The organism is Larkinella sp. VNQ87 (assembly GCF_049445795.1).
Classification (GTDB): domain Bacteria; phylum Bacteroidota; class Bacteroidia; order Cytophagales; family Spirosomataceae; genus Larkinella.
The window spans coordinates 173,014-230,684 of sequence record NZ_JBMSDT010000012.1 but is presented as its reverse complement, the minus strand read 5'-3'; the positions used below and the strand labels follow the sequence as shown (position 1 = coordinate 230,684).

Below are 57,671 nucleotides of genomic sequence, written 5' to 3'. Positions count from 1 at the left end.
CGAATCGGCTTTCAGGACACCGTTCGTGTAGCGAAACCGGATCGGATCGACGGTGACGTAAATCCAGTTGTCGAGGTTCCAGTCCAGGCCGCTGCGCTGGTGTTCGAGGTTGCCGGGCGCTTTTTTGCCCAACACAAACACCGGTTTTTTCTCGTCGGCCACGCCGTCGCCGTTGGTGTCCTTGTAACTAAAAATGTCGTAGGTATCGGTTTCGTTGACGAGCAGTTCGTGGCCGACGCACAGCAACATCCGGGGCAGCAGCAGTTTGTCGATAAACACCGTGCTTTTGTCCATCTTGCCGTCGCCGTTGGTGTCTTCCAGCAGTTTGACCCGGCTGATGGGTGCGTGTTCGTTGGTGGCGTCCACGTCCTGCATGTAGGTGTCCATTTCGGCGACGTACATGCGGGCGTTGCCGTCCCAGGCGATGGCGACCGGTTCGTGAATCATCGGTTCGCTGGCGACCAGTTCGAGGTGGTAGCCTTTCGGTAGGCGAAACGATTTCAGACTTTGTTCGGGCGTCAGGTGGGCCGGCGACGGATTTTCCGTGAACGCGGGAACGGCGGTTTCGTTCGAACTGCGGGGAATGCTCTCCGTGCTGGCGGTTTGCGAGGTGGACGTTTGGCGGGAAACCTGGCAGGTCACCACCAGCGCGGACGCGGCCAGCATACTGGCAATCCAGATTCGGTTTTTCATGGGTTCAGGAATGACAATTTTACCCGTAAATTACAGTGTAAACGTGTACGTTTTCCCTTTCTGCGTCGGGAAATCATACACCATCGTTTCTTTCAAGCTCAATGGTTGGACGGTTGCCTGAGCCGAAATGAGCGGTTTGGCGGTTTCTTCCGGCTGGTAGAATGGATTCGGGTTTTGGCCCTGCGCCGGTTTTGTTGCCAACCCATTCGCTTTCAGGGCGTTTGGAACCCGAATCCGGCAGTTGCCGCCGAGGTTCGATTTGACGACCAACTTCGCGACTTGGCCGTTTTTCCACTCCATCGACACCAGTTCAAAACCGCCCCGCGCCCGCAACCCGCTGATGCTGCCCGACTGCCAGACGTCCGGCAGGGCCGGTAACAAATGAATGGCGTCGTCGTAGCTTTGCATCAACATTTCGGCAATCCCGGCGGTGCAGCCAAAATTGCCGTCGATCTGGAACGGCGGGTGGGCGTCGAACAGGTTTTTGTAGGTGCCGCCCCCGCCTTTTTTGCCCGGGGCATCGACGGGTGACAGCTGGTCGGTGATGAGTTTATACGCCCGGTTTCCGTCGAGCAGCCGCGCCCACCAGTTGACTTTCCAGCCCATCGACCAGCCCGTTGACACGTCGCCCCGGTGTTCGAGCGAGGTGCGGGCCGCGCTGAAGAGTTCGGGCGTGCGGTAGGCCGACAGTTGCCCCGACGGGTACAAACCGTAGAGGTGTGAAATGTGCCGGTGTTTGTCGTTCGGGTTGTCGAGGTCTTCGAGCCACTCCTGCAACTGGCCGAATTGCCCGACCTGCATGGGTGCCAGCCGGGCGCGTTTTTCTTTCAGAATTTTGACGAAGTCCGCGTCAGTATTCAACGCTTCGGCGGCTCGCAGGGCGCTCGTCAGAATGTCGAAAACGATCTGGTTGTCCATCGTATGGCCCGCGCCAATCGTCGTGTTCGGACGGCTGGTCGGGGCATTTTCGGGCGACATGCTGGGACTGACGACCAGCCAGTGGTGCGTCGGTTCTTCGATCAGGTAATCGACGAAAAACCGGGCCGCGCCCTTAATGGCCGGATACACGGTTTTCAGGTAGGTTTTATCACCGGAATACCGGTATTTTTCCCAGGCGTGCTGGCTCAGCCACGCGCCCCCCATCGGCCAGAGGGCGTAAAAAATCGGATCGACGGGGCCGGTGATGCGCCACAAATCCGTGTTGTGGTGGGCCAGCCAGCCGCCCGCGCCGTACATGACTTTTGCGGTTTCCTGGCCGGTTTGCGAGAGGTCTTTCACCATCTGAACCAGTGGCTCGTGCATCTCGGTCAGGTTGGTGACTTCGGCGGGCCAGTAGTTCATTTCGGTGTTGATGTTGATCGTGTATTTGCTGTCCCAGGGCGGGCTCATTTGCTGGTTCCAGAGTCCCTGGAGCGTCGCGGGCTGGTTCGGATAACCGGTTCCTTTCGGTTGCGAGCAGGAAATCAGCAGGTACCGTCCGAACTGAAAATACAGCGAAACCAGTTGCGGATCGTTGCCCGACGCAAACTGCCGGACGCGCTCGTCGGTGGGGAGTTTGGCTGCTTCCGTTATGCCCAAATCCAGTTTGACGCGCTTGAAATACGTTTGGTAATTGGCGGTGTGGGCCGCCAGAACGGTTTTGAACGGTTTTCCGGCGGCTTTGTTCAGGTACTCATCGGCGCGGGCCTGCGGGTTGGCCGTCAGCGTTTGGTAATCGACAAAGTTGGTGCCGATGGACACGTACAAGGTGGCGGCATTGGCCCCGGTCAGCACCATAGACGTATCGGTTTTACTCAATTGGCCACCTTCGGGCAAAATTCGGACGTGGGCGTTGAACCGCACCTGCCCTTTGACGCCTTCGTGGTCGCTGGTAAGGCCGGTCAGCACTAGTTTATTTGTGCCTTCGGTTTTGCGTTCCGACTTCTGCGGACTGGTCAGGAAGGCCGTGAAGGTTAGTTTGCCGGGTTGGCTGGCCGTCAGCCGGACGGCAATGACCTGATCGGGCACCGAAGCGATGACCTGCCGGGTGTACTTGACGCCATCGACGGTGTAGGAGGTCGTCGTGACGGCTTTTTCCAGGTCCAGTTCGCGGTAATACTCCGTGAAGGTTTCGTGGCCGGGGAACGCCAGGTTCAGGTTGCCGACGGGCTGGAACATCATGCCCTGCGCTTTCTTCGATTCGACTTTCTGGGCGGCCAGCTTCTGTGCTTCGGCGTGTTTGCCCTCAAAAATCAGTTGGCGGATCGTCGGCAGAGCCGCCAGCGCGTCGGGATTGTCGTTGCGGTTTGGGCCGCCCGACCAGACCGAGGCTTCGTTCAGTTTGATGATTTCCTGCTCGGGGTTGCCGTAAACCATGCCGCCCAGTCGGCCGTTGCCGACCGGCAGCGCATTGGTCCAGGTTTTGCCAGCGGGCTGGTTGTACCAGAGTTTCAGCGGAGCCGCCGACTGGGCCAAACCGGTTAAGGAAATAGTGACTAGGAATAGACAGGTAAAGACGGTTTTCATAGTAATCAGTTCATCCAGCCTAAATTACCGCGAATCATTGGATGAAGGCAAACAAAATAAGGGTTTAGGAATACGCTCTGGCTTAACCCGATTCGACTCGGATTAAACGTGATACGAAGAAAACCGGTCGCGCTTAAAAAAATCTTAATAAATGCTTAATGGACGCCGAATTTCGCTTTAATGAAGAAATTAATCCCAACCCAGGGTTTTAACCGTGGGACATGGAGAATCGATAATTTCCATGAACCGTTTTAACAGTTTCGCCAGGATTTAAACCGTTTTAACGGTTTTGGAAAATGACCGATCCTGATTTAACCCCCGGTTTAAACCGGGGGCTATTTGAACGTCTTCCATCCAATTTGTAAAAACCGTCAGCGAACCGTGGCTTTGACGACCGGGCTGTAGTTATACTTGGCGACGGCAGTCGTCCGGACACCAACCCGGAAATAGTATTCGCCTTTCGGCAAATGGGTATCGGACCATTTGAACGTGAACGTGCGGGGAACGCCGACGAGGCTGGCGTCGGTGGTGCTGCCGGGAATGTCCTGCCGCCAGAGGTTGATGAAATACCCCGAGGTGTTCGAACTGACGCTTTCGTTCACAATCTCATAATCGTTGACCATGAAAATGATCTGCGAAATCTTGGTCGTCGTGTTGGCGGCTGGTTTCGTGATCGTGTACGTAAACGTGCTGTCGGTCACATTGGCGGCAATCCGGTAGAACGGCGTGACTTTGAAGTTCAGCTCCGTCCGGTCACCGGCGTTCAGCTGAATCGTGGCCGAGTCGGCGGGTTGGTACAGAAACGCCCCGTCGCGCGGGAAGGCTTTATACGTTCCGGCAAAAAACTGGGTCGCTGAGAACTCGCCGTTGGCCTTGATCTCGATGTCCGTCGTGCCGGGATTTGGGTATTTGACCTTGTCCCACTGAATAAACCGGACGGTTCCGCCACCGGGCTGCCGGAGTTGCAGCGGCTGGTTGTTTTCGGCATCGGTGAGCTTGCCGTAGACGCCCGAATCCGGGGCCACAAAGTTGTCCCAGTTCTTGCAGCCACTGAAAACCGTACCGAGCAGAATGGGAAGGAGAAATGCTACTTTGATTGATTTCATGAGTTGTTGCTGTTAATAACCGGGGTTGCCACTGCCTAATAAAGAGCCCGCTTTGCTGCGTTCCGAACCGGGAATCTGGAAGTAATAATCGCGTTCCTGGTAGGTTTTTCCGCCCCCGTTGGGCGTCCGTTCGAAGACGTAATCTTTGGCGTCGACATCGTAATAAATGTACAAACCGCTCGGAATCCAGCCGCTGAACTCGGTCGTCAGGGTGCGCCAGCGACGCAGATCCCAGAACGTGCGGTTTTCAAAAGCCAGCTCGACAGTCCGTTCCCGGCGGATTTTGTCGCGGTCGATGGTCGTGTGTTTGGCAACGCCCGCCCGGGTGCGGAGCTGGTTGATGGCATCCAGGGCTTCGCTGGCTGGTTTGCCCAATTCAAAGGAGGCTTCGGCGTAATTCAGCAGGACTTCGCCCAGCCGCATGTCGAGCCAGTCGGTTTCCGAAGTCCAGTCCACGCAAAGGTTGGCGGGGCGGAGGGGATCGAGCCACTTTTTCAGCCAGAACGTCACGGCTCCGTTGTTGGAGTTGCCCGTGGCCCGCACCGAATTGGCCGTCGGGTTGGCGACAATCTGCTTTTTGTCGATGTCGAAATACTGGTTGAGCGCCGTGCCGTTGTATTTTACACCGTTGGCAATGACGCCCCGCTGGCCGGTAATCTCGACGCCTTTGAACGAACTGCCGGTGGAAATAACGGAGCCGAAAAACCGGGGATCTTTGTTTTTGAAGACATCCTGCGGGTTTTTGTAGTGGACATACGCGCCGGGGGTACCGATGTTCAGCGTGCCGGGCGTGCCGTCCACGTAGTCAAACCGCTCGACCATCTCCAGGCTCGGCGTCAGGCGGTTGGCGTAGCCGATGGGTGAGCGAATGGCTTCCGGCAGGGCCATCAAATCCTGCGAGTGCGTCCGGCGGGTCGATTCGTAATCCCAGCCTTTGCAGAAAATCGCTTCGGGATTGCCCTGCAATTCGTAAAACAGCAACTGAAAGTTCTGGGCCTTGTCGGTTGGGTACTTGTTGAACAGACTGTATTTGCCGTCGGCGATGATGGTTTTGGACGCATCGTAAGCCGCCTGTAGGTACGCATTGGCCTTCGACGCATCAATCCCGACCAAACCGTCGAGCTGCACGGTTCCGAATTTGGCGATGGAACCCGCGTGGAGCATCGTCCGGGAGAGGAGCGCCAGGGCGACGTATTTGTTGGCACGTCCGTAAACGCTGGTCGCGGGCAGGTTGGCGGCCGCAAAATCCAGATCCGATTTGACCAGATCCCAGACTTCGGCTTCCTTGCTGCGCGGCAGGTTCAGGGCCTGGGTGTTGCTGCCGTCCACGGTTTGCGGTTCCAGCAGAATCGGCACCCCGCCCCAGTATTTGACCAGCTCCTGGTAGTAGTACGCCCGCACAAACCGGGCTTCGGCCACGTAGGCTTTCTTGGTAGCCTCTGCAATGTTCACCGTCGCGATTTCCTTGATGAACGTGTTGACGTTGCGGATGGCGCGGTAAAGTTTGCCCCAGTTTTCGTCGTTGTTCTGCGCGTTGGTCGAGCTGGTGGCTTCCCAGGTCCAGTTGGCGGTGTAGCCATCGCCGTTGCCCGGAAACTCTCCAAACCGGCCGTTGCAGTAGCTGAAATCTTCGACGGGCAGGTCTTTGTAGAGCGTCGCGAAATAGGCTTCCACGGCTTCCGGGCTGCTGTACACCTGCTCGGCGGTCAGCAAATCCACCGGTTTTTTGTCCAGCAGGCTGTCGCTGCAAGCGGACAAAACGGCCAGCGCCAAAAGAGAAATATAGGTTTTAAATCGATTCATTGTCAATGCGTTAAAAAGAAAGTTGGAGGCCCAGGTTCACGTTCATGGTCAGCGGGTAGTTGTAGCTGTACAAGCGGTCGTCGGTGTATTCGGGATCGACAAAATCCAGCCCTTTCGACCAGGTGTAGAGGTTGTAGCCGTTGGCGAACACCCGCAAACCGCTGACTTTCGCCTTGCTCAGCAGCGTTTTGGGCAGGCTGTACCCGATCTCCAGGCTTTTCACCCGCAGGTAGGTGGCGTCGAACCGCCAGAATTCGTTGCTTTTGTAATTCTGCCGCTGACCAGTGGAGGGGTATTTGCCCGGAATCCACTCGCTGGCGGCATCCACCACGTCGGTGCGGTGCCAGCGGTCGTTGAACGCGCTGATCGGGTTGGCGGTCGCAAAGTAGAACGGCCGGGAAAGCTGATCCTGGTAGGCCACCTGGTACATCGTTGCGCCCTGAAACAATACCGACACGTCGAAACCCTTCCACGAAAGCGAAACATTCGTCCCGAAATAAATGGCCGGTTTACTCTGCCCGCGTCCGATGACGGTTTCGTCGAGGTTGTTGATGAGGCCGTCGCCGTTCAGGTCCACGTAGCGGATGTCGCCGGGCAGGATGGTCCGGTTGCCGGCGCCGTCCATGATCGGCCAGCTCCGGATTTCTTCCAGGCTGGTGAATTGTCCGTCGGTTTTGTAGCCCCAGACGATGTCGTTGAACCGACCGGCGTTGCGGTTCCGCCAGAAATCATAATCGCTGTTGGCGGGCGTTTCTTCGCGGTAGCGGTATTGCGTCCGGGCGTAACTGAGGTTCGAGGAAATCGAATAGTTGATGCCCCGGAACTTGTGGCGGTGGCCCAGCACGATTTCAAAGCCCTGCGTCCGGTCCTGGTTCAGGTTTACCTGCGGCAGGTTCACGCCGTAGGTTGCCGGAATGGTCGAAATCCGGTCGCCGAGCAAACCGTCGCGGTCCCGGCGGAACACGTCGGCTTCGAACGAGAGCAAACCGTTCCATAACGTGCCTTCCAGGCCGAAGTCGGTGGTGGTGGAGGTGTACCAGGTGATGTCCGGGTTGGCCGAATTTTTGAAACCGAGTCCGCCGACGAAGGTGGTGCCGAACTGGTAGCCGCTGCTCGGGTAGGTGTAGCCGGTCAGGAACTGGAACGACGCACCGGAAATCCCGTCGTCGCCCAGTATCCCGTAGGAACCGCGTAATTTCAGGTTCGAAACGAAGGGCAGGTTATCCCGCACGAAGGCTTCTTCCGACAGCCGCCAACCCGCCGACACGTACGGGAAAAAACCCCAGCGGCTGTTTTTCGGGAAACTCGACGAACCGTCGTAACGGAAACCGCCTTCGATCAGGTACTTGCCGTTGTAGTCGTAATTGACCCGGCCCACGTAGCTCATGTTGGCGCTCGAACTGTAACCGGAGCCAATGGCGTCGGTTTTGCGGTTTCCGGCCACGAGCTGATCCACGGCGTCGATGATAAACTGCGTGTTGGCGTTGTTGCTCGTGTTTTCGCGGTCGATTTGCTCGTACAGCAACAGCGCCCCGACGTTGTGTTTGCCGAACGCATTCTGGTAGTTGAGCGACAACTGGATGTCATTCCGCTTGCCCTGCCCGAAGGCTTCCGTCAGCCGCGATGGCGCGAGGTGCGCGTAGGCTTTCTGGTAGTACGTCTGGGTGGCCGCGTCGAACAGGTACTCGTACTGGTTGTACTTTTTGGTGAACTGCTTCCGGAAATTGTAGTTGTTGTCATAGGCGTATTGGGCCTTGGCACTCAGGCCTTTGACGAACGGCACCTGGTAGGTCAACTGAAACGTGGAGGTTAGGAATTTTTCGTTGTTGCGGTTATAGCCGCTGTAGGCTTCCGAAAAGTCGGCAATCGGGTGGCTCAGGGCGCTCAACGGCTGGCGCAGAAACGCCGGATCGTTGTTGGAATAGAGCGGTTCGGTCGGGTCCCACTGCCAAGTGTTTTTCAGCAGTGCCCAGATGGCCTGACTGGGTTCCCGGCTGATCGAGTTAATCAGGGCGATGTTGGCACCCATCGTCAATCCTTTGGTCAATTCGGCATCGACGTTCAGCCGAAGGTTGTACTTTTTCCCGATCATGATGTTCGAGTTGAACAACCCCTCTTCCCCGAAAAAACCGGCGGAGGCAAAATACCGCAGTTTTTCGGTCCCGCCGTTGATGGTCAGGTTGTGCTGCTGCTGGGGTGCCCGGTCGCGCATGACGGCTTTCAGAAAGTCGGTGCTCGGCGCTTTTCCGCTCTGAAAATCGGCCAGTTGCTGCGCGGAGTATTTCGGTGGCGTAAACTCCAGCCGGTTGCTGATGTTGTTGTTGACGTGCTGTTCGTTGAACAGGGTGGCATACTGGTAGGCGTTCGACAGTTCCGGGTATTTGGTGATGATCTGCTGCCCGAAGTGCGCCGTGTAGTTGACCTGCACCTTGCCCTGCGTTCCTTTTTTGGTCGTAACCAGCACCACACCATTGGCGGCTTTGACCCCGTAGATGGCCGCCGTCGCGTCTTTCAGAATTGAGACGCTTTCGATCTCGTTCGGGTCCAGGCGGTCGAAACCGGCTTTGTCGCGCTGCACGCCGTCCACGATGATCAGCGGCCCGCCGGACTGGTTGCCGTTGATGTCGTTCGGGTCGGTATAACTGAACCCGCGAATGTCGATCTGCGAATCGTATTTACCGGGCTGGCTCGATAGCTGCACGACCCGGACGCCCGGCGCGCGGCCGGTCAGCGTGTTGGTCACGTCGTTGTTCGAGTTGATGACGATGTCCTTGCTGGCAACGGTGGCGATGGCCCCCGTGACGTTCACTTTCTTCTGGGTTCCGTAGCCGACGACCACGATCTCGCTCAGGGCCTTGGCGTCTTCGGCGAGCGTGATGTCCATCGTGCTCCGGTTGCCGACCACCAGTTCTTGGGAAACGTAGCCGACGAAGGAAAAAACCAGCGTGGCCTGTCCGTCGGGTACATTCAACGAATACGCGCCTTTTTCGTTGGTGGTTGTACCCCGGGTTGACCCTTTCAGAACGACGCTCACGCCCGGTAAGGAGGCTCCTTTTTCGTCGGAAACTTTGCCCGTAACCGTACGCTCCTGAACAACTCGGCTGGTCGTTGCCGCCTGCGAACGGGCGGTGAGTGCGGTATTCAGGTGGGTTTGGCGCGCCAGTACTTCCTGGGCACACACAGGCGGTGAAGCGGCTACTCCGGTCAGCACGCACACCCAGACAAGTGGCCTGACGAAAAACCGCCGTGTTGGTAAGGTAGAGATAAATTTTTGCATAAACCCTGATTTTATTGGATTAAATAGGGTAGCGAAGTACGGCGGCAGGGCTTAAAAAAATCTTAATAAATGCTTAATAAGGCGGGTTGTTGTCTATATTTTGTTAATTTTATTATCGATTTTTTCTAATTTAATCAGGTGTCTTCAGCATGGAAGAAAAGAACGATGGGTTTGATCGGTGGGGAAACCTGGTTAACTTCGAAGCAGGGAAAGACACAGGTCGCTCTCCAGAGTTAGCAATGCAATGAAAGCCAATGCTCAGATAACCCAATCGGATTGGCCCGTTCACCAGAACGGGGTGGGCTTGACGGTTTTGGTTCTCAAAAAATCTATGTATCGTCGAATCGTACGAATCAGTTTTTATTTCGCAGCGCTGCTGTTAACCCCGGTTATTCTGAGGGCGCAGTCGTACGGCTTACGCTTTGTGGGCCACGAAGAAATTCAGGATGCCCGCACTTCCCTGGATCTGACTCCGGAAAAACCGCTGTGTCTCGACGGCGTGGTTGACCTGTCGTTCGACATGGCGCTGGTGCCGAGTTATAAGACATACTTCGGCTATGTGTTCCGAATCATTCAGGACGAAAAACACAACCTCGATCTGCTTTACGATCAGAAAGCCCTGTGTTTCAAGATGATCATTGGAGAGCGGTTTTCGTCCTCCGTTATCCGGCTCGATACCGCGCACCTGTTCAATCAGTGGAATCATTTCAACATCCGGTTTGACCGACAGCAGAATACCTTGCAGGTTCATGTTAATAATGAGTTGATTATCAACGATAAAACACCTTTTACGGTGACGGGTTGTTTTAAGATTTTCTTCGGCGGGAATGAATTCCGGGAGTTCAGATCGAAGGATTTACCGCCGATGAAGGTGAAGGATATTCTCATTACCGAAGATGGCGAGCCGAGTTACCGCTGGCCTTTGCAGGAGATGAGCGGCAGCACGACCCGCGATGAGATCGGCGGGCGGGTGGCGACCATCAAAAACGCCGTCTGGATTCGGTCGTTGCACAACGAGTGGCGCGTGGCTGGGCAGCGGGTGTTGAACGGGATTGCCAACGTCGCGTTCGATCCGTTGTCCGAAACCGTTTACCTCGTTGCCGCCGACCAACTCTACAGTTACTCGGTCCGGAATCAGACCGGGAAGGTGCTGCCACAAAAAAATCCGCCACCGGGCTTTTTTCGGGGCAGTCAGGCAGTTTTCAATCCATTGACCCGCAAGCTTTACAATGTCTACGTGGATCAGAAAGCCGTATCGGTTTACGATCCGGTCGCCGGAGGTTGGTCGGCCGACGCCATTACGCCCAATCCGATCACAATCACCGAGTACTGGCACGCCAACAAATTCATCGCCCGCTTCGACACGGCTTTGTACGTTTTGGGCGGTTATGGTCAGTTGAAGTATAAAAACAGCATTGAACGGTATCATTTTGGCACCCGCCAATGGGAAACCGTTCCGACATCCGGTGACGTATATACACCGCGTTACTTGGCGGCTCTGGGTACGACGGCCCAGGCAGACACCGCTTACCTGATTGGCGGTTACGGCAGCCTGACCGGCGAGCAGATTCTGAATCCCAAGAGTTCCTACGATTTTTTGCAGTACATCGTCTCCGAAAACCGGTTCCGGAAGCTTTACGAACTGGAAATTCCGAAAACCGATTTTGCGTTTGCTAACTCCCTGGTGATCGACCCACAGTCAAACCGGTTTTACGGGCTGATTTTTCCGAATCAGCAGTTCAAATCGAATCTGCAACTGATTCGGGGCTCGTTGTCGGAGCCATCGTACGAAGCTGTCGGGAATGCGATTCCGTACCCGTTCCATGACGTGCATTCGTTTGCGGATTTGTTTTTTTGCCCCGTCAGTCGGAAGCTACTGGCCGTGACGCTGTATTGGAACGAAAATGCCGGGAAGACGGACGTTAAACTCTACACAATTTCGTTTCCGCCGAATGCGCTCGAGGGGCCGCGGGCTTCCGAAAAACCGTTGGTTCAGACCTACAGTTTTTGGTTGCTGGGGCTGGGCGGTTTGATCATTGGCGCGTTGCTGCTGGTTTATTTCCGCCGTCGGCCCGGCGTCGGAGCGCTCGAAATACCGCTTGCCCCCCGTCCGTTCGAAGAGCAGTCGGTACGGGTGGACGAAGCGCTTCCGGGCGGGTTATCGCTGGAACCCGCTGAAATTCAGTCCGTAATGGCAGGCCCGGCAACCGCATCAACGGTGAACGCCCGCATTTTTTTCTTTGGTAATTTCCAGGTTGTGGATCGGGTCGGCACCGACGTAACGAAGTCGTTCACGCCCTTGCTCAAAGAGCTTTTTCTGTTGCTGGCCCTGAACAGCATCGGCAAACAGCGGGGGGTGCCGTCCGAAAAGCTCAATGAGTTACTCTGGCCCGATAAGTCGGGTCGGGACGCCGGCAACAACCGGTCCGTCAACATGACCAAGTTGCGCAATCTGCTGGAAAAAGTGGGCGGTTGTTCGCTTTCGAAAGAATCCGGTTACTGGAAAGTTGAGTTTGATTTCAGCCAGATTTACGTCGATTACGAGCGGTACGTCGCCATCATCAACACCAAAAAGGCATTGACGAAACAGACTATTATCGAACTGGGCGAAATCACTCAACGCGGCCCTTTTCTGCTGAATACGGAGTATTACTGGCTGGATGATTTTAAGTCGGATATTTCCAACCGGATTATCAATACCTTTCTTCAATACGCTGACAATCCGGATCTTCACGAAGATCCGGAGCTTCTGATTCAGATTACGAATTTTATCTTTTATTACGATCCGGTGAACGAAGACGCGATTGTTTTGAAGTGCAAGACGCTGGCCCTGATGGGAAAACACACGCTGGCGAAAAATGCCTTCGAGAAATTCGCCCGTGACTACAAAGCGCTGTACGGCGAAGCCTACGAGCAACCGTTCTCTACGATCATTAACTAAGTTCGCCGGAATGCGATTTGCCAGATTAGGACCTGACGTGCTGTATTTAGCCACGCAGCGTAATCTTGGCCCGGTGGCAAACCCCGCCGATGGGCGGGTTGAATTTGGATACACTCACTTCGACGGTTTCGACCTGCGGATACCGTTTCCGGATTTCTTCGATGATGTTGTGGGCGATGTGTTCGAGTAGCCGGGCGGGGCGCTGCATGGCTTCATGTGTGATTGTATATAACTCTCCGTAATTGACCGTAGTGCTCAGCCGATCAAGCCGGGCAGGTTCAGAGAGGTCGGCGGTCACGGTGATATCGACTGAGTATTTATTGCCGATTTTTTGTTCCTCGTCGTAGAAGCCGTGGTAGGCGAAGAATTCGAGCCCTTCAAGCGAAATGGTTCCCATAGGTGCGAATCGGCGGTTCGTAGCCGCCTTTTCAACCGGTTAATTGTTCGCCCAAAAGTAGAACAAAAAAGCGGACTCGCGGTCCGCTTCGGGTTAAATCTGATCGAAGAATGATCCGGCTTCTTTTTTCTTTTCTTCGGGCTGGGGTTCTTCATGAACCGCCTGCGGATCGGTTACTTCTTCTTCGGGTTCCGTCACGGGAAAACCGGCTTCGGCGGCTTCCGCGCCCTGGGCAACCACCGGGTCTTCTGCGACCACTCGGGCGGAAACCGGTTCTGGTTCCGACTCTTCGGCCCGTCGCAACGCGTCATCGGTCGTATCGACGCCCCGGTCTTCAGCACTCACCATGGTCAGATCGGTCTCGGCCAGATTTTCGGTGGGTTCAGCCTCCGAAGTAGCCGGTTCGGGTTCGGTATGCTGGGCGGTCACTTCGTCGATCTTGGCCTGGAGCGATTGCTGGTTGAATTTTTTCTCAAACCGGTCGACGCTGTCGATGGCGTTGTTGGCCAGCGTCCGGATTTGTTTAATGAGCCCTTCCTTGTATTTCTCCATCGCCTTGAAGTCGTGTTCCATCGCCTTCAGGTCGTTGAGAATATTTTCTTTGATATAACGGGCCTGGTTTTCAGCGTCCTGCACCATCAGGGTGGAGCGTTTGCGGGCGTCGGCCAGAATTTCGTCGGCTTTCTGTTTCGATTCGCTGAGGTATTTTTCGGCAGCTTTATTGGCTTGTTCGGTAATCTGGCTGCTGGTGTCGTCGGCGGTTTTTAACGTTTTGAACAACGTCATTTCAATATCCTTGAACTTGTTGAGCTCTTTCTCGGCCAGTTCGAGTTGCATCTTCAACATCTTGCTCTCGCTCGTAACGCGTTCCCATTCCTGTGAGAGCGATGCCAGGAAAGCATCCACTTCGTCGGGGCGGTAACCGCCGAATCCTTTCTTTTCAAATGTATGTTGCCGTATCTCGATGGGCGTGATTTTCATAACTGGAAAGGGTTACATGGTGTCAAAGGGGCACTTGCCTGCTAAATGTAAAGTTATCCGACCGAAAATATCAATTTTTTGGGCTGAAATTTGTGAAATATCCAAAAAGTAGGCAAATCATTTAGCTAGCGGGTAATCTGCCAAACGGAAATCAACCGGTCGTCGCTGGCCGAAACCAGTTGCTGCTGGTACGAACTCCAGAGCAATTTATTGACTGAGGTGCCGTGCCCGGCGTGTCGGGCACGGTCGATTACCTTCAGCAGTTTGAAAGTGTCGGCATCCCAGACTTTCACGGATTTGTCCAGACTACACGTAGCAAATAACGCGCCATCGGGGCTAAAGCAAATGTGATTGACGGCGAACAGATGCGCGGCAATGTCGTTTTGCGGTGTGTAATCACCGGCCACATTCCAGACTTTCAGGTGCGCATCCCGACCCGCCGAAAGCAAAAATCGGCCGTCGGGCGAGTATTGTACGATGAAGACCGAGTTGTTATGCGCGGGAATCGTTCGTTTCAGCACCAGCGTATCGGCGTCGAAAATTCGGATGCCGTGGTCGCTGTAGCCCACGGCTACTTCCCGGCTGGCCGGGTTGAAGGCAATGCTGCGGGCGCTTTTGTCGGACACTTTCAGGTGTTTCCGAACCGCAAATTCCTGGACATCCATCACCGCCAGCACCCCGTCGGAAAGGGCGATCCAGGCGGAGGTTTCGACGAATTTGATGTCAAAGATAGCCGCCGACGTGATCTGGGCCGATCGGATTTCCTGTTTCTGTACCGGGTCAATGACGTGAATGCCGTCGTAATTCTGCCCCACCCACAACTGCTGCCGCTCGCGGTCGAACGCCAAGGCATACACGGAAGCTGGAATGCGGGCCAGCAGCGTTCCCAGGTCGGGTTTATCCAATTGCCAGCGCACCACCAGCCCGTCGGCCCCGGCCGAAAAAAACTCCGTCGGCGTTGCTCCGGTTTCCAGCGTATACACACAGTCGCGGTGACCGGCAAAGGTGTCAATTTTTTGGACTTGCATGAGCAAAAATTAGAGACAAAAAATAACGAATATTGAATAACGAATAGCGAATTTTGAAATTGCCGTCCCTTTCGTTATTCAATATTCATTATTCGTTATTAATGGCAGTATGCCTGCCGCTATTTTATAATTTCGCACCAAATTAACCAGAAATTCGGGATATGTCCGTGTATCAAACCCACCGGCTCGGGGCCGACTGTACGGCGGTTTTGTGGAAAATCGAGGAAAGTGAAGACGATCTGCGCGCCCGGCTGACGCTCACGATGCCGGAGCAACTGGAGTTGCTGGAGATTACGCACCCGGCTCAGCGGGTCGAGTGGCTGGCGTGCCGGGCGGCTATTCAGGCACTGGTACAACCCTACTGGCCTTATGCGGGCCTATACAAGGATGAATACGGAAAACCGCACCTAATCGGGCTGGATGCGCAGGTGTCGATTTCCCACACGGCGGGCTGGGCCGCTGCCGTGCTCCACCATTCCAAAGCCGTCGGGATTGATATTGAACCCTTTCGGGACCAGTTCGTGCGGGTGGTGCCGCGCGTGTTATCCGAAGACGAAACCCGCCATGCGGCCGGGGATTTGCGCCGGTTGGCCGTATACTGGTGTGCCAAAGAAGCTTTGTACAAACTGTACGGCAAACGCCAACTCACCTTCCGCGAACACCTGCACATCGAACCGTTTGCCGATGGCGCGGGGCTGCTGACCGGCCACGTTCGCTTGCCGGACGATGTGCGGGAGCTGACCATTCACTATTTCGAAACCGGCCCGGGCCTGCTGGCCATTGCGTTCTAACGTACCCGCGGACTTTAGTCCGTGTAAGATAGTATCACCTTAAGTTGGTACAAACTAATAGATAACAGAAGCTCACACGGGCTAAAGCCCGTGGGTACGTCACTTGTTGGTGTAATCCGACAGGGGCGGGGTGGCGTCTTCGTCGTAAACCGCATTGAGCAATTGCTCGACTTCCTTCATGCGGCCGGTATCGCCGATTTTTTCAAACGCCAGCATCAGGTTCCGCAGCACGCGCCGGATGATGTCCACATTCGTACACGGCTGGTAATACGTATCAGCCGGTTTCAGGTTCAACTGGCCGATGTAATGATCGATGTCTGATTTGGAAAAAACCAGCCCCCGGTTGAAGACGTTAATGTAAAACTGCGTGTGATCTTTCTTATACGTCAGCACGAACAGACTGGGCAGATTCACACCGTAAACCGGCAAATCGAGTTGCTGGGCAATCATCATGTAAATGACGCACAGCGAAATCGGATTGCCGCGCCGACTTTCCAGCACGACGTTGATCATCGAGTTGGAGGGCGAATGGAAATGCTTGGTGTTGGCGGCAAACTTTAACTTGTTGAAAAACACACTGTTGAGGGTCTTGATCTGGTCGATCGGATGCATGTCGGTTTTGCCTTCCAGCCACACATCCAGGTACAGCTGCTTGATTTCCTGACGAAGTTTGTCGAGCGACAAATCGGGATATTGATACGTAGCAATGATCCACAGTCCTTCCAGCAGGTCCAAACCGCCGGTTTCCTTCCAGATCCGGATCCGGTCAAGCACCGACTGATATTGCAGATCGTGAATCAATTCCTCAATCTTCTTCTGATGAATCGGATTAAAACTATCTTCCCATTCGCTCTCCAGATACGGAATCAACTGGCCGCCCAATTCGCGGATTTTCTGCTCGACATGCTCGGTAATTTCCTGATCATCGTCATCGAGCAAAGATATAAGTGCTTTAATTTCGTTATCGTTGATCATGCCACTTCTGTGGGTTATGGCCCGGCGCTTCGGTTGTTCTGGTAAAGGTGCCGGATACGGTTGCGACGGCCTGACCCGAAGATAAAAACTTATTTTTAGAAACCTACTGAATTTTATACTTTTGTCCGTTAGGCAGAAGACGGGCACCGCCAAATTGGTAACACGATTTTGTTAAAAATGATTTTTTGAATTCAAACGGAATAAAATATCAAATTAACAGACACATCGGCAGGTTTTTTGCTCGCTTCAATGGAATCTCAACGTTTGTAAAAATCTCTTATCATACAACCTTTCATGAAAATTTTAGTCACTGGCGGAGCCGGGTTCATTGGTTCGCATACAGTCATTGAATTACTGGGTGCTGGATATGAGCCTGTTATCCTTGATAACTTTTCTAATTCGAACCGCTCGGTGCTGGCTGGCCTGCGGCAGATCCTAGGCCACGACGTTCCTTTCTACGAAGCCGACTGCAATGACCCCGAAGCGCTGAATGCCATCTTTGAAAAAGAGAATTTTGGGGGAGCGATTCATTTTGCGGCTCACAAAGCCGTCGGCGAGTCGGTGGCCAAGCCGCTGATGTACTACCGCAACAACCTCGATTCGACGCTGTTGTTGCTGGAAACGATGCAGCAGCACGGCGTTCCGAACCTGGTATTCTCGTCGTCCTGCACGGTGTATGGCCAGCCCGAACACTTGCCCGTCACGGAGGATACGCCCCGGCTACCAGCGCAGTCGCCCTACGGAAACACGAAAGCCATCTGCGAAGACATCATTCGGGATGCGGTGTATGCCAAAGCACCGATCAAATCCATTGCCTTGCGGTATTTCAATCCCATCGGCGCGCACCCATCGGGGCTGATCGGCGAACTGCCGCTGGGCGTACCGGGCAATCTGGTTCCGTTTATTACGCAGACGGCGGCCGGGCTTCGCGAAAAGCTGACCGTCTTTGGCAATGATTACAACACGCCCGACGGGACGTGCGTGCGTGATTTCATTCATGTCGTCGATCTGGCAAAGGCACACGTTCAGGCCCTGCGGCTGCTCGATTCACGTGAGGAAACCAGCTATTACGATATCTTCAATGTCGGAACCGGCCACGGCAACACGGTGCTGGAGGTAATCAAGACTTTTGAAGAAGTAAATCAACTGAAACTGAACTATTCGATTGGGCCGCGTCGGCCAGGCGATGTGGAAAAAATCTACGCGCAGGTCGATAAAGTTAATAACGTCATGGGCTGGCGGGCCGAAAAAACGCTGGCCGAAAGCCTCCAGGATGCCTGGCGCTGGGAGCAAAATTTACAAAAGCAGAAAACTTCCGTTTCGGAATAAGGAGTATGTCGAAGAAAATTCTGATTACCGGCGGAGCCGGATTCATTGGTTCACACGTGGTTCGGTTGTTTGTCACCAAGTATCCCGACTATCAGATCGTCAACCTCGATAAGCTGACCTACGCCGGAAATCTGGCCAATCTGACCGATATCGAAGACGCGCCCAACTACTCCTTTGTCAAAGGCGATATTACCGACGCCCCGTTTCTGGATCAACTCTTTCAGGAACAGGCCTTCGATGGCGTCATTCACCTGGCGGCCGAGTCGCACGTCGACCGCTCGATTACCGATCCGATGGCTTTTGTGCTGACCAACGTCGTCGGCACCGTCAACCTGCTCAATGCGGCCAAAAACAGTTGGAAAGCCGACTTTACCGGCAAGCGGTTTTACCATGTCTCGACTGACGAAGTCTACGGTTCGCTGCACAACCCGGAGGATTTCTTCGTAGAAACGACTCCCTACGATCCGCAGTCGCCCTACTCGGCTTCCAAAGCTGCTTCCGACCACTTCGTGCGGGCTTACGGCAACACCTACAAGCTGCCGATCGTCCTGTCGAACTGCTCGAACAACTACGGCCCCAACCATTTTCCCGAGAAGCTGATTCCGTTGATGATTCACAACATCCAGACCAACAAGCCGCTGCCGGTATATGGCAAAGGCGAAAACGTGCGTGACTGGCTGTATGTGATCGACCACGCCCGGGCCATCGATACGATCTTCCACGATGGCCGAAATGGCGAGACGTATAACATCGGCGGTTTCAATGAGTGGAAAAACATCGACCTGGTGCATTTGCTGTGCAACATCATGGATCGCAAACTCGGTCGCCCGGAAGGCACCTCGGCCCAGTTGATCACCTACGTCACCGACCGGGCGGGCCACGACCTGCGCTACGCCATCGACGCCCGCAAGCTGATGAACGAGCTGGGCTGGCAACCGTCGCTGCAATTTGCCGAAGGCCTGGAAAAAACCGTCGACTGGTTTTTGGCCAACCAGGAGTGGCTCGACAACGTGACCTCCGGCGCTTACCAAAGTTATTACGATTCGATGTACGAAAATCGATGACAATTGTGAATGAGTGAATGAGCGATTGAGTGAATAGCTTCGCACGAAGCAGAAAATTGCGAAGCTATTCACTCAATCACTCATTCGCTCACTCACTCATTGAACACTATGAAAGGTATCATTCTGGCCGGTGGGTCCGGCACTCGTCTGCATCCGTTGACGCTGGCCGTCAGCAAGCAACTCATGCCGGTTTACGACAAGCCGATGATTTATTACCCACTGTCGATTCTGATGCTGGCCGGAATCCGCGAGATTCTGATTATTTCGACGCCCCACGATCTGCCTAACTTTAAAAAGCTGCTGGGGGACGGTTCACAGGTCGGCTGTACGTTCGCGTATGCCGAGCAGCCGCTGCCGAACGGACTCGCACAGGCCTTTGTGATCGGCGAAGAGTTTATCGGCACCGACAAAGTGGCCTTGATTCTGGGCGACAACATCTTCTACGGTTCGGGCCTGTCGCGGCTGCTGCAAGCCAACAACGACCCCGACGGGGGCGTGGTGTTTGCCTACAAGGTGAACGACCCGGAGCGGTATGGCGTCGTGGAGTTCGATGGCGATAAAAACGCCTTGTCGATTGAAGAAAAACCGGCCCAGCCGAAGTCGAACTACGCGGTGCCGGGTTTGTATTTCTATGACAATGAGGTGGTTCAGATTGCCAAAGACTTGCAGCCGAGCCCGAGGGGTGAATACGAAATCACGGACGTGAACAAAGTCTATCTGGAGCGGGGGAAGCTGAAAGTGGGGATCCTGGACCGGGGCACGGCCTGGCTGGACACGGGGACGTTTGCGTCGCTGATGCAGGCGGGTCAGTTTGTGCAGGTGATCGAGGAGCGTCAGGGCATGAAAATTGGGTCGATTGAAGAAGTGGCGTACCGGATGGGCTATATCGATGCCGATCAGCTCAAGGCCATCGCCCAGCCGCTGGTGAAAAGCGGCTATGGACAGTATTTGTTGAATTTGTTGAAATAATCGACGCCTTTCACCTCCAACCCCCTGAAGGCCGGGCGGCCGGTGCCGGGCTTATGCATCCGGATTTGAGAGCCTCCTTCAGGGGGTTGGGGGTGGGGGTAGAAAAAAAAGCCCGGACAACGTCCTGGCCTTTTCCAAACCTAACCTATGAGATGAGAAAATCGGCTCATCCTCAGGGTGAGGACTCGCCAACTCTCTGCAAATGTGCAGGGAAGATACTAAGAAAAATAGAGAAGAAATCCCTCATTTGTAAAAAAAACGTGTAAAAGGGGTAAATACGGACTTTTCCGTATTCGACTGCGTAGTTTTACTTGATTTAGTTTATTAATTCTTTGAATGTCAATATGTTAGTTCAATTGCTATAAAGCTCTTTCCTTGTTATTTCTTCTCCTCCTGTCTATTTTGGAAGAACGAAACGTAAACGCTCTTCCAAAAAATCATGACAGACGATTCAAAAGAACCCTACCGGGGCGATGTGGGCGACTTCATCCGGAACCGGGATGCTGAAATGCTGACCCGGCGTTTCCGCCAAAGCCGGGAGAAACAGGGCCTAAAGAAAGACACCTTCACCCGCGCCGAATTCTTTGGCATCAACCGCATCAACGAGCTGCTCGGTTTCGACGATTGCGTCGGCATCCGGATTTATTATGGTCTGGGAAGCAACAAAGACGAAAGCGGGGAACTGCAGCCCAAACTGGTCCTGGCCGCTGTCAACTCCAAAGGCAAAGACATCTTCCTCGGCAGTTTGACGCGTGATGCTGAAGCCGGAAAAGAAGCAACCAGTGATGATCCGACCGGTTTAAAAGACATGCCCGCCGGACGGGATGCGCTGGCGAATGGAATGCCATGTCCGCAATCATGCTAATCATGATACTTTAAAAATGAAATGTTAGAAAGACTCCTAGAATTATATAGGCAACATCCACTAGAATTTATTCATGATGCAGCCACATTAGTACCAATCATTCTAGGATTATTCTATTCTGTATCCAATAAGAAAGATTTAAGGTTCTTGTTAATATTTTATATATTATTATTCATCAGGAACCTTATTTCTAATTTTTACGCAATCAGAAAGATTAATAATTTGTACTTATATAATCTATTTGGATTTGTAGAAGTCTTATTAATCGGACTAATATACTATCACAGTGTTGACAATAGGAAATTTAAATTCCTAATCCTTATCACTAGTAGTATAATTTTTATTTTTAATTTATTTTTTTGGGATGATAGAGAATTCTCGCCAGGTATACTTACAGTAACGAGGATTTACGACCTTTTCTTAGTTTTTGTATATTTTATTCATTTACTAGCTGAAATGAGAGTAAAAAATATTCTCCTACATCCTCTGTTCTGGATTAGTAGTGGAATAATTATTCAGTCTACAGGAACTATATTTATTTTTTTATTCTCAAAAATAGTATTGTCGACCAGAACGTCTCCTGATATTTATTTTCCTTATTGGAACTTCATTTTGGTTATGTACATAGTTTTTTGTATTTTCTCTTCTATAGGTCTTTGGGTTAGCAAATATGACAAAGATAACTACGTTTAATTTCGTTTCAATCGGCTTATTGGCATGAATACGGTTTTGTAACCGGTCACAGAGTCACCAAAACCCCAAGCTGCATCAGGTGGTCCCAAATCGTTTGAATGTCTGTTACCCAAATGTTTACTTGCTGACGAGGAGGCTTAGTGATTTCGATCAATTTTCATTAACCCTGCAATTTGCATGAAACTTGTGCAAATTGCAGGGTTAATTTGACAGTTACCAGTTAACGACCGTTAGTCACTCTTTTTTCCGTTTACTCAAAGCTCATTGCTTTCCCGGACAAGGTTGTGCAACTTTGGGGAACAACAAACCTCTTTTTGACCATGAGTAGAATTACCAGTGGCGCCGGGCGCTTCATTTCCGAAGAAGAAGCCAACGAATTCAAAGGCGCTTACCAGAAACGGAAGAAGGAACAGCAGATTCCGGATGAAGATACGGTTCGGTCCGAGTTTTTTGGCAGCGATAATTTGCAGCAAATACTTAATGAGCCGGGTTGCATCGGTATCCGGGTGTACCACGCCAAACGGCGCGAAACCATCAACGGGCGCGAGCATCTGGTGCCGCGCGTAGTACTGGTCGGCATCGATAAAACCGGAAAGGAAATTCTGCAACTGACCGTTCCGACCGAAGCCGGGATGAAAGATATGCCTGGCGGAAAAGAAGGACAGCTAGCCGATGGGCCGATCTGTCCGCCGGAGTGTAACACAGGAGGGTAAGGGGAGAAGGGAAATTTTATGCTTGATCATCCGTACATCACGTTAATTCTGAAGTACCCGGATTCATTCTTGCCAGAACTGTTCCTGATCCTGGCGATCGGGGCAGGTCTGGTCAATTATTCTTTTCTGGATAAGCCCAGCCGCTGGTTGTTCCGGATGCTGGTCTTATCGTTGATCATTAGCCTCATTCAACTGCACGATGCGGCCTATCGGCAGAACAATACGTATTTACATAATCTGAATTCGCTGGTCGAAATGTGCTGTTTCGCCACCGCGTACCGCATCGAATTGAAATCCCGAAAAAATCAGGGGCTTATTCTGGCGGGGCTGATCATGTATGTGCTGGTTTTCCTGTATGACTTCAGTTGGACCCAGCTAGCGGGCGTGACCCTGGGTGTGCAGCGGCTGATCATGATCTTTTACGCGCTGATCTATTTTCACCACATTCTGTCACGGATGCAGGTGCAAAACCTGCTGATTCATTCGATGTTCTGGGTAAGCGCCGGCGCCATTGTCCACGCAGCCGGAACGTTGTTTGTCTTTCTATTTGTGAAAGTAACCCTGGGTGATCTAAGTTCGAACGGCAGTTATGCTTTGTACATCACCATTGTCCGTACATTCTCGGCCTTTTTTTACATCATTTTGCTGGTGAGCTTTTGGCTCCGTCGGCGGGAGGTTAAGTTGACGAACCAGTTGACCGTTTAATACAAGGTTCTTGCGGATGTGGCAGCAGAGTTTTATATTTCGACCCATTGATTGATTAAATCCCCCGTGTATGGGAACGTACTTCGCTGCTGACTCGCTGTGAACGAGGACATGAAATTATACATTGCCGTAGGAACGGCCGTTTTGCTAGTGATGGCGATTTTCATTATCGTCTTTGTCGCCTATTACCAGCAAAAACAAATTCGTCAACAACTTATTCTGAAAGAGTGGCAGGAAAAATACCGGAAAGGACTGCTGGCTGCAACCCTCCAGGCGCAGGAACACGAACGTCGGCGCATTGCGCAGGACCTGCACGATGAAATTGGTACCATGCTTTCCGTTACGAAATTGAGTTTGAACCAGTTGAGCCGGTCGGTCGAAAACCACGATCCGAATTCGCCGGTGCTGGTACAGAAAACCCGCTCGCTGCTCGACGAAACCATCGCCAACGTCCGGCGCATCAGTCGCGATCTGGTGCCGACGACGCTCGAACGCTTTGGGCTGGTGTCGGCCCTGGAAGAACTGGCCGAAAAAGCCAGCAATGGCGAGGTCCACGTTGAGTTGTCCTGTTCCGACAAACTGCCGACCTTGCTGCCGCAACTGGACCTGACGCTTTTTCGGATTGCGCAGGAACTGATTAATAACGCCATCAAGCACGCCAACGCCCAAAACATTATCATCGACCTGCACTGCCAGTCCAACGGTATTTTGCTATCGGTGATCGACGACGGCCAGGGCTTCGACCTGGACGAAGTGATGAAAGACCGCAAACGCGGCCTGGGACTGCGGAATATCGAAAGCCGCCTGAACGTGATCGACGGCCATGTAACGTTCGATGTGGAAGAAGGGCGCGGTTCGCGCATTCACATTCAGGTGCGAAACCTGAAACCGGAAGTAGAGGTCGAAGTGGAACACGCGTAGAAACCAGCTAACCCAAACCATGAAAAAGATCAAGATTGCATTAGCCGACGATCATAATCTGTTCCGCAAAGGCATGGCGTCGGTGTTGAGCCAGGTGCCGGATTTTGAACTGGTGCTGGAAGCCAGCAACGGCCAGGAACTGATCGACAAGCTGACCCGTCGGTTGCCGGATGTGGTCTTGCTGGACCTGGAAATGCCCGTCATGGACGGGATTGCGACCACGGAATATATCCGTGAAAACCATCCCGATGTGAAGATCATCATGCTGACGATGCACGACGAAGACCGCTTTGTATTGCACCTGCTCGAAAAAGGCGTCAGCGGGTATGTGCTGAAGGATGCCGACCTGGATGAGGTCGAAAAGGCCGTCCACCGGGTTATGGACGACGGCGTATACCTGAACGATTTTGTGTCGAAAGTTATGCACCGGAAGATGGTGAACAAAACCACCGTCATTAAACCGACAGCGACCGCTACCTTATATAATAGTAAAGTGCTGCTGTCGGAGCGCGAAAAAGAAGTGCTCAAACTAATCTGTGAAGGCTTATCGACGGCCGAGATCAGTGAGAAGATTTTCCTTAGCCCCCGCACTGTTGAAGGGCACCGGCTACGGATTCTGGAAAAAACCGGGACGAAAAATACCGCTGGCATGGTCGCCTATGCTTTCAAGAATAATTTAGTATAAAGCAATAGAGGGCGAAAGAGGGCGAACCGAAGAGAGGAGGAAGGAAGCAGAGGATTCAACAGGCGCTGGCACAGCTCCTTTCGTCCTCTGCTTCCTTCCTCCTCTCTTCTTTTTTTCAACTAATTCCGGATCACCTTTGTTACCAAAAATAAAACCCGGTCGAATCCTAAAGAATTGAATAAATAGAAGATAAACTTTCTATTACATCCTTTAACTTTGCCCCTCGAACATGGGTGATCCCGAATTATGGACAGATTTTCGTATATAGCTAACTCTGAAGCCGCTTACATCGACGACTTATACCGGGCCTACAAGCAGGACCCCGGCTCGGTGGATGGAAGTTGGCAGAAATTTTTTGAAGGTTTTGAGTTCTCCCAATCGTACGGCGAAAATGGGAACGGTGCCAACGGCCACACCACCGAGACGACGACTACAAAGCCCGTTATTGATACCAAACACGCTGAAAAAGAAGTTTCCGTTGCCAGTTTGATTAAAGCATACCGGTCACGGGGGCATTTGCTGGCCAAAACTAACCCCATCCGCAGCCGGAAAGACCGGAACCCACGCATAGGTTTGGAAGACTACGCCCTGTCGGAAGCCGATCTTGACACGATTTTTGAAGCGGGAACCCTGCTCGGAATCGGGCCGAGTTCGCTCCGTAAAATCATGGAGTCGCTGGAGAAAATCTACGCTGGCACCATCGGTTTCGAGTACATGTACATCCGCGAAATCGACGTTAAAAACTGGTTGCGGAACAAAATTGAAAAAGAAGCACTTGAATTCAATCCATCGCTGGACGAGAAAAAGCGGATTCTGGAGAAGCTGAACGAGGCTACGGTTTTTGAAAACTTTCTGCATACCAAATACTTAGGCCAGAAACGGTTTTCGCTCGAAGGGGGAGAAACCACCATTCCGGCGCTGGATGCCATCATCAATCGCGCGGGCGAACTGGGTGTTGAAGAGGTAATGATCGGGATGGCCCACCGGGGCCGTCTGAACGTGCTGGTGAACATCCTGGGCAAGTCGTACGAAGACGTGTTCAGCGGGTTTGAAGGCAATGTGCCCGACCAGGTGTTTGGCGACGGTGATGTGAAATACCACCTGGGGTATTCCAGCCTCATCGAAACCTCATCGGGCAAACAAGTCAGCCTGAAACTGGCCCCGAACCCCTCGCACCTGGAAGCCGTCAACCCGATCATCGAAGGGTTTGTTCGGGCGCAGGCCGATGAAGAATACGCCGGGAATTTCGACAAAATTCTGCCCATTCTGATCCACGGCGATGCCGCCGTAGCCGGACAGGGCATTGTGTACGAAGTGACCCAGATGGCGAAGCTGGAGGGCTATCAGACCGGTGGAACGCTGCACTTCGTGATCAACAACCAGGTCGGTTTTACCACGGATTTTGAAGATGCCCGTTCGTCAATTTATTGCTCGGATATTGCCAAGATCATCGATGCACCGGTTTTCCACGTCAACGGTGACGATCCGGAAGCCGTCATTTTTTGCGCCAAACTGGCGGTCGAATTCCGGGAGAAATTCAACCGGGATGTATTCATTGACATGGTTTGCTACCGCCGGTACGGCCACAACGAATCGGACGAACCGAAGTTCACCCAGCCAACGCTGTACAACGTCATCGAGAAACACGCCAACCCGCGCGAGATCTACAACAAAAAGCTGATTGAGCGGGGCGAGGTGGATGCCGAACTGGCTTCCAAAATGGACACGGCGTTCAAGAAGGAGTTGCAGGACCGGCTGGATATGGTGAAACAGAAAGCCGAGATTCCGTACAAACCGCTACGGCTCGACCGCGAGTGGGCGGAGTTGCGGGTGAGCAAACCGGAAGACTTCGAGCAGTCGCCCGAAACCGGCGTGCCGCTGGAAACACTCGAAAAAGTCGGCCAGGCGCTGGTTACGATTCCGAACGGCTTCAAGCCGCTGAAGCAGATCGACAAGCTGCTGAAAGACCGGCGGCAGATGATATTTGAAACCAAACAGGTCAACTGGGGCACGGCCGAACTGCTGGCCTACGGGTCGATTCTGTCGGAAAATAAAGTGGTTCGCCTGAGTGGTCAGGACGTTCAAAGGGGCACGTTCTCGCACCGGCACGCGGTTTTGCACGACTCTGAAACCAACGAAGCCTACAACTCGCTGGATTACATCGAGGGCAACCAGCAGAAAATGCAGATTTATAACTCACTGCTGTCGGAATACGGTGTATTGGGTTTTGAGTTTGGCTACTCGATGGCGGCCCCTCACGCGCTGGTCATCTGGGAAGCCCAGTTCGGTGACTTTTCGAATGGGGCACAGGTGATCATCGACCAGTTTGTCTCGTCCTGCGAATCGAAGTGGGGCCTGATGAACGGGTTGGTGATGCTGCTTCCACACGGCTACGAAGGCCAGGGCCCCGAACACTCCAACGCCCGGCCGGAACGCTACCTGCAACTGTCGGCCGAATACAACATGGTGGTGGCCAACGTAACGACCCCGGCCAACTTCTTCCACCTGCTGCGTCGGCAGTTGGCCTGGCCGTTCCGCAAACCGCTGATCGTAATGTCGCCCAAATCGTTGTTACGCCATCCGCAAGTAGTTTCTCCGCTGGAAGACCTTACCAAAGGAACGTTCAAAGAAGTACTGCCCGATCCGTACGCCATAGGCAAGAAAGTGAAACGGATTTTGCTGTGTACGGGTAAAATTTATTACGAACTGCTCGAAAAACAGCAGGCCGATAAACGTGAAGATGTGGCCATCATTCGGCTGGAGCAATTGCATCCGTTCCCGCAAAAACAACTTGATGCGATTCTGGCCCACTACAGCAAGAACGTTGAAACGGTGTGGGTGCAGGAAGAACCGTCGAACATGGGTGCGTGGACGTACCTGCTGCGCTCCGGACTGGATCTGAAACTGCAGGGTGTAACCCGGAAAAACAGTGCGTCGCCCGCAACCGGTTATTCCAAAGTACATAGTCAGGAACAGGCCGACATCATCCGTCGGGCTTTTGAATAAGGCTTACCAGTTACCACTTACCAGGAACGACCGGTAACTGACCACTGAAAACGAAGAGAAAATGGCAATAGAAATGAAAGTTCCCCCGGTTGGGGAGTCGATTACGGAGGTAACCGTTGGCGCGTGGCACAAGAAAGAGGGTGATTCGGTCAAGCGGGACGAAGTGTTGTGTGAGCTGGAGTCGGACAAAGCCTCGTTCGAGTTTCCGGCCGAAGCCGACGGCGTTCTGCACATCATGGCTCAGGAAGGCGATGTGTTGCCGATTGGAGCGGTTTTGTGTACCATCGAACCCGCCGGTGCCTCCAACGGCGCGGCTCCTGCCCCTCAGGCTGCTCCGGCCGAAGCTCCCAAACCGGCCGAACAACCGGCGGCTCCGCAACCAGAACCGGCCAAATCCGAACCGCAACCGGCTCCTGCCCCGGCGGCAGCTTCGGAATCAAAAGTGGTAGAAATGAAAGTACCCCCGGTGGGCGAATCCATTACCGAAGTAACGATTGCCTCCTGGAATAAAAAAGACGGCGACCGCGTGGAACTCGACGAAGTTTTGTGCGAACTCGAATCCGATAAAGCCACCTTCGAATTACCTTCTGAAGCGGCCGGAACCCTCCGGATTGTGGCCGAAGCCGGAGCAACCCTGGCAATCGGTGCGGTGATCTGCCGGATTGAAGTCGGCGCCGGAGCGGCTCAACCCGCCGAGCAACCAGCGGCTCCGGTTGCGAAGCCTGCTGCCCAACCCGCAGCGGCTCAACCCGCCGAGCAAGGCTATGCGGCCAATCATCCGTCGCCGGTGGCGGCCAAGATCCTGGCTGAAAAAGGCATCGATCCGAAAGAAGTGAACGGCACCGGCATTGGTGGCCGCATTACGAAAGAGGATGCGGTGAAAGCCGAAAAACCGGCAGCGGCTCCCCAGCCTGCTCCGGCCCCGAAACCGGCTCCTGCCCCGGCTGCTCCCGCTCCCGCATCGTCGGGCAGTGGCAACCGGGTTCAACGGCGCGAACGGATGACCTCTTTGCGGAAAACCATCGCCCGGCGGCTGGTGGCCGTGAAAAACGAAACCGCCATGCTGACGACCTTCAACGAGGTCGATATGAAGCCGATCATGGACCTGCGGGCGAAATACAAAGACAAGTTCAAGGAGAAACATGCCGTGGGCCTGGGCTTCATGTCGTTCTTCGCAAAGGCGGTTTGCATTGCCCTCCAGGACTTCCCGAACGTGAATGCGTCGATTGACGGCGATTCAATTGTCTATAACGATTTCTGCGATATTTCCATCGCCGTTTCGACGGAGCGTGGCCTGGTTGTACCCGTTGTTCGCAATGCCGAGAGCATGGACTTTGCCGGGATCGAAAAAGAAATCATTCGCCTGGCTGGTCTGGCCCGCGACAACAAACTGACCATCGAGCAGATGTCGGGCGGAACGTTCACGATCACCAACGGCGGGGTGTTTGGTTCGATGCTGTCGACGCCGATCATCAACGCACCCCAGTCGGCCATTCTCGGGATGCACAACATCGTGGAGCGGCCGGTAGTGATCAACGGCGAGATCGTCATTCGCCCGATCATGTACGTAGCGCTTTCGTACGACCACCGCATCATCGACGGCAAGGATTCGGTCAGCTTCCTTGTTCGGGTGAAGCAGTTGCTGGAAGATCCGGCGCGGATTTTACTGGGCGTTTAATATTCGCTTCATTGTGCTATTGTTAATCAAGGAGACGTGTCTAACGGCGCGTCTCCCTATTTTATAAAGGGAAACCAACGCCGTGATAAAACAAGTATCCATCCAAAATTTCAAATCGATTCTTGATTTATCGTTTCCGACGAAGCGGGTTAATGTGTTTATTGGCGAACCAAATTCGGGAAAATCGAATTTGTTGGAAGCGTTGAGTTTGTTCGGAATTGCAGAACATTTGGATTTGCCATCGTACATCCGCTTTGAAAATATACAGAATATCTTTTTTGATAATGATACTTATAAATCGATCAAGGTGCAGGCTGATAGTGATTCTGTAGAGTTCTCTATTCAAAATAAAGACGGCAAGGTTAAGCTGAAAAATAGCCAAGAATCTTTTGATTTTTTTATCAATATTGAAAAAGGTAAGTTTCAATGGAATACTACATACGGTGTGGACTTTGACTTAAGAGGGAGGTTTGATAAATATAAGCCCTATAATTTTTCTCCTTATTCTTTCGGTGAAAACAACAGCGATGGGTGGTCTTCACTTTCTCCTCCTGATGGGAAAAATCTATTTGAAGTGGTACAAACCAACAAAGCTCTTCGGGAAATAATTGCTGGTATTTTCTTAGAAAAAGGTTATAAATTAAACCTGAATGCTTCCCGCCGGGAAATCAATTTCGTTAAAGAGCAAGATAGCGTTTTATATACGTATCCGTATCAGTTACTATCAGATACGCTACAACGGGCTATTTTCTATACAGCGGTTCTGGAAAGTAATCGAGATTCTGTGATTTTGCTTGAAGAACCGGAAGCCAAGATGTTTCCTTTTTACACCAAGTATTTAGCCGAGAAGATCGCTCTAGATGAGTATTCGAACCAATTTTTTATTGCTACTCATAACCCCTACTTGCGGGCATCTATACTTGAAAAAACACCCATTGATGAGCTATCGATTAATGTAGTTTTTATGAAAGATTATAAAACTTATGTTTATCAACTACCAGAAAACCGCTTTTCTGAATTGTTTGATTATGGATCTGATGTGTTTTATAATTTGGAAAGATTATTGCCCGAATGAGACAAATTTTCCTGGAATGTAAGCCCGATGAAGCATTAGTCCGGCGTTTAGGCTTTCCACGCAGACTCGTAAAGCATCATAATGACAAGGGCAAAGTTTGCAATGTGTTAACGAAAACTGAGGCAACAATCGGTATGGTTGATGAAGATCCTAATACAACTCAACCCCGGTATCTAACCACACTAACCCGGTTGAATGAAGAATCATTATATAACTTGGCGGTGTACGTTGACGAGCAATCGAAAAACAAAGTTATTGTTGTCTGTCCCCGATTGGAAGAATGGATTCTCGGTATTACTAGCCAACACGCAGTTAAAATCAGCCAATTCGGATTGCCGGATAAGGCAAATAAGTTACACGACATTATAACAACCCGTCTTCAAAAATTTGAAGACTTAATTGATTATTTGGTGGATATAAAGTCTCCAGCTATCCTACATTTACAACGCTTACTCAATAGCTAACTCGAATAACTATGCAATACGACGTTATCGTCATCGGCTCCGGGCCGGGTGGCTACGTAGCCGCGATTCGCTGCGCTCAACTGGGCATGAAAACGGCCATCGTGGAAAAATACAAAACATTGGGCGGTACCTGCCTCAATGTCGGCTGTATTCCGTCGAAAGCCCTGCTCGATTCTTCGGAACATTTCTACAACGCGGCCCATACCTTCGCCGAACACGGCATCAAACTGGCTGATCTGCAGGTCGATCTGCCGCAGATGATCAAACGCAAGGAAGGCGTTGTGGAAGCCAATGTGACCGGTATTTCGTTCCTGATGAAGAAAAACAAAATCACGGTTCATCAGGGCTTTGGTTCGTTCGTTGATGCCAATACGCTGAAAGTCAAAAAGGACGACGGCAGCGAAGAACAGCTTACGACGAAGAACTTCATCATTGCCACGGGCTCAAAACCGTCCTCGTTCCCGTCGATGCCGATCGACAAAAAACGCATCATCACCTCCACTGAAGCGCTGACCTTGCAGGAAGTACCGAAACACCTGATCGTGATCGGGGCCGGGGTTATTGGTGCAGAACTGGGTTCTGTTTACGCCCGCATCGGTTCGAAAGTCTCGTTCGTGGAATTTGCGGATTCGATGATTCCGACGATGGACAAGACGATGGGCAAGGAACTGCAAAAAGCCATTAAAAAGCTGGGGGCCGATTTCTATTTCAGCCACAAGGTAACCAGCGTCGAAAATACCGGCGAAGGCGTGGTCGTGAAAGCCGATACGCCCAAAGGTGACCAAATTGCACTTGAAGGAGACTACTGCCTGGTGTCGGTCGGTCGGCGGCCGTACACCGATGGCCTGAACCTGGAAGCGGCCGGCTTGGCGACCGATAACCGGGGGCGCATTGAGGTGAACAACCACCTGCAAACGAAGGTGCCGAACATCTACGCCATCGGCGACGTCATTCGCGGGGCGATGCTGGCCCACAAAGCCGAAGAGGAAGGCGTATTCGTGGCCGAAACGCTGGCCGGACAAAAACCGCACATTAATTACCGGCTGATTCCGGGGGTGGTCTACACCTGGCCGGAAGTGGCGAGTGTGGGCTTCACAGAAGAAGAACTGAAGCAGGATGGAAAAGCATACAAAGTCGGGTCGTTTCCGTACAAGGCGCTGGGCCGCGCCCGGGCGTCGATGGACGTGGACGGTTTGGTAAAAGTGCTGGCCGATAAGCAAACCGACGAGATTCTGGGCATGCATATCATCGGTGCTCGGGCGGCTGATATGATCGCCGAGTGCGTGGTCGCGATGGAGTACCGGGCCTCCGCCGAGGACATCGCCCGGATTTCGCACGCTCACCCGACCTACACGGAAGCCATCAAAGAAGCCTGTCTGGCCGCGACCGAAAACCGGGCGATTCATATGTAACCGTACCCACGTATACCCACGGACTTTAGTCCGTGTGAGTCTATTTCATCCAGTAGTTGATACCAACTCAAAGGTTATCATAGCTCACACGGACTAAAGTCCGTGGGTATGTAACAATTTCATCCGATGAAAAAACTGCTACTTCTCTTTTGCCTTCTATCTCCGGTCGCCCGGGCGCAATCGAGCGCCGACTCGGTGACTATTCGCAAAATCTACAACGAAATTCTGAGCAACAGCCCGTCGTATGAATGGCTGCGGTATTTGACCCAACAGATCGGTCCCCGATTGAGTGGATCGGAAGGCGCGCAGAAAGCCGTCGACTGGACGAAGCAATTGATGGAAAAACAAGGCTTCGACCGGGTGTTTTTGCAGGAAGTGATGGTACCACACTGGGTTCGCGGGGCGAAGGAAATGGCGTATATTCAGAACGGAAAGCAAAAGACGACAGTACCGATTGCGGCTTTGGGCGGTTCCGTCGCCACACCGTCTAAAGGCATCGAAGCGCAGGTTGTTGAAGTCAAAAACTTCCAGGAATTGCGGGAGTTGGGTGCGGAAAAAGTAAAGGGTAAGATTGTTTTCTTTAACCGCCCGATGGACCCCACCAAACTGAACACGTTTGAAGCCTACGCCGGAGCGGTTGACCAGCGGGGCAACGGAGCCTCGGAAGCCAGCCGACTCGGGGCGGTAGGTGCTATCATCCGCTCCATGACGACGGCGATGGACGATAATCCGCACACCGGCAGCATGCGTTACGCGACCGGCGTGCCGCTGATTCCGGCTGCGGCCATCAGCACCAACGGCGCCGAACGGCTTAGCAAAGCGCTGAAAGAAAACCCGAATCTGACCTTTTACTTCAAACAAAGCTGCGAAAGCCTGCCGGATGCCAAATCCTACAACGTTGTCGGCGAAATCAAAGGATCGGAAAAACCGGATGAGATCATCGTGGTCGGCGGCCACCTCGATTCCTGGGATTTGGGACAGGGTGCCCACGACGACGGTGCGGGCTGCGTTCAGTCCATTGAAGTGCTGCGCGCGCTGAAAGCCCTGGGCATCAAGCCGAAACGGACAATTCGGGCGGTGATGTTCATGAACGAGGAAAACGGACTGCGGGGCGGAGTCGGCTATGCGGATTACGCCAAAAAAAACAACGAAAAACATATCGCGGCCGTCGAGTCGGACAACGGCGGTTTTACACCACGCGGTTTTGGCATCGTTGGCACAGCGGAACAACGGGCGAAGGCGATGGCCTGGAAACCATTACTGGCACCGTACGGCCTGCACGAGATCGGGGCTGGTTCGGGTGGGGCGGATATTGGGCCGCTGGCACAGCTCGGTACGGTGTTGTTTGGTTTTAAACCCGACTCACAGCGGTATTTCGATTTCCACCACACGGGTATCGACCGGTTCGAGGGCGTCAACAAGCGCGAACTCGAACTCGGAGCCGCGTCGATGGCGGCTTTGGTCTATTTGCTGGATCGCTATGGACTTTAAGGCTAGGTGGTTACACAGGGTTTATCAGAGGAAATCAGAGTTGATTAGGGTTTTCTCTGATACCCTCCGATCCTCTGATAAACCCTGTGTAATAATCAACCTCCCTTCAACTTCTCATTATTCAGATGCCGCGTCGCATCCCGGACGTTTTTTTTCTCCAGGTTTTTCTGAAAAGCCGCCGTCAGATCCACACCGGTTTGGTTGGCGAGGCAGAGCAGGACCCACAGCACATCGGCCATTTCGTCGCCCAAATCCTTGTTTTTATCCGACTCTTTCTCCGATTGTTCGCCGTAGCGCCGGGCGATGATCCGGGCTACTTCGCCGACCTCCTCGGTCAGCATCGCCATATTCGTCAGTTCATTGAAATACCGGACGCCGACGGTTTTGATCCAGGCATCGACGGTATCCTGCGCTTCGCGTAGTGTCATTATTCTCCAAAGTTAAGCCTGCAAAGCTATTGTTTTCGTGAATAACGCGTTATACCGGGAACTGCCAACGCAAATTATTCCGTAAATAATACCAATATTTAAGGGAATCAGGTAAGTTTGTCAGGTTGAGCCCTTTACTGTTGAACGACCGTATTGCGTATGAACGCCCGACCCGACTCCACCAACGACCTGGCCTACTGGAAGGCTTTCCGCGAGGGAAGTGAATCGGCGTTTGCGGCTTTATATTCAGCACATTACCGGCACCTAATGAACTACGGGCGACGGTTTGGCGCGGATGCAGCCACTGCCGAGGATGCCATTCACGATGTATTTGTTGACCTCTGGAATTACCGCCGGACGTTGACTCAACCCCAATCCGTACAGTCTTACCTGCTGAAAACCTTTCGGAACCGCCTGATCAGCCAGCTTACGGAGCGGCAGCGTCGGTTTGCTCACGTCGAGGTGGAAGAGCAGTTTGGCCTGTTGCCGACCGAACCGTCGGCCGAGGACCGGCTGGTGGAAGACAACATAAGTTGGGAACAACAGCAACAGATGCAGGGAGCACTGAAAACCCTGTCGCCCCGTCAGCAGGAAATCCTGTACCTCCGCTATTTTACCGATCTGGACTACGACGAAATCTGCGCCGTCATGGGCATCACCTACAACACCGCCCGAACCCAACTTTATCAGGCTCTGACCGCCCTCCGAAAACGACTCGAAACCAACTGGCCGGTGTTGCTGTGGTTTTTCGGCCTGACAAAAGACCTTTGAGTCGGCAGATCGAAATTTTTTGCAAATTTTTCCTGCTGGCATACTACAAAACGCCCGGTTTCCACTCTTACCGTTGATTGACTTCCCAACACGGCATGAAACCGCTGGACTATTACGCTACACTCGACGCCCTTGAACTCGCCCGCGACCCGGATTTCCGGGCCTGGGTCACGCAGCCCACTCCCGAACAAGATCGGTTTTGGGAATCGATGAAAACGCTTTTTCCCCGGCAACAACCCACCCTTGAGCAGGCTCGCTGGCTGGTGTTAGGGCTGGAAGCCACCTGGCAGGAAATTCCCGAACCAGCCGTTACGGCCTCGTTCCAACGGCTTCGGCAGAAGCAACAGGTTCGGCAACCGGCCCCCCGACGCACGGTTTTTCCGCCGGTTTTTTACCGGTATGCCGCAGCGGTGGCCGCCGTACTGCTGGCTGGTTTGGGATGGTGGTATTCGACCCACACAGAAACGCCCATCGAATACCGGACGGCTTACGGACAGATTCAGACCATCACGCTGCCTGATGGAACCGTCGTGACCCTGAACGCCAACTCATTACTAACGATGGCGGCCGACTGGCAAACCGAAAACCAGCGCGAAGTGCGGCTGACAGGGGAGGCTTTTTTTGATGTCAACAAAAAACCGCTTGGTCGGCGCATGCCGTTTGTTGTGCATACCGGAGCGGCCGATGTGGTGGTATTGGGCACGCGCTTTAACGTGAACACCCGTCGGGCACGCATGCAGGTGGTCTTGCAGGAGGGAAAGGTAAAGATCGATTTGCCAAAACAGCCCGATTTGCTGATGCAGCCGGGTGATCTGGTGGAAACGACGAATGGCCAACCCATCGTTCGCCGGACACGGGTGAATGCCGACCGGTACGTGGCCTGGCGTGAAAACCTGCTGGTGTTTGATGATGAATCGGTTAGTGAAATTGTACAGCGGTTAAAGGACCAGTACGATTTGACCGTTCGGGTGTCCGATTCAAAACTGCTGACCGAGCGCATCTCCCTGTCGGCACCGGCCGACAACCCGGATTTACTGTTGCGTCTGCTGGCCGAAACTTTCCACTTACAAATCCACAAACAGAAAAATCAGATTGTTTTATCCCGTTAAACCCATGAATAAATCCCTACCATTCGTTATCCATCTGGCCATGTTGGGCGCGTGGTGCCTGACCACCACGGCCCAGGCCCAAATGATGGCGTCGTCGGCGATTCGCCACCCGCATCAACCTGTACATGCCTTATTTCGGCCGCTCCAGAGTGCAAATCCGACCGTTCGTTCGCTTAGTGCTGTTTTGCAGGACCTCGAACGGAAATACAACATCCGGTTTACGTTTCAGCGGAAAACCCTGCGCGACAAAACCGTAACGTTGCCGCTGCCGGAACTCGCTGATCGGGAAGCGGTTCTGAACGCCGTCCTGAAACCAAATAACCTGACGTTCCGAAAAGTGGATGAGCAGTATTACGTGATTGTTGAAGCCGACAACGGAACAAGCCAGCTTCAGCACAGCCTGTCACCCCTGCAGGAAAGCCCGTCGTTACAAACCCGGTCGGTGACGTTGTCCGACGATCGCATGAACCTGGCCCTTCCGGCGGCTTTGGTCATGCGACACACGGCGGAAATGACCGTTCAGGAACGCCGGGTGTCGGGACGGGTGACGGCCGAAGAAAACGCCGATGGTCTGCCGGGGGTGAGTGTGGCCCTGAAAGGAACCACGCGCGGGACGACCACCGATCCTTCAGGTAATTACAGCCTGACGATTCCAAACGAAGGCGGGACGCTTGTATTTAGTTTTATCGGCTACCTGTCGCAGGAAGTGCCGGTGGGGAGCCAGTCGACGGTGAATGTGAGCCTGAAACAGTCCGACCAGACGCTGAGCGAAGTGGTGGTGGTTGGGTACGGAACGCAGCAAAAACGCGACGTGACCGGTTCCATCGCGTCCATCAGCACCAAAACCATTAAAGATCAGCCGGTTCCAAACATTGTAGAGGGCCTGACCGGACGACTGCCGGGCGTACTGATTCAACAAAATACCGGTGCGCCGGGCAATAGTCCCTCCATCAAAATCCGGGGGCTAGGGTCGATCAGCGCCGGAAACGGACCGCTGGTCGTGATCGACGGACAGCCGTTGAGCTCGGGTGAGCTAGCCAACGGAGGAGGGCTTAACCTGTTGAACCCAAACGATATTGATAAAATTGACATTCTGAAAGATGCCTCGGCGACGGCTATTTACGGATCGCGGGGGGCCAACGGGGTTGTGGTGGTGACGACGAAGCGCGGGAAGTCGGGCCAGTCGCGGCTAAACTTCGATTACTACACCGGCATTCAGCAGATTACCAAGAAAATGGACATGCTGAATGCGCAGCAGTTTGCTGAATTTTCGAAAGAGGCCTTCAACAATGCCTATCTCGAACGGGTCACCGGAGCCAGAATCGACGATCCCAACAGCGTTCGTCCGGCCGGACAACGCTACCGGTATCCGCGCGGGGAGATTGCAGGTGTCAACTTCGACAATCCGGGCAGCTTGCCGAACTACGATTATCAGGACATGATTTTTCAGAATGCGCCGATTAGCAGCTACCAGCTAAGCGCGTCGGGGGGAAGCGAGAAAATGCAGTACATGGTTTCGGGAAATTACCTGAAGCAGGATGGCGTAGTCAAACGCTCGGGCATCGACCGGTACACGGTGCGGACGAATATCGACGCCCAATTGACGCCCTACCTGAAAATGGGGGTGAGCCTAAGCCCTTCTTTTACGGTGGAAGACCGGGTGAACACCGACGGGCACTGGGCCAGCAACGGGGTCATCAATGCGGCCTTGAGCCTGCCGCCGTTTATTCCGATTTACCAACCCAATTCAACGGTTTACAACTCGCAAGCCTATTACGCAGCTCCGTACGACTGGCCCGGTATTACCAATCCGGTAGCCAATATTTACGAAATTGATAATCAGGTTCGGACCACCCGATTGCTGGGCAATGCCTACGCCGAAGTGAAGCTGCCTTTTGGGATTCTGTACCGGGGAACGATCGGGGCCGACATCCGGCAGTCACGGCAGAATTACTACCAGACATCGGCCCTGCCGCTGAACCAGTTGTTGCCACCGACGGCCAACTCGGCGTATGCCGAAAACGCCCAGGAACTGAACTGGGTCACGAACCACACGCTGAATTACCTGAAAGAAATCGGGAGTACGCACCGCATCGAGGTATTGCTGGGTCTGGAAAGCCAGAAAAATGATTTTGAACGGACCCGCATTGATGCCAACAACTTCCCGAACGACCTGGTCCGGACGGTCAATGCCGGAACCATCATCGGAACGAACTCAGCACGGAACCTGCGCGACCAGTGGTCGCTGGCGTCGTACTTTGGCCGGGTTGCTTATTCGTTCAAAGATCGTTACCTGTTCAATGCGTCGATTCGGCGGGATGGCTCGTCGCGGTTTGGGGCCAACAATCGCTGGGGCACGTTCCCGTCGGCATCGGTCGGCTGGCGGGTATCGGAAGAGTCGTTCCTGAAAAGCAACCGAATCATTTCGGAACTGAAATTGAAAGCGAGCTACGGACTTTCCGGAAACAACGCTTTTACCAGTAATTACCCGGCTATCGGTTTGCTGGGGCCGGACAACTACGTGCTGGGGAATGCGTTGGCGAACGGGCTGGCCGTCAACACCATTGGGAACGAAAACCTGACTTGGGAGAAAAGCCGCCAGACTGACATTGGTCTGGAGCTGGGTGTGCTGAGTAACCGCATTTTCCTGACCGCGGATTACTACAGCCGGATCACGACCGATCTGTTGCTGGCCGTGCAGGTGCCCACACTGACCGGTTTTTCGTCGGCCGTCCGCAACATCGGGAAAGTGGAAAACAAAGGGCTGGAACTGGCGCTGAACACCCGCAACCTGACGGGCGAATTTAGCTGGAGTACGGACCTGAACTTCTCGTTCAACCGCAACAAAGTGCTGGCGCTCGGACCTACCGGCGACCCCATCCGCAGCGGAACGGGCGTCGGGGAGACAAACATTACGATGATTGGGCAGCCGTTGGGCAGTTTCTACGGGTACAACCAACTTGGTGTTTTCCGGAATCAGGCTGAACTCGACGCCTACCCGCACTTTGCCGATTCGCGCCCGGGTGACGTAAAGTATGAAGACGTGAACAAAGACGGAAAAGTGGACGCTAACGACCGGACGTTGATTGGCAACAACCAGCCCGATTTTATCTACGGAGTCACCAATACGTTCACGTTCAAAGGGTTTGATCTGGGTATTGTCATCCAGGGTGTTCAAGGCGCTACGATTCTGAACCTGTCGCGCCGGTTTTACGAAAACCTCGAAGGAAACGCCAACGCACTGACGACGGTGCTGGATCGCTGGCGGTCGCCGGACCAGCCGGGCGATGGGGTAACACCCCGGGCCAACACCCGGACCACCGGCAACAACAATGCGGTTTCATCGCGCTGGGTCGAAAATGCCAGCTATTTCCGGATTCGGAACATTACGCTGGGCTACAACCTGCCGAAAACCCTGATCCAACGTGCTAAACTCCAAAATGTGCGGTTGTATGGCGGGGTACAAAATGCCCTGACGGTTTCGAAGTACCTCGGCTATAATCCGGAGGTGAGCGGCTACGAGGGCCCGCTGACGGGTGGAGTCGATTACGGCAGCTACCCGCTGGCCCGCACCTACACGATCGGTATCAACATTGGCCTTTAAATCTGAACTATCATGAAACGAAACTATTGGTTGGTTGCGCTTTTAAGTCTCGCACTGACGAGTTGCAAGGAGGATTTTCTGGCGCTTTCGCCCATTTCACAGGCCAGCACGGCCACCTTTTACAACACGAGTTCGGATCTGCTGAACGCCCTGAACGGCGCATACGGCGCGTTGCAATCCAACGGGCAGTACGGACAGTATTATGTGGTCTCGGAAATCCCCTCCGACGACACCCGCCCGGTTTTGTCGGGTTCGGTCACGGACCAGGATGAATTTGACAAGTTTTACCTGCGGACGACCAATCCGTTCCTGGCTGCCCGCTGGAGCGATGGCTACCGGGGTATTTACCGCTGCAACGCCATCATCGACCGGAGCGCGGGCGTGACGATGGACGAAACGCTGAAAAACCGGATCGTCGGCGAAGCCAAGTTCCTGCGGGCGCTGATGTATTTCAACCTCGTCCGGGTGTTTGGCGACGTGCCGCTGGTCGTGAAGGAAATCACCGATCCACAGGAAGGGTATAACTACGGCCGATCGCCGGTTGCTGATGTTTACGCGCAGATTATTAAGGATTTGACGGAAGCGGAAGGCGTTCTGGATGTGAGCTACACCGGTGCGAACGTGGGCCGGGCCACGCGCGGAGCGGCTAAATCATTGTTGGGTAAGGTTTATCTGACGCAGAAAAGATACGCGGACGCGGCCAACAAACTGAAGGAAGTGATCGATGCCGGAACGTATGACTTGCTGCCCACGTACGCTGCGGTTTTTCAGGCGTCGAACAAGAACCACAAGGAGTCGATTTTTGATGTGCAGTATAAAAAAGGCAGCATCGGCGAGGGCAGTAATTTTGCCAACCAGTATGCACCCGAAAATTCAGGAAACGCGGTTATTCAGTTTGGAGGAGCCGGAAATAACCAGCCAACACCGGACTTGATTGCGGCTTACGAGCCCGGTGATTTGCGGAAAGATGTCTCCCTGGCGACGAGTTATACCAATGCGAGTGGCGTTCGGGTGGATTACAATTTTGTCCGGAAATACCGCGACGCGCCCGTGATCAACAACGATTCGGAAGACAACTGGCCGGTGCTGCGCTACGCCGATGTGTTGCTGATGTACGCCGAAGCCCTGAACGAAACCGGCAAAACCGCCGATGCGCTGCCGTTCCTGAACCGCATCCGCCAGCGGGCCGGACTTGCCGCCAAAACCGCTACGGAGGTGGGGACACAGGCCGCCATGCGGACGGCGCTGGAGCAGGAACGACGCGTCGAACTGGCGTTTGAGGGTCACCGCTGGTTTGATCTGGTCCGGACGGGCCGGGCGCTGGACGTGCTGAGAGCCAAAGCCACTGCCATTGGCATTAAAACCAACCTGACCGACAACAACCTGGTTTTCGCCATTCCGCAAAGCCAGATCGACATCAATTCGTCCAAGATCAAGCAGAATCCGGGGTATTAAAAGAATGATAAATGCAAAATGATGAATGTAAAAGTATCGGAGTGACTTGCACTTTTACATTCATCATTTTGCATTTATCATTCCTCTTGTCTCTCGCTGGTCGCTTCCTTTGGCTAACTCAGTAGATTCTTGATCATCAGCGTCTTTGTCGTTCGTATACAACGGTAAAGACGCTTTTTTATGAATCGTCGCTATTTCCTGAAAACGACCACCCTGGCTGGACTAGGCGGTTTTATTGTTCGGATGGCCAACGGAAAACCGCTGGAAGTACCGGTCCGGGCCTTAACCCGCGGGCCGGGCTTTCATTGGTTTGGCTACTACGACAAACTGCAATTCGATCCGACGAATCGGTATGTGCTCGGGATGCAGGTCGGTTTTGAAGGGCGCTCCCCCACGGCCGACGATGTGATCAAAATCGGCCTGATCGATTTGCGGAAAGGTGACTCCTGGACGGAGTTGGGCGAAAGCCGGGCCTGGGGCTGGCAGCAGGGCTGCATGTTGCAGTGGGTACCCGGATCGGTTTCGGAAGTAATCTGGAACGACCGCGTGGGCGATCAGTACGTGAGCCACATCGTGGATGTGTTCACCCGGAAGAAACGGACACTGCCGAAAGCAGTTTACGCGTTGAGCCCCGATGGCCGTTGGGCCATCGGAACCGAGTTTAGCCGGATTCAGGATTTACGGCCGGGTTACGGCTACGCGGGTGTCCGCGATCCGTTTTATGATGAAAAAGCTCCGAAGGACATTGGCTTGTATCGTCTGGATCTGAAAACCGGCGAAACGAAACTGCTGTTTTCGCTGGCCGAAGCGGCAGCCATTCCGCACAAAGGCAGTACGGTTGAAGACAACTTTCACTGGTTCAATCACTTGCTGGTCAATACCGATGGGTCGCGCCTGACGTTTTTGCACCGCTGGCGGGCTAAACGCGAAGACCGCCAGGTGATGGCCCGGACCAATTTCGTTACCCGGATGTTTACGATGAACCCCGATGGCACCGACCGGTTTATCATTGATCCCTCCGGTTTTACGTCCCATTTTGTCTGGCGCGATCCGGCCACCATCTGCGCATACACCAAACCGGACGGCCAGCCGCAGGCGTTTTATTTGCTTGAAGATAAAACCGGTAAGATCGAGCTAATCAAAACCGATAAAATGCCGGTGAATGGTCACCAGACGTATGTGCCACAACGGAATAACGAGTGGTTGCTGAACGATAATTACGCCCGGAACGGAAGTTCGAACGCCAAAGACCGGAATCAGACCCCCTACCTATATCACCTGCCGACCGACCGACGGATCGACCTTGGCCACTTTCCAGCGGGTGAAAGCTACGTGGGTGAGTGGCGTTGCGACCTCCACCCGCGAACCAGCAACGACGGTAACTGGGTCTGCATCGATTCGACCCACGGCGGCAACGGGCGGCAGTTGTATCTGCTGGATTTGCGGGGAAGTATGAGTTAAGAATTAAGAGTTGGCTGACGCGTTCAATTCGATTGAAGCAGAGCCAGCTCTTAACTCTTAATTCTTCACTCTTCAAACGCCAGCTCCCGCAGCATCGCCATCGTCACGTAGCGGAGGACACTCTGGTGGGTGCTGGCTAGTAAAACCGGTGGGGCGACTCCAGCTTCGTAGGCTTCCCGCCAGCGCAGCACATGCAGACACCAGCGGTCGCCGGGTTTGAGGCCAGGAAAGCGCAGCTCCGGGCGGGGCGTCATCAGATCGTTGCCCCGGTTGCGGGAAAACTCCAGAAATTGCCGGGTGACGATGGCGCACACGAGGTGCTGGCCCTGGTTCTCGTCGTCGGTGCGACAAAAACCGTCGCGGAAAAAGCCCGTCAGCGGGTTCATACAACAACATTCGAGGGGGTTGCCGTAAACGTTAATTGCATTCATACAAGGATACTGGATAATCCAGCACCCAAATTAGCGGATAACGGCTTTGATCACAACGGGTTGGTGATCCGACGGATACCGTTGGTCTTTCGCGTCGGTCAAAACCCCGTATTTCAGCACGTCGATGCCCTTTTTAACGAAAATGTAGTCGATCCGGTTTTTCATCGGCGCGTCGTGCTTGAAACTGTTGAAGGTGCCGACCGGACCGTAGGGCGGCTGGGCCGTAACCTTGTACGAATCGTTGAGGAGCGTTTCCAGCGTTTTCACCTGCTCGGTTTCCGGCGTCGAGTTGAGGTCGCCAACCAAAATTACCGGCGCATCTTTGGCAATTTCCTGGATTTTCTGCACCATCAGTTTGCCCGACTGCCGACGCGCTTCGACGCCCTGGTGGTCGAAGTGAACGCTGAAAAAGTAAAACTCTTTTTTCGTCGTCAAATCCCGAAACTGCGCCCAGGAGCAGATGCGGTTGCAGCAGGTGGCGTCCCAGCCTTTGCCGGGTTTGTCGGGCGTTTCGCTCAGCCAGAAGTCGCCGGATTTCAGCACTTTAAAGCGGTCTTTCTTGTAGAAAATAGCCGAGTGTTCGCCCGCCTGTTTGCCATCGTCGCGACCGGCCCCGAGGAAGGCAAATTCGTTCAGTTCGGCGATGCCTTCGAGTTGGTCGCGCAGTCCTTCCTGCGTTCCGAACAGGTCAAATTCATGGTAGCGGATGAGGGCCTTGACGTCTTCCTTGCGGTTCGGCCAGGCGTTGATGCCGTCGTTTTTGGTGTTATACCGAATATTGTAGGTGGCAACGACTAGCGGGGTGTTCTTCTGGGAAAAAGCGTCGTGGGTAATCAAAAAGGTCGTCAGCAGAAATAGAAAGGTTAGTCTCATTGTGGATTTTTGGGTTTAAATGGGGATTATTACACAGGGTTAATCGGAGAACATCAGAGGTAACCAGAGAAATCCCTGATAACCTCTGATGCTCTCCGATTAACCCTGTGTAACAACAAAAACGTTACCACCCCGGATTCTGGCCTAACTCCGGATTTTGCAGCCGGTCGTTTTCGGGGATCGGGTAAAGGTAATACTTATCGTTCCATTTTCGCGGAATATTGCTCAGCCAGGTCAGTTCGCCGGAGGTATCGTTCGCCAGCCGCTGCGGGTTTGCAACGCCGTTGACGGTTTCGGCCACGTTGATGTATGTAACGCCTGCCAGTTGCGTCGCTGGTCGGACTTTGTAGAACAGCACGTCGTTCTTTCCGTCTTCGTTCAAATCCAGCGGTTTGTCGAGGGCCGGAACGTAAAAGCCGGTCCAGATCTGCTCCATCAATTCTCCGCGTTTCCAGCGAATCAGGTCCGGAAACCGGAAGCCTTCCAGGGCCAGCTCAATGCCGCGTTCGCGCCGAATTTCAAGCAGCGAAGGGTTCGAAATACCGGGGAAGTAGTTGGCTTGCAGGTACGGATCGACCACGGTCGGCTTGGCCGTCAGCCCGCCCGTAATCCCGGCCCGCTTCCGCAGAGCCCCCACGGTTTTAGCCCAGTCGTCGTCGGTCAGCGTACCGAGTTCGGCTTTGGCTTCCGCGTAGTTCAACAGGATTTCGGCGTAGCGCATGATCGAAATCGAGTTGTCGTTGCGCGTCCCTCCGTCGTAATACGTATCGTCGAGCGACCACTTGATCGGCATGTAGCCCGTGTAGGTGTACGAAAAAACCGGGGGCGCCGGTTCGACCGCTCCGCCGTTGATGCGGGTGTAACCCGGCGTCCGGATGGTCTGCGAAAGCCGCCGGTCACGTCCTTTCACCTCTTCCGTAAACGTCAGCGTTTTGTACCCCGGTTTGCCCGTAAACGGCGTTCCGTCGAGGTTCAGGTAGGTGTTCACAAACGTGCGGGTCAGGCTCACGCGCGCGCCGTAGGTGGCGCTGGTCCACCACCAGTTGGCGTCGTTGAAGATGCTCAGCGCCGGGTCAGCCACAGCCGATAGCATGATTTCGTTCGTCACCGGTGTTTTGTTGGTGAACAATTGGCGGTACGACCGGTCGGTGCCACCCGCTTCATTCAGCGAAAAACCGCCTTCCTTCATCACCGCTTCGGCCGCTGTGGCGGCTTCGGTCAGCCAGGTTCCGGCCGTGCTTTCGAGTTTGTACGAGGTCTGGTATTTCCGGAACGTGCCTTCAAACAAACACACCCGCGACTTGAAACCGTTGGCGACGGCTTTGGTGATCAGCGTTCGGGAATTGTCGGAGGTCGTCCGGATGTTTTGCACGGCGTAGTTGAGGTCGGCCAGCACGGAGTCCATCACCATCACGCGTGAATCGCGGCCTTTGTACAAATCCTGATCCTCCACGCCCATCGCTTTGTTGATCCAGGGCACATCGCCAAACCGCTTCACTTTGTCGAAATAAAACCAGGCGCGGAAAAACCGGGCGACGCCCAGGTAATGACGCCGAACCTCCGCCGGAACCGCCGGGTTGGTGTTGTTTTCGATGAAATAATTGATGTTCCGCAAGGCTGTCCAGCTCCAGCCCGAGCTTTGGCGCGGCCCGTAAGCACCTTCCCGAATGAAGTCCGGCACCTGCGTCCGTGCGGCAAAATCGGCCATCTCGTCGCTGCGAATAATGTCGTTGCCGGTTGGTAGGTTGTCGTAAAACGAGTTGGCGTAGAGTTCCAGGCCTTTTTCGCTGCTGAAAACCGCATCTTTGGTCGCCGTCGATTCGGGCACCTGTTCCAGTTCGCTGCAACCGGCAAAAAGCAGTCCGGCCAGCAAAAGTCCGATATGTTGTAATTTCATGGTGTTGTTCTTTAAAACACCCCCAACCCCCTGAAGGGGGCTTAAAGATCCGGATTTGAGAGCCCCCTTCAGGGGGTTGGGGGTGTTTTGGTGAATTTTTAAAAAGTAACGGACAAGCCCATCGTGAAACTCTTCAGAATCGGGTAGTTGTGGCCGTTTCCGCTGGTACCGCTGGTCAGGACGCGGTCGGATTCCGTGGCGTTCTCCACGTCGATGTCTTTCGTCAGTTTGTAGAGCGAAGCCCAGGTCAGGATGTTTTCGGCCGATACGAACACCCGCGCGCTGCTCATGCCCGCTTTGCTGATCAGCAGTTTCGGCAGATTGTAACCCAACTGAATGTTTTTTAGCCGGAGATACGCCAGGCTTTGCAGGTATTTCGTCTGAGCCTGCGTCAGCTCACCCGAGCCGTTCTGGGCGACATACCCGCGATACCGGGGCAGGTAAGCGTTCGGGTTTTCGGGCGACCAGATGTTGTCGAGGTGCCAGGTCGGAAGCCGGTTGTACGGCCGGTTGTATTGGCCCCAGAACGTTCCGGCTTCGGCACCCGGCCACCAATCCTGTTTGCCCACGCCCTGGAAGAAAGCCGAGAAAAAGAAGTTGTTCCAGTCGGCGTTCAGCATGATGCCGTAAGTGTAGCGGGGTGTCGAGTTTCCAATCACGCGCCGGTCGCCCGGGTTATCGACGGTATTGTCACCGTTGTTGATCACCCCGTCGCCGTTCAGATCGCGGAACTTGATATCACCCGGCAACCATTGACCGGTGTTCGACGCCCGGAAAAGCGTTTGTTTGGCCGAATTCTTGATGTCTTCTTCCGACGTAAAGAAACCGTCCGTTTCGTACCCCCAGATTTCACCGACCGTTTGGCCGACGTAAAAATCGTTGGAGCCGGTTCCCAGGCGCTTGTAGGGGTTGTTGAACTTATCGATGCGGGCCGTGTAATCGGCCATCGTTAGCCGGACTTCGTAGCCAAATGGTTTGCCGCCGACGTTGGCTTTGTCGCGCCAGGTCATCACGGCCTCCCAGCCCTTGGTGGTCAGGTCGGCGTAGTTTCCTTTCGGGACATCGGTTCCGAACACGGCCGGTAGCGTCATGCCGACCGTAAACATATCGGTCGTTTTCCGGATGTAGGCGTCGGCGGTCAGCGTCAGGCGGTTATTGAGCAAACCGAGGTCCAGCCCCACATCCGTCGTGGTGGAGGTTTCCCAGGTCAGGCCGTCGGGAATCACGCTCGGCTGGCCGGTTCGCTGGGGCCGGACGCCGTTGATGATCCGGCCGGATTGTGAAATGGCAAACTTTTCCTGGAACGCGTACGAATCGATGGTTCCGTTCCCCAGTGAGCCGTATGAACCCCGAATTTTTAGGTCGGAAATCAATTTCGGGGAGACGTTCCAAAAGGGTTCATTGACAACGCGCCAACCGGCCGACACCGAGGGGAAGAATGCATACCGCTGACCCGACGGAAACTTGGACGAACCGTCGTAGCGGCCGTTGACTTCCAGCAAATACCGGTCTTTGAAGGCGTAGTTCAGTCGGTAAAAACCGCCGACGATGGCCCATATTTCGCTGCCGCCCCCGGTCGCGATCGATTGTCCCAGCGCCAGGTTGATGTCGTTGGCGTTTTCGTAGATCAAGCCGTTCCGCACCACTTCCAGCCGGCGGTAATTTGAGGTTTCGTAGTTGTAACCAACCAGCGCTTTCACGTAATGATTCGCGTTGATTTTCGGTTCGTATTCGGCGTAGAGGTTGGTAGCCGTGTAGAGCGTTTCGCGGTACAGGTTCTGGAGGTCGTTGGTGTTTACGCCCACGTATTCGATCACCCCCGGTTTCCGGCTGTAGGGCACGGGTACGCGCCGACGAAATTCGTTGTTGTCGGTGTTCTGAAACGTGAAGTTCCCGTTGATCCGGAACTGGTTATCGAAAAAGTTGGTCGCAAAATCGACGGTATTCCGGAACACGCGCCGGTCCATGTCGATGCCATTTTTGCCGTACCAGAAATCACCGACCGTGTAAGCGGCTGAATACGAAAGCGTTCCGTCGGGGTTAAACATCGGCGCGACGTTGTGGCCTTCGTCGGAGATGTTCCGCCAGATACCGCCCCCTTCGCCCACGTTGAGCGGGTTGTGGTACTTCATCGACGAAAAATCGGCGTTATTGGTCACCTTCAGCCACGGAAATACCTGCACGGATCCTTTGGCCCGCAGGCTCAAAATCTTGTAATCATCCGAATTGTAGCGGAACAAACCGTCCTGCGAAAAATACCGCCCCGTGACGTAAAAATCCGCCTTGCCGCTGCTACCCGACACCGACAGGTTGTGCTCGGTGGCGCTGGTGTTGTTTTTGTATAACTCCTTGTACCAGTCGGTGTTGTGGTAATACACGTACTCGCCCGTGGCCGGATCAACCTCGGTTTTGGGCAGGCTCGGGTCGTTGTTGCGCCGTTCGAGTTCGGCCAGGTACGCGGGCGAAAACCGAACGGTTTTGTTGATGTTCTGGGGCGTTTGCGAGTAGTCGTTCCAGGCCGACCAGCCTTCGTTGAACATCTTGGCAAAAGTGTACCCATTCGTGACAAAATCCGGCACGGTCGTCGGACTCTTGATCGAATGGTTCAGCGAGTAGGTGACGCTGGTACGGTCTTTCGTCGGGTTTTTGGTCGTGATCAGCACCACGCCGAAGGCACCCCGCGCCCCGTAAATGGCGGCCGAAGCCGCGTCTTTGAGCACCGAAACCGAGGCTACGTCGTTGGGGTTCAACCGACTGGGGTCGCCCTCAACGCCGTCGATCAGCACCAGCGCGTTCCCGCCCTGCCCGATGGAGGTCGTTCCCCGGATATTGTAGGATGGTGACTGAATGGGTTTTCCGTCGCCCATGCGCAGGTTCAGGTTCGGGATGGTGCCCTGCAAGCCCTGGGTCAGGTTCGGAAGGGAGCGGTTTTCCAGCACTTCACTCGTCACCTGATCGACAGCCCCCGTCAGGTTTACTTTTTTCTGCGTTCCGTAACCAACAACGACAATCTCATTGAGTGTTTTCGTGTCCGGTTTCAGCGACACGTTCAGGCTGGTGCGGTTTCCGACGGCCACCTCCTGTAACTCATATCCCACGAAGCTAAACACCAGCACGGCATTATTGTCGGGCACCACCAGCTGGTAACTTCCCTCTGCATCGGTGGTTGTGCCTTTGGAGGAGCCTTTGAGCACCACGCTGACGCCCGGCAAGCCCTCACCTTTCTCGCCATCGGTCACCCGCCCTTCAACGGTTACATCCACCGGAGCCGCCGGGCGGTTTTGGGCGGGGCGGGCAGTGACCAGCGTCTGGCTGAAGCCTGTAACCCAGCAGCCTGTGCTCAGAAGCCACGCCAGCAGACACGCATTTTGTAGTGATTTTTTCATGAAAATTTGGATTAGGTATTCGGGAATTAATAAGTAAAATATGTTCACATTTTTACCCGGAAAAATATTGTTTTAGTCCTGATTCTGATCGAACGGGGCTAAAAGGGTTAACTATTTTATTAGTTGTATGTTAAGTTGGGAAAGGAAACCCCGGGAGCCGTAGGTAGCAACACGGGGGCGTCTCCGGCGGGTGTTAGGAATTAAGCTGCGAAATAAAGCGGCAGGCCGTTTGGAAAGGAGAAAAACGAATTAACAAATTGTGATATTAACTGTCGAAATGGTTAAAAAAAGTTTACGTACTCACGGACTTTAGTCCGTGTGAGTTTATACTACCAAAGTGATGGAATTAACTCCTAAAACACGGACTGAAGTCCGTGGGTACGTCAGATGCGGTTTTTGGAGTCGATCAAGATGGTCACCGGGCCGTCGTTGACGAGTGCCACTTTCATATCGGCCCCGAACTCACCGGTTTCGACCGGTTTTCCCAGGTCGGCCGCGAGTTGCTGAATCATCTGTTCGTAGAGCGGAATGGCGACTTCGGGCCGGGCGGCTTCGATGAAGGAAGGGCGATTGCCCTTTTTGGTGCTGGCGTGCAGCGTAAACTGGCTGATGAGCAGAATGTCACCATCGACGGCTTTCAGATCCAGGTTCATTTTGCCCTCGGCATCGCCGAAAATCCGCATCCCGACGATCTTCTTGCTCAGCCATTCGAGGTCTTCGCGGGTGTCGGTGTGCGTAATGCCCAGCAGCACCAGAAAACCGGTGCCAATCCGGCCTTTTACCTGGCCTTCGATGGTAACGGAAGCTTCAGAAACGCGTTGAATGATGGCGATCATGTCGGTATGCGGTTTACGGTTTTCAGTTTACGGAAGCTGATGAAGATTATCGGCTGAACAAGTCGCGTCAGCCCCTGTAAACCGACTACGGAACCTGTTGAAAGTTGTCGTTTTTTGGGGTAGCTACTGGCGTTTCAACATTCGTTCTTCAATACGTTTGAGCAAATCAAGCCGGTAAGTTCGACTAACCGGTAGCTCACGGTCGGCCAGCTTGACCATGTTTCCTTCCAGGGCGTCGATCCAGGCAATAGCCACCAGAAACGATTGATGAATCTTGATAAAATGGCCCATTGGTAATTGAGATTCAAGACCTTTCATCGTCAGGTAGGCAATGATATATTTAGTTGTGGTGTGAATCTTAACATAGTTGCCCAGGGCCTCGAAGTAGAGAACATCCTTCAATAGTATCTTCTCGATACGTTTATCGGATCGAACGAAAAGAAAACCGGTTAACTCAGCCTGGATAGACGGACTACCCAGTTCATAGTATTCTTTTGCCTTATGCACAGCCTTCAAAAACCGGCTGAATGCGATTGGTTTAAGTAAGTAATCGATCACATCCAGTTCATACCCTTCCAGGGCATAATTGGGAAAGGCGGTAGTCAGAATCACCATCGGTTTGTGAGTTGTGCTACGGAGGTACTCCAATCCTGACCGCTTGGGCATTTCGATGTCCAGAAATATCAGATCGATTGGATCCTGCCGCAAAGCCACTTCAAGCCGAGTTATATTTTCGCACTGATCCCGCACTTCCAGAAAAGGCACTTGGTTGGCCAACTCCCGGATGACCTTGCGGGCTATGGGTTCGTCGTCGACAATCAGGCAGGTAAGGTGTTTCATAGGGGGAGCGTCAGTAGCACGGTGAACCGGTTATTTTCATAATCGATGGTCAGCGTATAGCGTTTCGGGTAGAGCAATTCCAGCCTTCGCCTTACATTCGTCAGACCAATTCCTTCGGGCCGAATTTCGGTAGATTCATACGAATTGACACATCGGAAAATGATTCCGTTGCCTTCTTCTACCAGACGTATGTCAATGCGGTTTTCCTGTCGATCACCGCGGGTACTGTGTTTAAAAGCGTTTTCCACAAAGGCGACGAATAAGAGTGGGGCAATTTGCCGGTCGGGGTTTTCAATCCGGATAACCAGGGAAATTGCTAAACTGACATCGCTTCGCGCCCGTTGTAAAGCGATGTAGTTTTCCAGATAAGCAGCTTCTTTTCCCAACCCGACAAAAGCCGTATCAGCTTCGTACAAATTATAACGCAGCAGATCCGAGAATTGCACAACCATCTGCCGGGCCTGGGTATTCGCCTGGTCGATGGTTCCGTAGATGGTGTTTAATCCGTTGAACAGGAAATGCGGATTGACCTGGGTTCGAAGGTATTTCAGTTCGGTCTCCAACTGAGAAATCTGAATGTTCTTCATGAGCCGCCGTTGTTCTGACCATTTTCGGGCGTAATATAAGAAGGTAGAGATGACCAAAAACCAGACGGCATTTGCCGAATTCCAGTAGAAGTAGGAGTCAATGGTCAGGCTCTCGCTGGGCCAGACTTTTGCATCCCAGAATTGCTGGTTCAGGCTTCGCAGGTATGTATAGGTCAAAATAATGATCAGTAAACCGGTTGCATAGCCCACAAATCGCTTTTTTTCCAGAAACACAGGGATCAAAAGCCGGACGTTTATCGCCAGCAACACCGCGATCATTGCCAGGAAAAGCAGCAGCGGCTGCAGCGCCCACAGCAACCCTTTCTGCATAATCCAGCCCCGCGAATCCATCACCCCGTAAATGATATACAGTAGCCAGAAAAGCCCAACGAATAAATTGATTCTGTTGAAAAGGGAACGCATACCGGTAGACTCAGCTCATTCAAAGTAAAGCGAAAAAATCAGCTATTCTGCCGAGGGGTCAATTATCATTTCGAATTGTCATGGAAAAGATACTACCTGTGTAGCTTTCTGCGCCGGATGTCACAAAGATTTTTGATATTGGATGATATAGTTGAATTTCAGGGCTATACACTTAGCTTATGTCTATACCAAGCTCATCCTCACGTTTACAATCGATTGATCTGCTGCGTGGAATCATCATGGTGATCATGGCTATTGATCACGTACGCGTATACTCGGGGCTGCCCGCCGGTGGGCCGGAGCCCGGAATCTTTTTCACGCGTTGGATCACCCATTTTTGTGCGCCGGTGTTCGCTTTCCTGGCGGGATCGGCGGCTTTTTTTCATGGCTTAAAAACGACGGTACGTTCATTATCCCGTTTCCTGTTCACTCGTGGGATCCTGCTGGTCATCCTGGAGCTTACCGTTGTTCGTCTGGGCTGGACGTTCAACCTTCGCCTGGATCTGTTTATGCTGGCCGGAATCCTCTGGATGCTGGGCTGGAGTATGATGGTTATGGCCTTTCTGGTACGCCTTAAACCTTTTACGGTCGGTATCATCGGGCTGACTGTTATTCTCGTCCAGGATATCTTTCGACGAGTTCCCGGTTTGTTTTCCGATTCCCCGCAGGGAATTTTTGCCAGATACTGGGAGTTCGTTTACCCCTCAGGCTCCGAAGGGCCGGGTTGGATCTGGGTTCTCTACTCGATTGTGCCCTGGGTGGGCGTGATGGCTATGGGGTACGGCTTTGGGGCGATTGTTAACATGGACCCCGCACGACGTAAGAACCTGTGTCTGGCGGTTGGTCTGACGGCTATTGCCTTGTTTGTCGCTGTTGGCAGTGCGATGATTGCTTTAAAACCGATTGGCGAGGATAATCGCGCTTTTATTTTCCAGTTGCTGGATCAACGTAAATACCCTGCGTCAGCGCTTTTTCTTTGCATGACACTCGGCCCGGTAATCGGCTTGATACCGGCGGCCGAAAAGGCGAAAGGACGATTTGTGAACACGCTACGGATGATCGGGAGCGTTCCGCTTTTCTACTACCTGATTCATATCCCGCTGCATCATCTTAGTGCATGGGTAGTCAACCTCCTTCGAAATGGCCGCACGGGGCAGGAATGGTACCAAACGGCACCGTTTTCTAACGTGCCTCCCGAATTCAAATGGCCGTTATGGTGTATTTATGCTGTTTTCGCAGTCAATGTGATCCTCTTATATTTCGCGTGCCGGTGGTACGCTACTTACAAAACGACGTATACAAATCAGCCATGGCTGCGCTATGTATAAAGCGAATAACCTGTTTCTGTGGAACCTAAACTTCTTTCTTGAAAGTTAACGCATCGAAAACTAGTTTTCTGAACATGAAAGATTTGGACAAAAAGCGGGGCATTACGCAAGCAGTACCCTTTTTTATGGTTGCTGACATGCTACGTTCCCTTTCTTTCTACCTGGATGGGATTGGCTTTGAGTTGAGAAATAAATGGGAACCACGAGGTCGTATTGAGTGGTGTTGGCTTCAGTTCGACCAGGTTGCGCTCATGCTCCAGGAGTACCGGATCACTACGTTTCCTGAAAATAGGGGAGAAGGCGTTAGTATCTGCTTTATGTGTGAAGACGCGTTGGCCCTATACCATCAATTTATAGACCGTGGTCTTTCGCCAGCCGAACCCTTTGTCGGGAATGGGTTATGGGTAGTGGGACTGACCGACCCGGATGGATATAGACTCATTTTTGAAAGCCCTACCCACTTGCCGGAGGAGACAAGGTATGCCGATTGGAGTCAATTAAATTCAACCAAATCCTCTTAGGTAAGTTAGCCGTTAACAGCATCTTCGCCAACGAACGTACAGTTACAATCACGGTTATAAGTCACAACTTTATCTGACATCTTGCCGTACTAATTCCTGGATGAACCGCTCAATTTTTCAGTCCTTTCAAACACCATTATTATTCGATATTATCGGTTTTTTTATTTGAATAACGAATAACGAATAACGAATAACGAATAACGAATAACGAATAACGAATAACGAATAACGAATAACGAATAACGAATAACGAATAACGAATAACGAAGTACTAAATACTTAATAACAAACTGGCAATCAGGAAATAAACGCCGATGCCGATCAGGTCGTTGACGGTGGTAATGAACGGGCCGGAGGCAATGGCGGGGTTGATGCCGAACTGGTTGAGGACGATGGGCGTGATGGTGCCCATAAACGAGGCCAGCAGCACCACCGTCAACAGGGCCAGCGACACCACCGGCACCAGCCGGGGTTCGCCGATCAGCAGACAATATGACCCGGCCAGCGATCCGATGATCAGCCCGTTGATCAAGGCTACCAACACCATCTTGGCGAGCCGCTGCCCAACCGTCGCGCTCAAACCGGATTTTTCGGCCAGGCTTTGCACGATCAGCGACGCGGTTTGAATGCCGACATTGCCACCCGTCGAGCCGATAATCGGAATGAATGCCGCCAGGGCCGCAATCTTGCTCAGTTGCGAGTTGAAGGTATTGATGACGGTGGCGGCCAGCAAACTCCCAACAGCCCCGGCAATCAGCCACGGCAAGCGGGCGGCTACCAGCTTCCAGATCGTGTCGTCCTCTTCCTCCACATCCCCCGTAATCCCGGTAATGGCCTGAATGTCCAGTTCAGCCTGTTCGGTAATGACGTCCACTACGTCGTCGATGGTAATCAGGCCCAGCAGCCGCCCCTGCACGTTCACGACTGGCACGGCTTCGAGGTCATAGCGTTTCATGACGTCGGCCACTTCCTGCACCGGGCGGTAAGTCTCGACAAAAATGACGTCTTCTTCGTAAATGTCGGCGATTTTGGCGGTTTTCCGCGCCAGTACTATTTTCTTCAACGACACCCGGCCCACCAGCCTTTCGGCATCGTCGATGACGTACACCGAATAGACATTCTCCACATTTTCAGCCTGTTGCCGGATTTCTTCGATGCATTGATTGACCGTCAGGTTGAGGTTGATCTTGATCAGCTCTTTCTGCATTAACCCACCGGCCACGTCTTCGTCGTAGTGCAGCAGATCGAGAATAAACCGGGCCTGTTCGCGGTCGGTCAGCAGGGCGATGACTTCCTCGCGGGTCTGGATAGGCTGCTCGTTGAGCAGGTCGACGGCATCGTCGGAGTCCATTTCATCGACGTACTGGGCCAGTTCGGCCGACGTGAAGCTCTGCAGAAACTCCCGCCGGTCGATCACTTCGAGGTTGGCCAGGATTTCGGCTCCCACCTGTTTGTCGAGCAAGGCCAGCAGATACCGGGCCGATTCGGTATCGAGTTCGTAGAGAATCCGCGAAATGTCGGCGGGATACAGCTCTTCCATTTCGGCCCGCAGCGTGTTGTCGTCGTGGGCGTCGATGGCAGCCTGAATCTGCTCTACGTACTCCTTGGTAAGCTCGAAAGTCATTTTCTGAATGATGAATTATAAATGATGAATTATGAATGATAATTTTTTAGTGGCATCCATAATTCATCATTCATAATTCATCATTAAAACCGTGAGTTCAACGAATTCCGCTACGCCCAACTGTTCGGCGCGTTTGTCCAGCAAGGGGTGAGACAACATGGCCTCGGGAGGGTTTAACGGCTTGAGCGCATTGCGTAGCGTTTTCCGGCGGTTGTTGAAGCCCTGCTTGACGACCTGGAAAAACTTCTTTTCATCGCAGGGCAGGGCTACAACGCTGTTCCGGCGCAGGCTGATCACGCCCGACTGCACCTTGGGGGGCGGCAAAAACACCCGCGCATCGACTGTAAATTCGTACCGAATGTCGTAGTAAGCCTGCAACAAAACACTCAGAATCCCATAATCTTTGTTGCCGGGGGGCGACGCAATCCGCTGAGCCACTTCCTGTTGCAGCATACAGACCACTTCCGGCACCTGCTGCCGGTTTTCAAGTACTTTGAAAAGGATTTGCGACGAAATGTTATATGGAAAGTTGCCAATGATGGCAAACGGTTCTGAAAACTGCTTTGCTAAATCCATTCTCAGGAAATCGCCTTCCAGAATGCGGCCCTGCAAAACCGGGTAATGGGCGTTCAGGTAAGCAATGGATTCGGTGTCGATCTCGACGACGTGCGTGGTGTAGGGGCGGTTTTCATTCAGAAGAAACTGCGTCAGAACGCCCATCCCGGGGCCAATTTCGAGCACAGTCCGATACCCGTGATGACCGGAAAGTAAATTAGCGATCCGTTCGGCAATGCTGAGGTCCTTCAGAAAATGCTGTCCGAGGTGTTTTTTGGCACGAACAGCATCGTCGCGGACGTGCTCCGACCGGTCCGATAGGCTTCGTTTGGTATTTTTTCCGTAAGAACGCACAGGCATCTGGCTACAAATTTCAGACCACAAAGGTACAGCGAGCAAGTGATGAACGGTAACGAAAGCCGTGGCAATTGCTGGTAGTTTTGGTTATTTTTACGGCTTTCTTGTCGAGACCTCATTTATTCATGCAGAGGGGCGTTATTCATTATGATGAGCTGACCGAATGCGGACTGTTTAAGGATGCGAGTGGTCAGACCCATATTTTCCGAAAAGGCGATCCGGTCTATCAACAGGTTTGGACGTATGCGGGGGGCGAAAAACCGCCGATTAGTGCGCTTCAAATGCCCGAACGACTGTTTATGGGCCCTGTTATTGCTCGGCCGCAACCGTATGACGCCGTTCCCAAACCGGATGCGGCCAACCGGCGAATGGGCTTTCTCAACTGGGCCGGTATGGGCCTGTCCGGGCTGGCGCTGCTGCTGCTAATCAACATCGGGGGCGAACCGCGCAAAGACGGCATGGGAACGAATCCCAAGCTGATCGAATCGTTGTGGGCGGTGTCCGCCGGTGGCTTGCTGCTGGTCCAGTTGATTTATTTCAGTGTCGGAGCCGCCCGCTGGCGCATACGTACGAATTACTGGGGAATTGTCGTTTGTACAGTACTTGCCAGCCTGCTCATGAAAGGCTGCGATAACTACCAGGCCGACAAAGTTGCCGACGTGTATACCATCGTGTTGGCGCTGCTGTTGCTGGTCGTTTATTTATTGCCCCGTCAGAAAAACGGCTAATTTTACCCCCAACCCCCTGAAGGGGCTTCACAACCCGAAAGTTTTAGCCCCCTTCAGGGGGTTGGGGGTATCCAAATAACGTTTTTTTTAAAACAGATAGATCCAACGTGCACAAACGAATGAATCAGGTATCCCACCGGGCCACTGGCCTGTTTTTGGTACTCCTTCTTCTCCTCTTCCAGGCCTGCGGCCGAAAAGAAAAAAAGACCGAACAGAAACCCGAAACCAAACCGGCTGGCATCAGCAACATCCTGTTTTTCATGGAAACGTCGGCCAGCATGGGTGGGTACCTGAAAGGGGAGACGAATTTTAAGGTGATAGTGTCCGACCTGGTGACCAAGCTGAACCAGGTCGCGCCCGTCGACGTCTGGACCATCGCCGGAAAACCGCAACCCGTTGCCGGTGGCTACAACCAGTTTGTGGTGAACTTGGCGACGACGCCCCTGGCCACCGAGCGGAGTTCGGAACTGCACCGGATTTTCAAACAGGTGGGCGAGAAGGCCAAAGGGAATACCGTGGCCCTGCTCGTGTCTGACTGCATTCTGTCTTTTCCGGACGAAGAAATCCGGAAAAATCCGGAGATCAACCGCCAGAATGCCGAAAGTGTGCTGAAAAGCCAGATCAACGACCAGTTTGCCAGCCTGAAAAAACAGGGCATCAGCGCAACGGTTTTTGCCTACACCTCCGGTTTTAACGGCACTTACTACGATTACCAGAACAACAAACACAAGCTCGCGGGCGAATCCCGGCCGTTTTACGTCTGGGTCATCGGCAAACAGGAACTGGTTTCCGACTTAAACCAGAAGCTGAACGAATTGCTCAGCACCAAACCGGCCAAGCAACTGGATTTCGGAGCCAGCGGGGCGCTGAACCAATACGATCTGTTTTTC

At 53.2% G+C, this 57,671-nt stretch carries 44 protein-coding genes (2 of these 44 only partly in view); 25 read left to right on the top strand and 19 right to left on the bottom strand.

The window, feature by feature from the left end:
• The 5 genes from ACO2Q8_RS21365 to ACO2Q8_RS21345 form a co-directional block, all read right to left on the bottom strand.
• Window positions 1–693 carry the start of a DUF7133 domain-containing protein gene (locus tag ACO2Q8_RS21365; protein ID WP_423346892.1) on the bottom strand. 1,563 nt of this gene lie to the left of the window's left edge, so the window shows 693 of its 2,256 coding nt (coding positions 1–693); it begins with the start codon at window positions 691–693; the stop codon falls past the left edge of the window.
• Window positions 694–723: 30 nt separating this feature from the next.
• A complete protein-coding gene (locus ACO2Q8_RS21360) occupies window positions 724–3,198 on the bottom strand; it encodes a glycoside hydrolase family 95 protein (protein ID WP_423346891.1) in 2,475 nt (824 codons plus the stop codon).
• A gap of 371 nt (window positions 3,199–3,569) precedes the next feature.
• The gene (locus ACO2Q8_RS21355; protein WP_423346890.1) at window positions 3,570–4,304 is read right to left on the bottom strand and encodes a DUF3823 domain-containing protein; all 735 of its coding nucleotides are present in this window, start codon (window positions 4,302–4,304) and stop codon (window positions 3,570–3,572) included.
• Window positions 4,305–4,316: 12 nt separating this feature from the next.
• Window positions 4,317–6,107: a RagB/SusD family nutrient uptake outer membrane protein gene (locus ACO2Q8_RS21350; protein WP_423346889.1), complete on the bottom strand. Its 1,791-nt coding sequence runs from the start codon at window positions 6,105–6,107 to the stop codon at window positions 4,317–4,319.
• A 10-nt stretch (window positions 6,108–6,117) separates the two neighbouring features.
• The gene (locus ACO2Q8_RS21345) at window positions 6,118–9,384 is read right to left on the bottom strand and encodes a SusC/RagA family TonB-linked outer membrane protein (protein ID WP_423346888.1); all 3,267 of its coding nucleotides are present in this window, start codon (window positions 9,382–9,384) and stop codon (window positions 6,118–6,120) included.
• A gap of 331 nt (window positions 9,385–9,715) precedes the next feature.
• On the opposite strand from ACO2Q8_RS21345, the gene ACO2Q8_RS21340 reads away from it, so the two are divergent.
• Window positions 9,716–12,325 (top strand): galactose oxidase, encoded by a 2,610-nt coding sequence (locus tag ACO2Q8_RS21340; protein WP_423346887.1) that lies wholly within the window; start codon window positions 9,716–9,718, stop codon window positions 12,323–12,325.
• 46 nt (window positions 12,326–12,371) lie between these two features.
• On the opposite strand, the gene folB is transcribed toward ACO2Q8_RS21340, so the two are convergent.
• The 3 genes from folB to ACO2Q8_RS21325 all read right to left on the bottom strand — a co-directional run bounded on the left by folB (window position 12,372) and on the right by ACO2Q8_RS21325 (window position 14,731).
• A complete protein-coding gene (folB, locus tag ACO2Q8_RS21335) occupies window positions 12,372–12,722 on the bottom strand; it encodes a dihydroneopterin aldolase (RefSeq protein WP_423346886.1) in 351 nt (116 codons plus the stop codon).
• 93 nt (window positions 12,723–12,815) lie between these two features.
• Window positions 12,816–13,703, bottom strand: coding sequence for a DivIVA domain-containing protein (locus ACO2Q8_RS21330; protein ID WP_423346885.1), 888 nt, complete (start codon window positions 13,701–13,703; stop codon window positions 12,816–12,818).
• Between the two features lie 125 nt (window positions 13,704–13,828).
• On the bottom strand, window positions 13,829–14,731 hold the full coding sequence (locus tag ACO2Q8_RS21325) for a WD40 repeat domain-containing protein (protein ID WP_423346884.1): 903 nt from the start codon (window positions 14,729–14,731) through the stop codon (window positions 13,829–13,831).
• A gap of 161 nt (window positions 14,732–14,892) precedes the next feature.
• On the opposite strand from ACO2Q8_RS21325, the gene ACO2Q8_RS21320 reads away from it, so the two are divergent.
• Entirely contained in the window at window positions 14,893–15,522 is a 630-nt protein-coding gene (locus tag ACO2Q8_RS21320) for a 4'-phosphopantetheinyl transferase family protein (protein ID WP_423346883.1), read from the top strand.
• A 99-nt stretch (window positions 15,523–15,621) separates the two neighbouring features.
• On the opposite strand, the gene ACO2Q8_RS21315 is transcribed toward ACO2Q8_RS21320, so the two are convergent.
• Window positions 15,622–16,494 carry a transglutaminase-like domain-containing protein gene (locus ACO2Q8_RS21315; protein WP_423346909.1) on the bottom strand — a complete coding sequence of 291 codons (873 nt, stop codon included), beginning with the start codon at window positions 16,492–16,494 and terminating at the stop codon, window positions 15,622–15,624.
• Between the two features lie 297 nt (window positions 16,495–16,791).
• On the opposite strand from ACO2Q8_RS21315, the gene galE reads away from it, so the two are divergent.
• From galE to ACO2Q8_RS21245, 14 genes are all read left to right on the top strand, one after another.
• Window positions 16,792–17,826 (top strand): UDP-glucose 4-epimerase GalE, encoded by a 1,035-nt coding sequence (gene galE / locus ACO2Q8_RS21310; RefSeq protein ID WP_423346882.1) that lies wholly within the window; start codon window positions 16,792–16,794, stop codon window positions 17,824–17,826.
• A 5-nt stretch (window positions 17,827–17,831) separates the two neighbouring features.
• Window positions 17,832–18,890 carry a dTDP-glucose 4,6-dehydratase gene (gene rfbB, locus ACO2Q8_RS21305; protein ID WP_423346881.1) on the top strand — a complete coding sequence of 353 codons (1,059 nt, stop codon included), beginning with the start codon at window positions 17,832–17,834 and terminating at the stop codon, window positions 18,888–18,890.
• A gap of 108 nt (window positions 18,891–18,998) precedes the next feature.
• Entirely contained in the window at window positions 18,999–19,859 is an 861-nt protein-coding gene (gene rfbA, locus ACO2Q8_RS21300; RefSeq protein ID WP_423346880.1) for a glucose-1-phosphate thymidylyltransferase RfbA, read from the top strand.
• A 439-nt stretch (window positions 19,860–20,298) separates the two neighbouring features.
• Window positions 20,299–20,724: a hypothetical protein gene (locus ACO2Q8_RS21295; protein WP_423346879.1), complete on the top strand. Its 426-nt coding sequence runs from the start codon at window positions 20,299–20,301 to the stop codon at window positions 20,722–20,724.
• A 1,013-nt stretch (window positions 20,725–21,737) separates the two neighbouring features.
• Entirely contained in the window at window positions 21,738–22,130 is a 393-nt protein-coding gene (locus tag ACO2Q8_RS21290; protein WP_423346878.1) for a hypothetical protein, read from the top strand.
• Window positions 22,131–22,148: 18 nt separating this feature from the next.
• The gene (locus ACO2Q8_RS21285; protein WP_423346877.1) at window positions 22,149–22,835 is read left to right on the top strand and encodes a hypothetical protein; all 687 of its coding nucleotides are present in this window, start codon (window positions 22,149–22,151) and stop codon (window positions 22,833–22,835) included.
• A gap of 111 nt (window positions 22,836–22,946) precedes the next feature.
• Complete coding sequence (locus tag ACO2Q8_RS21280; protein ID WP_423346876.1) at window positions 22,947–23,756, top strand: sensor histidine kinase; 810 nt, start codon at window positions 22,947–22,949, stop codon at window positions 23,754–23,756.
• Between the two features lie 19 nt (window positions 23,757–23,775).
• Window positions 23,776–24,441, top strand: coding sequence for a response regulator (locus ACO2Q8_RS21275; protein WP_423346875.1), 666 nt, complete (start codon window positions 23,776–23,778; stop codon window positions 24,439–24,441).
• 246 nt (window positions 24,442–24,687) lie between these two features.
• The gene (locus ACO2Q8_RS21270) at window positions 24,688–27,447 is read left to right on the top strand and encodes a 2-oxoglutarate dehydrogenase E1 component (RefSeq protein ID WP_423346874.1); all 2,760 of its coding nucleotides are present in this window, start codon (window positions 24,688–24,690) and stop codon (window positions 27,445–27,447) included.
• A 61-nt stretch (window positions 27,448–27,508) separates the two neighbouring features.
• The gene (gene odhB, locus ACO2Q8_RS21265; RefSeq protein WP_423346873.1) at window positions 27,509–29,125 is read left to right on the top strand and encodes a 2-oxoglutarate dehydrogenase complex dihydrolipoyllysine-residue succinyltransferase; all 1,617 of its coding nucleotides are present in this window, start codon (window positions 27,509–27,511) and stop codon (window positions 29,123–29,125) included.
• A gap of 82 nt (window positions 29,126–29,207) precedes the next feature.
• Window positions 29,208–30,200, top strand: coding sequence for an AAA family ATPase (locus ACO2Q8_RS21260; RefSeq protein WP_423346872.1), 993 nt, complete (start codon window positions 29,208–29,210; stop codon window positions 30,198–30,200).
• A complete protein-coding gene (locus tag ACO2Q8_RS21255; RefSeq protein WP_423346871.1) occupies window positions 30,197–30,664 on the top strand; it encodes a hypothetical protein in 468 nt (155 codons plus the stop codon). The genes ACO2Q8_RS21260 and ACO2Q8_RS21255 overlap by 4 nt, the downstream gene beginning before the upstream one ends.
• An 11-nt stretch (window positions 30,665–30,675) precedes the next feature.
• Window positions 30,676–32,076: a dihydrolipoyl dehydrogenase gene (gene lpdA, locus ACO2Q8_RS21250; RefSeq protein WP_423346870.1), complete on the top strand. Its 1,401-nt coding sequence runs from the start codon at window positions 30,676–30,678 to the stop codon at window positions 32,074–32,076.
• 126 nt (window positions 32,077–32,202) lie between these two features.
• Window positions 32,203–33,567: a M20/M25/M40 family metallo-hydrolase gene (locus ACO2Q8_RS21245; protein WP_423346869.1), complete on the top strand. Its 1,365-nt coding sequence runs from the start codon at window positions 32,203–32,205 to the stop codon at window positions 33,565–33,567.
• A 95-nt stretch (window positions 33,568–33,662) separates the two neighbouring features.
• Here the strand turns inward: ACO2Q8_RS21245 and ACO2Q8_RS21240 are convergent, their stop codons facing one another.
• Window positions 33,663–33,995 (bottom strand): nucleotide pyrophosphohydrolase, encoded by a 333-nt coding sequence (locus ACO2Q8_RS21240; RefSeq protein WP_423346868.1) that lies wholly within the window; start codon window positions 33,993–33,995, stop codon window positions 33,663–33,665.
• Between the two features lie 159 nt (window positions 33,996–34,154).
• Here ACO2Q8_RS21240 and ACO2Q8_RS21235 point away from each other — a divergent pair, with 159 nt between their 5' ends.
• The 5 genes from ACO2Q8_RS21235 to ACO2Q8_RS21215 all read left to right on the top strand — a co-directional run bounded on the left by ACO2Q8_RS21235 (window position 34,155) and on the right by ACO2Q8_RS21215 (window position 42,395).
• Window positions 34,155–34,766 carry an RNA polymerase sigma factor gene (locus tag ACO2Q8_RS21235; RefSeq protein ID WP_423346867.1) on the top strand — a complete coding sequence of 204 codons (612 nt, stop codon included), beginning with the start codon at window positions 34,155–34,157 and terminating at the stop codon, window positions 34,764–34,766.
• Between the two features lie 95 nt (window positions 34,767–34,861).
• Window positions 34,862–35,875, top strand: coding sequence for a FecR family protein (locus ACO2Q8_RS21230; RefSeq protein ID WP_423346866.1), 1,014 nt, complete (start codon window positions 34,862–34,864; stop codon window positions 35,873–35,875).
• Window positions 35,876–35,879: 4 nt separating this feature from the next.
• On the top strand, window positions 35,880–39,479 hold the full coding sequence (locus ACO2Q8_RS21225) for a SusC/RagA family TonB-linked outer membrane protein (RefSeq protein WP_423346865.1): 3,600 nt from the start codon (window positions 35,880–35,882) through the stop codon (window positions 39,477–39,479).
• Between the two features lie 12 nt (window positions 39,480–39,491).
• Entirely contained in the window at window positions 39,492–40,934 is a 1,443-nt protein-coding gene (locus ACO2Q8_RS21220) for a RagB/SusD family nutrient uptake outer membrane protein (RefSeq protein WP_423346864.1), read from the top strand.
• Between the two features lie 180 nt (window positions 40,935–41,114).
• Window positions 41,115–42,395 (top strand): hypothetical protein, encoded by a 1,281-nt coding sequence (locus tag ACO2Q8_RS21215; RefSeq protein WP_423346863.1) that lies wholly within the window; start codon window positions 41,115–41,117, stop codon window positions 42,393–42,395.
• Between the two features lie 65 nt (window positions 42,396–42,460).
• On the opposite strand, the gene ACO2Q8_RS21210 is transcribed toward ACO2Q8_RS21215, so the two are convergent.
• The 7 genes from ACO2Q8_RS21210 to ACO2Q8_RS21180 all read right to left on the bottom strand — a co-directional run bounded on the left by ACO2Q8_RS21210 (window position 42,461) and on the right by ACO2Q8_RS21180 (window position 51,668).
• Window positions 42,461–42,781, bottom strand: coding sequence for a DUF2237 family protein (locus ACO2Q8_RS21210; protein WP_423346862.1), 321 nt, complete (start codon window positions 42,779–42,781; stop codon window positions 42,461–42,463).
• Window positions 42,782–42,856: 75 nt separating this feature from the next.
• Complete coding sequence (locus ACO2Q8_RS21205) at window positions 42,857–43,699, bottom strand: endonuclease/exonuclease/phosphatase family protein (protein ID WP_423346861.1); 843 nt, start codon at window positions 43,697–43,699, stop codon at window positions 42,857–42,859.
• Window positions 43,700–43,823: 124 nt separating this feature from the next.
• Complete coding sequence (locus ACO2Q8_RS21200; RefSeq protein WP_423346860.1) at window positions 43,824–45,596, bottom strand: RagB/SusD family nutrient uptake outer membrane protein; 1,773 nt, start codon at window positions 45,594–45,596, stop codon at window positions 43,824–43,826.
• Between the two features lie 98 nt (window positions 45,597–45,694).
• Window positions 45,695–48,982 (bottom strand): SusC/RagA family TonB-linked outer membrane protein, encoded by a 3,288-nt coding sequence (locus ACO2Q8_RS21195; RefSeq protein ID WP_423346859.1) that lies wholly within the window; start codon window positions 48,980–48,982, stop codon window positions 45,695–45,697.
• A gap of 383 nt (window positions 48,983–49,365) precedes the next feature.
• Complete coding sequence (gene dtd / locus ACO2Q8_RS21190; protein WP_423346858.1) at window positions 49,366–49,818, bottom strand: D-aminoacyl-tRNA deacylase; 453 nt, start codon at window positions 49,816–49,818, stop codon at window positions 49,366–49,368.
• Between the two features lie 123 nt (window positions 49,819–49,941).
• Window positions 49,942–50,658, bottom strand: coding sequence for a LytR/AlgR family response regulator transcription factor (locus tag ACO2Q8_RS21185; protein ID WP_423346857.1), 717 nt, complete (start codon window positions 50,656–50,658; stop codon window positions 49,942–49,944).
• Window positions 50,655–51,668 carry a sensor histidine kinase gene (locus ACO2Q8_RS21180; protein ID WP_423346856.1) on the bottom strand — a complete coding sequence of 338 codons (1,014 nt, stop codon included), beginning with the start codon at window positions 51,666–51,668 and terminating at the stop codon, window positions 50,655–50,657. Before ACO2Q8_RS21180 ends, ACO2Q8_RS21185 begins: the two co-directional genes overlap by 4 nt.
• 179 nt (window positions 51,669–51,847) lie before the next feature.
• Between ACO2Q8_RS21180 and ACO2Q8_RS21175 the strand changes: the two genes are divergently transcribed.
• Window positions 51,848–52,996 carry a DUF1624 domain-containing protein gene (locus ACO2Q8_RS21175; protein WP_423346855.1) on the top strand — a complete coding sequence of 383 codons (1,149 nt, stop codon included), beginning with the start codon at window positions 51,848–51,850 and terminating at the stop codon, window positions 52,994–52,996.
• Window positions 52,997–53,070: 74 nt separating this feature from the next.
• Complete coding sequence (locus ACO2Q8_RS21170; protein ID WP_423346854.1) at window positions 53,071–53,517, top strand: VOC family protein; 447 nt, start codon at window positions 53,071–53,073, stop codon at window positions 53,515–53,517.
• A gap of 271 nt (window positions 53,518–53,788) precedes the next feature.
• Here ACO2Q8_RS21170 and mgtE read toward each other — a convergent pair whose 3' ends face one another.
• Together mgtE and rsmA are read right to left on the bottom strand one after the other, a co-directional pair.
• Window positions 53,789–55,141, bottom strand: a complete 1,353-nt coding sequence (gene mgtE, locus ACO2Q8_RS21165) for a magnesium transporter (RefSeq protein ID WP_423346853.1) — start codon at window positions 55,139–55,141, stop codon at window positions 53,789–53,791.
• Window positions 55,142–55,207: 66 nt separating this feature from the next.
• Window positions 55,208–56,056, bottom strand: coding sequence for a 16S rRNA (adenine(1518)-N(6)/adenine(1519)-N(6))-dimethyltransferase RsmA (rsmA, locus tag ACO2Q8_RS21160; protein WP_423346852.1), 849 nt, complete (start codon window positions 56,054–56,056; stop codon window positions 55,208–55,210).
• Window positions 56,057–56,178: 122 nt separating this feature from the next.
• On the opposite strand from rsmA, the gene ACO2Q8_RS21155 reads away from it, so the two are divergent.
• Both ACO2Q8_RS21155 and ACO2Q8_RS21150 read left to right on the top strand, forming a co-directional pair.
• A complete protein-coding gene (locus tag ACO2Q8_RS21155) occupies window positions 56,179–56,781 on the top strand; it encodes a hypothetical protein (RefSeq protein WP_423346851.1) in 603 nt (200 codons plus the stop codon).
• Window positions 56,782–56,900: 119 nt separating this feature from the next.
• A protein-coding gene (locus ACO2Q8_RS21150) for a hypothetical protein (protein ID WP_423346850.1) crosses the window boundary here: on the top strand, window positions 56,901–57,671 show its 5' portion. It continues 501 nt past the right edge of the window; only the first 771 of its 1,272 coding nucleotides appear in the window; its start codon is at window positions 56,901–56,903; its stop codon lies beyond the right edge, outside the window.

Bases quoted from the DNA above. Each gene is read 5' to 3' on its own strand.
- ACO2Q8_RS21360 (WP_423346891.1), bottom strand. From the start codon at position 3,198: ATGAAAACCGTCTTTACCTGTCTATTCCTAGTCACTATTTCCTTAACC.
- ACO2Q8_RS21355 (WP_423346890.1), bottom strand. From the start codon at position 4,304: ATGAAATCAATCAAAGTAGCATTTCTCCTTCCCATTCTGCTCGGTACG.
- ACO2Q8_RS21350 (WP_423346889.1), bottom strand. From the start codon at position 6,107: ATGAATCGATTTAAAACCTATATTTCTCTTTTGGCGCTGGCCGTTTTG.
- ACO2Q8_RS21345 (WP_423346888.1), bottom strand. From the start codon at position 9,384: ATGCAAAAATTTATCTCTACCTTACCAACACGGCGGTTTTTCGTCAGG.
- ACO2Q8_RS21340 (WP_423346887.1), top strand. From the start codon at position 9,716: ATGTATCGTCGAATCGTACGAATCAGTTTTTATTTCGCAGCGCTGCTG.
- folB (WP_423346886.1), bottom strand. From the start codon at position 12,722: ATGGGAACCATTTCGCTTGAAGGGCTCGAATTCTTCGCCTACCACGGC.
- ACO2Q8_RS21330 (WP_423346885.1), bottom strand. From the start codon at position 13,703: ATGAAAATCACGCCCATCGAGATACGGCAACATACATTTGAAAAGAAA.
- ACO2Q8_RS21325 (WP_423346884.1), bottom strand. From the start codon at position 14,731: ATGCAAGTCCAAAAAATTGACACCTTTGCCGGTCACCGCGACTGTGTG.
- ACO2Q8_RS21320 (WP_423346883.1), top strand. From the start codon at position 14,893: ATGTCCGTGTATCAAACCCACCGGCTCGGGGCCGACTGTACGGCGGTT.
- galE (WP_423346882.1), top strand. From the start codon at position 16,792: ATGAAAATTTTAGTCACTGGCGGAGCCGGGTTCATTGGTTCGCATACA.
- rfbB (WP_423346881.1), top strand. From the start codon at position 17,832: ATGTCGAAGAAAATTCTGATTACCGGCGGAGCCGGATTCATTGGTTCA.
- rfbA (WP_423346880.1), top strand. From the start codon at position 18,999: ATGAAAGGTATCATTCTGGCCGGTGGGTCCGGCACTCGTCTGCATCCG.
- ACO2Q8_RS21295 (WP_423346879.1), top strand. From the start codon at position 20,299: ATGACAGACGATTCAAAAGAACCCTACCGGGGCGATGTGGGCGACTTC.
- ACO2Q8_RS21290 (WP_423346878.1), top strand. From the start codon at position 21,738: ATGAGTAGAATTACCAGTGGCGCCGGGCGCTTCATTTCCGAAGAAGAA.
- ACO2Q8_RS21285 (WP_423346877.1), top strand. From the start codon at position 22,149: ATGCTTGATCATCCGTACATCACGTTAATTCTGAAGTACCCGGATTCA.
- ACO2Q8_RS21280 (WP_423346876.1), top strand. From the start codon at position 22,947: ATGAAATTATACATTGCCGTAGGAACGGCCGTTTTGCTAGTGATGGCG.
- ACO2Q8_RS21275 (WP_423346875.1), top strand. From the start codon at position 23,776: ATGAAAAAGATCAAGATTGCATTAGCCGACGATCATAATCTGTTCCGC.
- ACO2Q8_RS21270 (WP_423346874.1), top strand. From the start codon at position 24,688: ATGGACAGATTTTCGTATATAGCTAACTCTGAAGCCGCTTACATCGAC.
- odhB (WP_423346873.1), top strand. From the start codon at position 27,509: ATGGCAATAGAAATGAAAGTTCCCCCGGTTGGGGAGTCGATTACGGAG.
- ACO2Q8_RS21255 (WP_423346871.1), top strand. From the start codon at position 30,197: ATGAGACAAATTTTCCTGGAATGTAAGCCCGATGAAGCATTAGTCCGG.
- lpdA (WP_423346870.1), top strand. From the start codon at position 30,676: ATGCAATACGACGTTATCGTCATCGGCTCCGGGCCGGGTGGCTACGTA.
- ACO2Q8_RS21245 (WP_423346869.1), top strand. From the start codon at position 32,203: ATGAAAAAACTGCTACTTCTCTTTTGCCTTCTATCTCCGGTCGCCCGG.
- ACO2Q8_RS21240 (WP_423346868.1), bottom strand. From the start codon at position 33,995: ATGACACTACGCGAAGCGCAGGATACCGTCGATGCCTGGATCAAAACC.
- ACO2Q8_RS21235 (WP_423346867.1), top strand. From the start codon at position 34,155: ATGAACGCCCGACCCGACTCCACCAACGACCTGGCCTACTGGAAGGCT.
- ACO2Q8_RS21230 (WP_423346866.1), top strand. From the start codon at position 34,862: ATGAAACCGCTGGACTATTACGCTACACTCGACGCCCTTGAACTCGCC.
- ACO2Q8_RS21225 (WP_423346865.1), top strand. From the start codon at position 35,880: ATGAATAAATCCCTACCATTCGTTATCCATCTGGCCATGTTGGGCGCG.
- ACO2Q8_RS21220 (WP_423346864.1), top strand. From the start codon at position 39,492: ATGAAACGAAACTATTGGTTGGTTGCGCTTTTAAGTCTCGCACTGACG.
- ACO2Q8_RS21215 (WP_423346863.1), top strand. From the start codon at position 41,115: ATGAATCGTCGCTATTTCCTGAAAACGACCACCCTGGCTGGACTAGGC.
- ACO2Q8_RS21210 (WP_423346862.1), bottom strand. From the start codon at position 42,781: ATGAACCCGCTGACGGGCTTTTTCCGCGACGGTTTTTGTCGCACCGAC.
- ACO2Q8_RS21205 (WP_423346861.1), bottom strand. From the start codon at position 43,699: ATGAGACTAACCTTTCTATTTCTGCTGACGACCTTTTTGATTACCCAC.
- ACO2Q8_RS21200 (WP_423346860.1), bottom strand. From the start codon at position 45,596: ATGAAATTACAACATATCGGACTTTTGCTGGCCGGACTGCTTTTTGCC.
- ACO2Q8_RS21195 (WP_423346859.1), bottom strand. From the start codon at position 48,982: ATGAAAAAATCACTACAAAATGCGTGTCTGCTGGCGTGGCTTCTGAGC.
- dtd (WP_423346858.1), bottom strand. From the start codon at position 49,818: ATGATCGCCATCATTCAACGCGTTTCTGAAGCTTCCGTTACCATCGAA.
- ACO2Q8_RS21185 (WP_423346857.1), bottom strand. From the start codon at position 50,658: ATGAAACACCTTACCTGCCTGATTGTCGACGACGAACCCATAGCCCGC.
- ACO2Q8_RS21180 (WP_423346856.1), bottom strand. From the start codon at position 51,668: ATGCGTTCCCTTTTCAACAGAATCAATTTATTCGTTGGGCTTTTCTGG.
- ACO2Q8_RS21175 (WP_423346855.1), top strand. From the start codon at position 51,848: ATGTCTATACCAAGCTCATCCTCACGTTTACAATCGATTGATCTGCTG.
- ACO2Q8_RS21170 (WP_423346854.1), top strand. From the start codon at position 53,071: ATGAAAGATTTGGACAAAAAGCGGGGCATTACGCAAGCAGTACCCTTT.
- mgtE (WP_423346853.1), bottom strand. From the start codon at position 55,141: ATGACTTTCGAGCTTACCAAGGAGTACGTAGAGCAGATTCAGGCTGCC.
- rsmA (WP_423346852.1), bottom strand. From the start codon at position 56,056: ATGCCTGTGCGTTCTTACGGAAAAAATACCAAACGAAGCCTATCGGAC.
- ACO2Q8_RS21155 (WP_423346851.1), top strand. From the start codon at position 56,179: ATGCAGAGGGGCGTTATTCATTATGATGAGCTGACCGAATGCGGACTG.